The organism is Paenibacillus sp. BJ-4, from assembly GCF_020404765.1.
Taxonomy (GTDB): domain Bacteria; phylum Bacillota; class Bacilli; order Paenibacillales; family Paenibacillaceae; genus Paenibacillus.
Genome location: NZ_JAIVEM010000088.1, coordinates 1 through 57,671, shown reverse-complemented (window position 1 = coordinate 57,671; position 57,671 = coordinate 1). Strand labels below are relative to the sequence as shown.

The following is a 57,671-nucleotide window of genomic DNA, read 5'->3' as shown; positions in this document are numbered from 1 at the left end:
GCTGGAAAGGGAGTCGAACCCGGTGCGAATGAAGCCTATGCTGGATGCTTTGATCCACCTGGGTTGCGAGAGAGTACATGTGGTTTATTTTAACCGTTTAACTAGCCAAGAGAGTAAAGGAGCGCGGATATGAAGCAAGCACTCATTGAGCAAATACAGCAGAAGAACATTCATCCGCCCGAACCGTTAGGCAGCTATCCTGCCTCGGATGTCACTTTCTTATTGAAGGATTTAAGTCGTGTTACATTGGAAAAAGGGACAGAGGATCGTGAAGAGGCGATTCAGTCGGGTACCCATTATTCCGAAATGCTTCCCGTGGAATATGAGCCTACAGCAGATTATATTGCTTTGTTTCACGAAACGCTTGCTCAATCTGCCGAAAAAGTTGCACTAGCAGCAGCTTCTGTGGCTGAAATGATCGTAAGAAAAAGGGGGCTGAACACGGCAATTGTTTCGCTTGCCCGGGCAGGGACGCCCATCGGTATCCTGATCAAGCGTTATATTGACTGGAAGTATGGCGTTTCCCTTCCACATTACAGCATCTCTATTATTCGCGGCAAAGGCATTGACCGGAATGCTGTTTTGTATATTTTACAGCAACATGGGCTCGATATTGAGCTTCAGTTTGTAGATGGCTGGACGGGGAAAGGAGCGATTCGGCAGGTGCTGATCGAGGCTTGTCGTGAGATGAACGCGGATTACAGATTGCGCCTGAATGATGATTTGGCAGTGCTGGCCGATCCAGGAAGTTGCTCAGATACTTTCGGTACACGGGAGGATTATTTGATCCCGAGTGCTTGTTTGAATTCGACCGTATCGGGTCTGATGAGTCGGACGGTATTGCGCGACGATCTGATAGGCCCGGACGATTTTCATGGGGCTAAATTTTATGAAGCCTGGCGGTCGGTGGATCAGTCCAATACGTTTGTAGATACGGTTTCGGGTTACTTTCAAGATGTGGCTGCAACTGCGGCTGCGTATGCTGAACAGATGACATTGAATCCACCTGCGGTAACATGGCAGGGCTTACGGGATATCGAGGCAATTCAAAAGGCTTTTGGTATTCGGGATATCAATCTGCTCAAGCCCGGTGTGGGGGAGACGACCCGTGTGCTGCTGCGCAGGGTACCGTGGAAAATCCTGATTGACCGTGAAGACAATCCGAATCTTCGTCATATCATGCTGCTGGCAAAGGATCGTGGAGTGCCAGTTGAGGTTTTCGAGGGATTGACCTATTCCTGCTGCGGGATTATCAAGCCGCTCAAGGGGGGACAAGAATGATTTACGCAAGCGACCTGGATCAGACGCTGATATACTCCAAACGTTCGCTTGGCGTGCCGCTGGAGTCCGCGGGGCTGTTGCCTGCGGAGCATATTGACGGCGCAACAGCGGCATTTATTTCAGCGCAGGCCCTTCAACTGCTGAAGACGCTGCCGGAAAATATCATGTTTATGCCTGTGACGACTCGAACGATGGCACAGTATCGACGGATCACCGTGTTTCAAACGGAGCTGATTCCGGCTTATGCCGTGACGAGCAATGGTGGTAACATCATCGTTGGAGGCGAGGTGGATCGGGAATGGAATCGGCGCATTCGCGAACAAGTACGCCAAGATGGTGCCCATGCGGAAGAAGCACGTCAAGTGTTCGGACAGGTGCTGCATGAGGACTGGGTCATCCGTGAGAGTTTTTGCGACGAGTTATTTTATGCTTTCGTGATTGAACGGGATCGTATGCCGCTGGAGCAGGTGTTAGAGAAGGCTCGAATCATGCGCGAAATGGGCTGGGAGGTATCGATTCAGGGGCGAAAGGTGTATCTTGTGCCTGCTGGCGTGAATAAGCAGGCCGCCGTGGAGCATATTCGTCATCTTACAGACGGTGGACCTGTTGTGGCGTCCGGCGACTCATTGCTGGATCGCTGCTTGCTGGATTATGCCGACTATGCGATTGCTCCGCGTCACGGTGAGCTATACCGGGAACAGCTACGGGATGAGCTGGAGTTGAATTACCGTTTTACGGAGTTGTCGGGTGCTTATACAGCGGACGAAATCATGGCGTATGTTTATGAAGTACATCGGAGTGTGTCTGCAGCTCGAGCTTAATTTTCAGAATAGATAGGGGACGTGGCTCTGTGAAGAAGGTCAAGGTGTATTTTAACCGCTGGTTTTCAGTGGCGTATCATTATATGAATGCTATTCGTAACAATGAAGACGGTATTCCGTTCGAGATCTATGCGACCCACTCAGATCCACAACATATGGCTCTGCAGGCCAGCGATGTAGCTGAAGTGGAGCCGCGCACAAGTGGTGTGGAGTATGCACGTTTTTGCGCTGATTTTTGCAGACGCCACGAAATTGATGTATTTATTCCACGCTGGAAGATGCTTGATATTAGCAAGCATCTTCATTTGTTCGACGATATTGGAACCAGGGTGATTGTATGCCGAGATACCGAACTGCTGGAGCAATTGATGGAAAAGGATTTATTTTATGAATCCATTCGTCAAAAAGATATTGTCGCGATCCCCGATTATGCCATTGCCAGCAATGCGGAGCAGTTTAAACAGGCTTATGAATCGTTAACAGCGCGCGGGCATAAGGTATGCTTCAAGCCATGTAATGCAGAAGGCGGAATGGGCTTTCGGATCATCGACAACGAACGTAATCCGCTGGAGGAACTGTTTGGGCATGCGCTGAATCATATTTCGTTCGAGGAGGCACATCGAGTATTGTCATCCACAGAGATGTTTCCTAATTTGATGGTGATGGAGCTGCTGGAGGGATATGAATACAGTATTGATTGTCTGGCTGACCGAGAGGGAAAGCTGCTGGCAGCAGTTCCGCGTAGGAAGGCAGGGGGACGATTACGGCTGCTGGAGCAGCATATGGAGCTGTTGGATGTCGCGCAAAAGGTCGCTGACGCGTATCACATACCGTACAATTATAACATTCAGGTAAAATATAATGGTGAGCGTCCCAAACTGCTGGAAATCAATCCGCGGATGTCCGGAGGACTCCATGTATCATGCTTGTCCGGTATCAATTTCCCTTATTTGGCAGTGAAATCGGCTTTGGGCAACGAGATCGGCTCGCTTCATCCGCAATACGACATTTTAGCCAGTCATATCGAGCAACCGATCACCATACGTACATCCTTACATTGACATAAACAAATATTGTTTTCTACAATATGGTAAGGGTTTACGTCAGGAGGTACAAGCTATGACGTCAAAAATGTGGGGCACCACGATTGCTGTGGTCAGCTATCTGATTGCGCTTTTACTGAGTTATTGGTTGCCACTGTTTGTATGTTTGGCAATCCCGGTCATTTCTCTAGGAGGATATAGTGCCATTATGGCTGTCCGTCATCCTCGTCCCAATCTGACCGGTTCCGTGATTCCGGTGGTACAGGAGCAGGTTGCTGATACACGGCAGCCTGAACCGGAAGCTTCATCACAGTCTTTAACAGGACAACCACGGGTATCAGACCAGGTTTCCAGTGAATTTGCTCAGGTGATGGAGTATCTGGAGGTACTGGAGGATATGGTGATTTCCGAGGGACAGAAAGATGCGCTCGATAACGAAATTGTCGAGAAGGCACTGGCTTTGTTTGCACGTTTGCAACGTGTGATTCCGCTTTTGCATGAATTAAACAATAGCGAAGTGAACCACACGGTGCGAAGGTTGATTTTAAAGGATCTGAACGGGCTGATTAACCCGTTTCTTCGGCTCAGCGGCGATGCCAAGCGGACCAACCGGAGGACGTTATTAAACGGGTTGCGAGATGTGGATAGCAAAATATCAGTGATTGTATCCACGGTGGAGCATAAGGATCTGATGGAATTACAGAGCAAAGCCGAGCTGATTCACCAGCGGTATAGCAGTTCCGAATTATAAGCTGTTTTTTAGAGTTAATTAGTCTTTGAATCACAGTTATGGTTTAAGATTAGGAGGTAGCGTTATGGCCACCCCATGGGCTGAATTGAAAAAAGAAGATGAGCAAAAGGTGACCGAGGAGGCTTCACAGCTGATTCAGAAGGTAGCACAAAGCGATGTCATGAGCCTGGATACCTTAATGGATGACATCGGTAAGCTGGGAGTTAAAACGCAGGAGCGTGCGGGACAGACTCTTAAAATGCTGGATCGTCCGGTGAACGATCTCATGTCCGGTGATCGGGCTGAGGTATCGAACATGATTTTAAAGCTGCGAGATGAATGTGAAGCACTCCAGCAGAGTAAAGATGTGAGCTTTTTTGGCAAGCTTCTGCGTAAAAGCCCGTTAAAAAACTACATTTACAAGTATCAGTCGGTGAAGACGAACATCGAGAAAATCATTACTGCCTTGAGAGATGGCAAGGACAATCTGGAAGAAAACATTGTCAGCATGAGACAGTTGAAGAAGGCTTCTATTGAAGAAATCTACAATTTACAGACGAAGATTGCCTTTGGCAATCGCTTAAAAGAGCTGTTCGAGACGGAGATTGCCAAGCCGGAGAATGAAAATCGGAAGCCTCATCTGGAGCGTGGATTACGTAAGGTGGTTACACGTACGCAGTCGATGACTGAAATGATTTTGTTGTATAATCAGGCGATTGCGGCAACGGATATTATTAATGATAATAATGATAAGTTGATTGATTCTGTAAATAATGCGATTGATAAAACATCGAATCTGATCACCGTATCGGCTATGATCGCGATGGCGCTGGCTGATCAGGACAAAATCATTTCAGCCGTCGATGCGACCAATCGCACCATTGAGGATCAATTCAAAGAAAATGCCAAACTTCTCAAAACGACGACCGAGAGAACGACGGATTTGCTTAGCAAGCCTTCGATGTCGCTGGAGGCTGTGAATCAGGCGATTGGCGATTTGGTAGCTGCTCTGGATCTATCGGAAAAATCCAACCGTCGAATTATTGAAAGCTGCCAGGATTATACGAGCAAAATGACGGCAATCAACGCTAACCTAAGCCAACGTTTGGGGATCGAAGGGAAAGAACAGTCCAAAACGCTAAAGGATAACGATTCATCCGATGGTCTAAGCTCGTTTCTGAACTAATTTTACAAATGCAGAATAATGGATCTATAGAAGCTGAACGCTTCCCATGTTTAACTTATATATAATCTATTGAAAAGGCGCTCGGGTGACCCCAAAGGCGTCTTTTTTGGTTTGACAGTGGCCAATAAAGGACATGATGAACATACATAGCATTCTCGTGCATAAACTCTTAAAAAAGCGAATTCCAAAGGAGAGAACGAGCGTATGATGTCCTTAATTTTGGTGTGTGTGATTGTCTATTTACTCGTGGCTGCCAGTAGCGAAAAAGTCGATTCTATTATTGAATTAAATGATTCTGTGAAATAAAATTTTTTATTGAAAAGCATGCATTTTCTGATAGGATAGAGTTAAATATTGGAATCTTAAAGGAGAATGCATGCTGGAATTTTCATTTGAAATCATCGACGAATCGAAAATCAATATTGTGTATCAGTATGGAAGCAGCAGCTTTAATTTCAATTTGTTTTTTAATTACGGTGTATGGACGCTGCATCCTTTTGACGGGATTCTGTTGCAGAACAAGGAAATGTGCCGTTTGATCGTTGCGGAGCTGTTTAAGAACAAAGATTTTCATGTCATGCTGGCACGGGAAAATATTTTATTGTCGGCCCTGCGTACCTCTATTGATCTCAATCCAGACATACCAGTACGAGGAGAGCGGTATCAAGAACAGGAGCCCGATGAGCTGTCTGAATTTGCGGAGACGCACAGCTTTGAAGATGTGCTGCACATCGAGCAGGATTCCATCCGCGAGCGTATGGATTTTTTCCAGAACATCATTCAAAAAATGTATATGGAAGGATTTGGTCCGGAAGACAGTGATTTTAACAAGGTACAAGCTATCATCCGAATTTACAAAGCTGCACATGACCAACTCGGAGATTTGAGCGACTTTCCCCTGGGAGGTGACGAACGACGCAGATGGTAGAGTAGACGGTGAAGGCAATCATCATAGAGGAGCGTGGGGAAGATGAGCGGTATTTCTTTACTTAAAAAGAATGTACAATTGGTACTGACGAAAAAGAATCTAACGAATGTGACTGCGAGAGTTGGATTGGTACTCGATATTTCAGGCTCTATGAGAAGTTTGTACAAAAATGGGACCGTTCAAAAGGTGTTGGAGCGAATTGTTGCCGTAGCGGGTTCTTTGGATGATGATGGTGTGCTGGATGTATGGGTATATGACCATCGTTTTTCACGGTTGAAGTCTGTTACCGAAAACGATGTTGACCATTATGTCGAAAGACATATTTTGTCCAATGATGATCTGCCCAAGTTCGGTCGTAATGATGAGCCGCCTGTAATGCGCGATGTCATCGCCAAATACACCAAGGAAGAGCCTTCTTCTGATCCGGCCTTTGTTATATTTATTAATGATGGAGGCGTTAAGCGTGGAAAAGGAGATAATATCGACAATGCTGTCATTGATTCGTCAGGAGAACCAATTTTCTGGCAATTCGTCGGTGTGGGTGAATCCGACTTTGGCGTGTTAAAAAAGCTCGATAATATAGAAGGTCGTGTGGTAGATAACGCTAACTTTTTTCAAATCCAAGATATCGAATCTATGGAAGACAACGAATTATATGAATTACTGCTGAACGAGTTCCCGTTATGGCTGCAAGAAGCGAAGGAAAAGCATATTTATTAAGATTAGTAAGCGTTTAATATGAGTGTTTTTTCATAGCTTAATATAAAAAAAGAGAGTTCTGCGAGCAAATGCTTTGCGGAACTCTTCTTTTATTGTTTTTCAGTTATATTACTCCTTCCACCCCTACACACCTCTAAAACGATAGAAGCATTAGGGCGATTGCCAGCGGAGCGGGCAGAATTGTTCTGAAGAAGCGAAGCGTTCGCTTTTGTCCTCGGATTTTAACCTTTACAGGCTTTATACAATAATAAAAATCCGAGGGCGGTGGCGATCGGAAGAACAATCTGCACGCGCAGCGACTATCAACCGCAAGTAAGCTTCCTTCTCATACGCCTAACTAACTTATTCCCATTAAAATCATCGAGCAAAGCATAAGCCCCGTACTGCCCCCCGAGGTGTACACCTTGAGGTGACGGAGCATGGAGGTTTTCCAGGCCGATAGAGCTTCATCGGAACGCAAGCGTTCGTTTTCCGCCTGTAGTGCCTTGGATTGGCGGGTGAACAACGGTCTGATGTCGGCGGCCATAGCTTTACGACCATTCAAGAGATGGGGTGAGGCGTACATAAAACCCAAGGTGCCGACGATCAGATAAAACGTGTAAGGTGACATGTCAAGGTAAGGTTTTACATTATAGAACATTGGTCAAATTTTCGTCACAGGTTTTCCATTTTTATAGGGCTAAGATTCCGCTCCTTCCTCTCGACGAGTATCCTGTCGTATGGTATGATGATACTCTGATAACGTGTTAACGAACTAAAGTGTTTGCCGCCAGTCCTTTGGATACGGGGGCCACCATTGTTGGAGGGGAAAAAGATGAGAAAGACAGCCATGTTTACGATGATGATTGGATTGATTATGATCGTTTTGGCCGGATGTTCCGGCGGTAAGGATAACAGCAAGTTGATTATTGGAATTGATGATAAATTTGCGCCAATGGGCTTTAGAGATGAAAATAACGAATTGACCGGCTTTGATATTGACTATGCGAAGGCGGCTGGGGAACAGATGGGTAAAGAGGTGGAATTCCAGCCGATTGACTGGTCTGCCAAAGAATCTGAGCTGAACAGCGGACGTATTGATCTCATCTGGAATGGATACACCATTACCGATGAGCGTAAGCAAAAAGTGCTGTTCACGAAGCCATATCTCAAAAATAGTCAGGTCATTGTCGTTCCGGCTGCCTCCAGTATTTCCAAGCTGGCTGATCTGGCGGGCAAAACTGTGGGTCTCCAAACGTTGTCCTCGGCAGCCGATGCATTGGACGCAAGCCCGATCAAAAGCAAACTGAAGCAAGTGCCCGAGTATCCGGATAACGTTCTCGCTTTGACTGACCTGAAAACAGGACGTCTGGATGCAGTTGTCATTGATGAGGTTGTTGCCAAATATTATATGTCCAAGGAACAAGGGAAGTATAAGCTGCTTGATGAATCACTGGCCCCTGAGGAATACGGCATCGGTGTGAAAAAAGGAAATGAAGAGCTGTTGACACAGTTGCAATCCGCCTTGGATGAGCTGCACAAGAACGGAAAAGCCGCTGAAATTTCAAAAAAATGGTTTGGTGAAGATAAAGTATTGAACTAATACGTAATGTATTGAACTAAGGGTTTAGGAGTCGAAAGTTATGAGTATGGAATATATTTTGCGAATTATGAAGCCTATGCTTGAAGGGGCGCAGATGACGGTCATTTTATTTTTTATCACGCTCGTTCTGTCCATTCCGCTGGGTTTTATCGTTACGTTGCTGGCGAAAAGCCGGATTAAGCCAATTGCCTGGCTGATGCATACGTACATTTATGTTATACGCGGCACGCCGCTTCTGCTGCAATTGTTGTTCTTTTGTTTTGGTCTGCCCATGCTGCCTGTCATCGGGGAATATCTCGTCCTGGATCGGACAACGGCAGCTGTGCTGGCATTTGTGCTGAATTATGCTGCTTATTTTGCTGAAATTTTCCGGGGCGGGATGTTGTCGATTGATAAAGGTCAATACGAGGCTTCGCAGGTGCTGGGCTTGAGCAAGTCACAGACGTTGATCAGAGTTATTGTGCCGCAAATGGTACGGATTGCTTTGCCAGCGGTCACCAATGAGGCGACAACACTGGTGAAAGATACGGCGCTGCTGTACGCGGTGGCCGTACCGGAACTGCTCCATTTTGCCAATACGGCTGTGAACCGTGACTTTACGATTGTTCCTTATGTTGTAGCAGCAGTTATTTATTTGTTGTTGGCTTTGGTGCTGACACTGTTCTTCAGGGCATTGGAAAAACGTTTTAAATTTGAGTAAAAGGAATGTCGGGATATGAACACTAACGCAATTGAAGTAACTGATCTAAAAAAATCGTTCGGCAAGCTCGACGTTCTGAAAAGAGTGAGCTTTAACGTTAAGGCAGGGGAGGTCGTAGCCGTCATTGGTCCTTCAGGCTCAGGGAAAAGTACCATGCTGCGCAGCTTGGTGCATTTGGAGGATGTGACGGGCGGGACGATCCGCATTCACGATAAAGCGCTGGTGGAAAATGGTCAGTATGCTCCGGCAAGCGAAATTAAAAGCATTACCACCGGGATGGGCATGGTGTTCCAGCATTTTAATCTGTTCCCTCACTTGACAGTGCAGGATAATTTGGAGCTGGCTCCAAAGCTGGTCCAAAAGGTAAGCAAGGCCGAGCTGCGTCGGCAAAGCGCAGAGCTGCTGGCAAAAGTCGGCTTGGCGGATAAGGCCGATGCGTACCCGTCCCGACTGTCAGGCGGACAGAAGCAACGTGTGGCGATTGCCCGGGCAATGATGATGAATCCTGACATTTTGCTGTTCGACGAGCCAACCTCGGCCCTTGATCCCGAGCTGACGGGCGAGGTGCTGCGGGTCATTAAAAAGCTGGCTGAGGAGCATATGACGATGGTCATTGTGACTCACGAGATGAATTTTGCGCGAGATGTGGCGGATCGCGTCATTTTTATGGATAACGGAGAAATTGCGGAATCCGGTACACCGGAGCAGATTTTCGGTAATCCGCAGCTGGAACGCACAAAGACATTTTTGAATCGGGTGGGGGATTAAAAAATGTTGAGGCTGGTTTTGTGCGGTTGAGAGGCGCTTTCGCGTGCAGATTGTTCTTCCGATCGCTGTTACCCCCGGATTTTTTCATTGGAATAGAGATTTAAAGGTGAAAATCCGGGGATAAAGGCGAACGCTCCGCTTCTTCAAAACAATTCTGCCCGCTCCGCTCACCGACCACCTATGCTGCAACATATTTTTAAGCAGGAAGTGTGAGTAAGAATAAGAGCAAGGGAGATGGCAAGCGCCATCTCCCTTTTTGCAGTTGCAGAGTACAAGAACTAACAATCAAATTATCGTTTCTATTTGCTCAACACCGGGGGATATTTCTATCTCAAACCAGGTTTATTGAATAGTATCACCAGGACTTATATCATAAACCGTTAAATCTTCAATATCAGAAAGCAAGGAAGCAAGTTCGCTCGGTCGACCGGTTAAAAAATCAAATACTCCAAAATGTGTTGGGATTACATTCTTTACATTTAGAAGGCGGACTGCCTTAGCCGCCTCTCGAGGGGACATTGTATAAGCATCACCAATAGGCAATAGTGCCAGCTCTGGATCGTATAATTCCGCAATTAGAGCCATATCGCCAAATACGTTCGTATCCCCAGCGTGATAGACCGTGTATCCATTTTCGAATTTGATTACGTACCCCATTGGCTCCCCACCATAGAGAATCTGATCCCCATCCACGAAAGCCGAGGAATGGTCTGCATGGACAGCAGTAACCGAAATATCTCCGAGTTTTCGAGTTCCACCTTTATTTATTGCAACAACATTTTGGATACCTTTTTTCTGGAGAATAAAAGCCAATTCCCAGCCTGCTAATACTATGGCGCCTGTCTTTTGCGCAAGCCAAACAGCATCTTCAGCATGATCTCGATGCGCATGTGTGAATAAAATGTAATCTACTCTTTCAATGTTTTTAATCGTTTCGGGGCACGAAGGATTGTTTTTAATCCATGGGTCAATAAGTATTTCTTTATTTTCGGGTGTTTTTATATAAAATCCGCCGAAACCAAGCCAAGTAAAAGAAATATTCTGGTTTAACAAGCTGATGCTCCCCCTTTATAAATTTCTAGTTAAAAAAACTTCCTTAGCCGCATTCAGTCCATTTAAAGCAGCGGGGAAACCAGAGTAAACAGCCATTTGCATCATTATCTCCATGATCTCTTCTTTTGTGCATCCAACATTTAAAGCACCGTTAATATGAACTTTCAGTTGAGGAATTGCGTATCCAAGGGCAGTCAAAGCTGCGACGGTCGCAATTTCACGAGATTTCAAATCCAATCCCGGGCGGCTGTAGATGTCACCAAATGGGAATTCAACTAGATAACGTTCAAAGTCAGGGGCGATTTCTTTCAAAAACTCACGAGTATGACTTCCAGATTCTCCAACAACCTTATTCATTAATTGTAAACCAACTTCATACCTTTTTTCCGTCATCTTGAAAATCCTCCGTTTCTTTTTTACCCGTACCCTCAATGTATGTTTCATAAAATGAGATTTTTTGAGTTACGGCAGTAATAAATAATTCAATATCGTGTTGTTGTTCGATTAGCTTATTCCGATGATCCATAAGAATCGAAAGTCGATTGCTAACTGGTTCTTTTGGCATCTCTCCGGATTCCAAACGTTCCAGTATACAGCCGTCTTTCGTAAACTCCGAAATATCTTCAAGAGACATCCCTGTTTTTTTGAGTGTTGCCATAAATATAAGGAAGTTCACATCAGAATCCGTAAATTCTCTTATTCCATTTTTGGATCTCTTTATTTTAGGGAACAACCCGCTTCTTTCATAAAATCGAATGGTATGCGCAGAAAGTCCGGTTCTTTGCGCAACTTCTTTAATATTCATTTCATGGAGCTCCTTCTATTGTCGACTTGGTATCATCTTATATCTTTGAGTTGACTCTAAGTCAAGCCTTTTCCTTTGGAGATTTATAGGACCCACGAAGACTTTATGACGTCAGGTATTATTATTTTCAACCTTTACATACCGACCGAAGGTATGTAGAATATAAAATACCTACCGAAGGTATGTTTTGGACGCTGAAAGGATGAAACGACCATGAATAAATCTCGCAACGAAATCATCTTTACGTTAATCATCAATATCGTACTGCCTTATCTGGCTTACCGTTTGTTAATTCCGCACACAAGCAGTCTGATCGCTCTGTCCATCGCTGCCCTCGTACCGCTATGCGACTCGCTCTACAGCCTTATACGGACGCGCAAGGCGGATGCGTTCTCCGGTTTCATCTTTCTCGGCCTGATTCTTGGCGTCGTTGCTGTTCTCTTGGGCGGCGATGAACGCTTCATTTTGCTGCGTGAGTCTTATGTAACTGGTATTATGGGAATGGTGTTTTTAGGCTCGCTGTTTTTTGGCCGACCATTGATTTATTATTTTGCCGAGAGATTCACAGGCCACGATTCTCAGATGAACGATAAATGGGAGGAACTTCCACGCTATCGGTTTAACTTCCGCCTGATAACGGCGGTGTGGGGATTTAGCCTGTTGTTGGAAGCCTTAATCAAAGTAGTGCTGGTGTATTCGCTGTCGATATCGGCTTTTCTGGCCGTATCGCCGTTTTTCACCTATGGACTTATTGGATTGACGATCTGGTGGAATATGAGCTTCATTAGACGAATAAAGAGACAGACAACGGGAGGTAAAAGATCATGCAAGACAAAGTGATGAACGACAGTCTTAAAAAGCTGCTTGAGATTGCCGAAGAGATGATTATGGAGAAAGGTTGTCGGGCGACGACACTGCAGGATATTGCGGATCGCAGCGGACTGACTAAAGGAGCCATTTACCATTATGTCAAAAGCAAAGATGAATTGTTCGGTATGGTTCTGGAGGCGGGAATGGAGAAAACCAATCAGCGTTTTTTTGAATCTGTTGCCCGGACTCCCGCAGGACCAGAAGGAATCAAAGGCCCGCTTGATACTTTATCAGAACGTCTTCGAGATATCGGCAGTGGGAACAGCGCTGCCAGCCTAATTTTTATCTATCTGCTCAGCCAACAGGATAAACCTGCCGTGGCGAGCATTCTAAAACGTTATCACAAGACTTCTATCCTCACCGCCAAAACGTGGATCGAAGTCGGACAGCAGAATGGAGTCATTCCTGCTTCAATTGATGCGGACAGGGCAGCCCGGATGTTCACCGTGTTCAAGAACGGACTGCAAGTGCAGCATAACATAGCGACCGATGGCGGTGAAATCAACGAACTGGAAATATACGAGTTCTTGATGAATGCGCTGGGGGCAGGCAGAGACTAGGGAGCCCCTCCATTCGTTTTGTTATCCCCGGATTTTACCTTTAAATTTATATTTACTGAGGAAAAATCTAGGGATAACAGCGATCGGAAGAACAATATACATGCGTAACGGACTCACCCCCATAACTTCTCCATCATCTATCTATTACGATCAACAATTTCTTTGTCCTCGCTAAATACTTCAATCATCGTTAATGCCCCCGCCCGATACCCGTGAATGAATGCTGCTGCGGAGTGCAGGGAAGTTGACTCGCTTAATAAATCAAACATGACTTCAATTGACTCAAACTCGACTGCTGATAATTTGCTTTTCAACAACTCCATGAGATCGCTAATTTTTTGATTCACTTTTTGAGACTCAGGGTCGGTTGAATTTATCTGTTCACTAGGACGCCATTTCCCATAATACATATCCTCCAAAATCATTTTCATCATGCCTCCCTATGAAAAGTTAAGTGTTTATCCTTACGTGAATTGAGAATTCCCTTATGTACTACTAATCACCCAAGCTCATTTTACAGCATGCGATGGATGAACATTGATATTTATGCGTTTTCCGCATAAAGCTTTTTGGGTATTCGGATTTTATGGTGGAGACAAAATCAAAACATTTCACTTAAAAATCGGAGAATATGGTGGTATTTTTCTAAGGACTTGATTTGTAGCGATATCTTAGTACAATGGTTTTATGACTACTCAAAAAATAATAAATGATGAGCTCAGAGTCAAAATATTTAAGGCGTTAGCTGATGAAACAAGATTGGACATCATACGAGCTCTATACGCCAGCAAGAAGGAGATGAATTGTGGAGAAGTAGGACACATTCGCGATACTACGAAATCGAATACTTCGTATCACTTGCGTACTTTAAAGGAGGCGAAATTGATCAAGGTACGAAAAGAAGCTCAAGCGAAGTATATGAGCATCGATTTGGAGACATTTCAAACTTACTTACCCGGATTTCTGGATACGTTGTAGAAAGAAATTCTTTTTTTTTTTCATTAGTTCAATAATCTTTGAACTATAGAACTAACTACAAAGGGTGAATAGAATGATCAAATTAACTGCTTTATTTTTCCTCATCATGTTTGTTATTGGTACGGATACGTTTTTGATTTCTCCGCTCATCCCCACTCTTCAGGACTTGTTTCATATCCCGACCGAATATTCCGGTTGGATGGTGGGGTCTTATGCTTTAGGTTATGCCATTTTTGCACTGATTGCTGGACCGCTTTCCGATGGATGGGATCGCAAAAAAGTAATGCTTTCCGGCATGATCTGCTTCTCGGTTTCAACCATGTTATGCGGCTTTGCCACAGGTTTTTGGTCGATGTTCTTCTTCCGTTTTTTAGCCGGAGTCAGCGCAGCATTTACGGCGCCTCAAGTCTGGGCCTCGATCCCTACTCTGTTTCCAACGTCAAAAATCGCCAAAGTATCAGGAATCGTCATGGCAGGCTTGGCTGCTTCCCAAGCGTTCGGCATCCCTATTGGAAGTTTGCTTGCCTCAACCCATTGGTATTATCCTTTTTTTACAATCGGTGCATGTGCATTATTGGTAGCAGTATTCATCTTCTATGCTTTGCCCGAAATGAAACCGAATCAAGGCCAAAAAACCAAGACTCCGATTTTCAGTAGATACATCCCACTATTGAATAGCCGAATGGCGAGAAAGGCTTTCCTCGCTCATTTCTTATTTCAATGTGGATTCTTTGCTGCCTTTTCTTTCATTGGAAAATGGGTGACGGATCGCTTTTACCTTTCAATTGATCAAGCGGGGTACGTGATGTTTTTTCTTGGTCTCGGGAATATAGTCGGGAGCTTCGGCGGTGCCTATGTGATCAAAACGTTAAACCGTTTCAATACGCTGGTTGTGGGCTTTCTTGTCTCTATCGCATGTTTTATTGTTTTGCCTCACTTGCCATCAGTTGCGGCTTTCGAAAGTGTTTACTTTTTCATATTCGTTAATATGGGGATCGCTTTTCCCCTAGTATTGGGAATGCTGAATTCATTAAATCCAACCATCCGCGGCACGATCTCCAGCTTGGCCAATTCAATCATGTACGCTGCGACAACGCTCGGTTCTTGGGTCGCAGGCCTGATTTACGCGACTTTTAACGGTTTTTCCGCCGTAGGCATGTTTGCGGCTATATGCTTTGCCGGTTCGTTGTTATCTTTCATATTCAGCGGTATTTTGACCAGTCACGCGAAAACAAAGAAGGAGTTTGCATCATAAATGCATAGAAGAAATTCATATGGATATTCTAAATCTTTCAAAATTCAACATCCTAAGTATTAGTGAGAATGAATTTGATTTTCTAATACAAGTGGTGACGAACTCTCCACCTTTGGCTTGCCCTCATTGTGGATGTATAGCCAACCTCTACAAACACGATATCAGGGAACAGATCTGTATGGACTTGCCTATTCACGGCAAGCGTGTAGGCCTTCTTATAAAGCGTCAGAGGTATCGCTGTAGAGACTGCAATCGAACCTTTTGGGAACACTTAGACCACACCATAGACGAAAAGCGAAACTGTACCAAACGATTATTGTCTTATATAGAGAAGCAAAGCCTTAAACGCACGTTTGTCAGCATATCCGAGGATGTTGGATTGCATGAAAAAACGATACGTAACATCTTTCGTGATTACATCAATCGTCTTAAAGAAACGCATCGATTTGAAACTCCTAATTGGCTTGGGATTGACGAAATACACATTATTAAGCCAAGATGCGTTTTAACCAACATTGAGGAACGTACTTTGTTAGATGTTTTGCCCAATCGTAACAAGGAAACCGTTTTAGGCTACCTCTCACGCCTTCCAAATAGAGGACAAATACGATATGTCACAATGGATATGTGGCAACCGTATAAGGACGCCGTGAGGGCTATATTGCCAAAAGCTCTTATCATCGTCGATAAGTTTCACGTTGTCCGTATGGCAAACCAAGCGTTAGAAACCATTCGTAAGCAGCTCCGAGAAGGATTATCGCCAAAAGAACGCCGCGGGCTGATGCACGACCGTTTTATCCTCCTAAAACGCCGTATAGCGCTTACAGAGATGGATAAAATTACGCTTGACCTTTGGACAAAGAATCATCCTTCTCTCGGCACTGCTTATGACTTAAAGGAATCATATTTCGATATTTGGGAATGTGATAGCAGACAGACGGCATTCCTTAAATACAACGAATGGAAAGCTAAAATACCAACTGAACTGCAATCCGCTTTTGAACCACTTACAAAGGCTATGAAGAACTGGGAAGAGGAAATATTCGCCTACTTCGACCATCGCATTACAAACGCTTATACGGAGTCTCTAAACAGCCTTATTCGAGTCATTAATCGTTTAGGCAGGGGATACTCTTTTGAAGCCCTACGAGCCAAAATACTCTTTACAGAGGGACTTAAAAAGCAACGTAAGCCTAAGTACCAGAGGCGGTTTGATAGCTACGATCTACGGGAGGAAAACTTCCCGATGTTTAATATGCCACCTATTGGAGTTGTTCGTGAGCCAGAAGAAATAATCTTGCTGGGAATCGATTTTTCCACCTTGATCGAGAAATTGGAGAAGGGCCAGCTATAAGCCCTTCTCCACCATAAAATCCGAATACCCAGTTTTTTTAGTTATAAGCTAGAAAATGTACATGAGGCGACACTGCGGGGCGGATGGTGCTCCCATCGCTGTTGTGTCCGGATTTCTTAATCAAGCTAAGAAAGTTAAGGTCCGGACGCCAAGGCGAACGCTATCGCTTGTACAGCACCATTCCACTCACTCCATTCCTGTTCGACTGGTGATGACTTCTAAAAAATGAATATTGTGATTGGAAGATGAATATCTAAAAAAACAATATGAAAATGTTTCTATAAAATTCAAAGAAAGCTAAACATAATAGAGTTAAACCTTTAATTTGCTAGGTTTTTATGTAACCGCTATCATTGTATAATTTCACTCAGAAAGGAGGTAAAAGTAAAAAAATACGGAATATGGCACGGGTAAGTGGTATACTGCAAAGAGAATCAACCCAACAAGCAGGTGTATGGGACAAACACAAAAATTTTAGGAGGTAGAGTATGTTTAATTTTAGTAAGAAAATGATGACGGTAGTTCTTGCAGCTTCCATGAGTTTTGGGTTGTTTGCAACAACCTCAAGTGCAGCGACAGACTATTGGCAAAATTGGACCGATGGCGGCGGGACGGTCAATGCTGTAAATGGATCAGGCGGTAATTACAGCGTAACATGGAAGGATACCGGGAATTTTGTTGTCGGCAAAGGCTGGACTACTGGATCGCCAAACAGAACGATTAACTACAATGCCGGTGTCTGGGCGCCGTCTGGTAATGGATATTTGGCTCTCTACGGGTGGACGAGAAACTCACTCATCGAATATTACGTCGTTGATAGCTGGGGGACTTATCGACCTACAGGAACGTATAAAGGTACGGTGACCAGTGATGGGGGGACATATGACATCTACACAACAATGCGATACGACGCACCTTCCATTGAAGGCCAAAAAACGACGTTTATTCAGTACTGGAGTGTTCGACAGTCGAAGAGACCGACCGGGGGCAACTCCACGATCACTTTCAGCAACCACGTGAAAGCATGGGCGAGCAAAGGAATGAATCTGGGGAATAGCTGGTCTTACCAGGTGTTAGCAACAGAGGGGTATCAGAGTAGTGGGAGCTCTAACGTAACGGTGTGGTAACCACTCAACTGCAAGCTGTTCGACGAACAGGCACGGTTGGGACTGCCTCACGGGATAAACGGGTTTTGAAAGCTGTCTGATAGGATTTACACGAATTGATCCATGGAGGAAACACCGATCTCTAAGCATTGTAGACAGGCCGATGGCCGTTCTCCTCCAGTCTATCCGTCAGTGCGGATGCGTTGCAGGCCGTCATGGCCTATCATTTTCCCTATCAGCTTAAAGGAGATATATCCATGAGAAAGCTATTAATGTTCCTTTTAATAGCACCAATGGTTGTGATCAGCGCATGTTCGCAAGATAAGCCTGAGAAAAAGGATAACCTTGTATTCGTGGAAGGTGGGAATTTTCAGAACAACAAGTCCAACAACTCTGGAAAAATCGTGAATCTATCGAACTTTTATATCATAATGCTGACGAGGTCGCATGGTATTGGAAAAACGCCGGAGACAAATACTTATCTGGAGACTGGAACTGGTCTATCATAGAGAGCAACAATAATAAAACAAAATCGATCGGTACCCGGAAACCCAACGAGTTGGGAATTTATGATATGTCTCGCAACGTAAGGGAATGGTGCTGGGACTGGTACGGAGACTCGGACAGTCAAAGCGGTTCCTTCCGGGTTGTGAAGGGCGGCGGTTGGATCGGCAACGTCAGCAACAACGAGATATCTTTCCGAGGCAAGTTCGATGCGAATGGCTTTGGTCCCGATCAAGGGTTTCGTGTAGCTCGTAGAGAATAGCCGGAACAAGGCACACCAAACGAAAGTTCAACTCACGGGACACGATAGCTTAACAAATAGGGTTTCAGAACTTGTCCCTAAGTTCTGAAACCCTATTATTATATGTTCTTAAAACCACCTGCTATGCAGGTGGTTCCGGAAAGCTTCCAACGGGGTATTAAAAAAGTTTCCCGACCACCACATCAACAATTTAGGAGGTATCCTTTTATGAAGCAGGACAATGAAAGTTTATCACACACAACGTGGAGATGTGTGTGCCGAATTTGCGCTTACCCCCTCTATAATCGAAAATGAAGGTGGATACTTGCCTAAATAAAGTAGGTAGTTTACGTATTTACATGCGAACCCTTATACAAAACTGGTATTGCCGCTGCTATAAGGATCATACCCATTAAAGCGGGTGCGGCATGACCAAGTGATACATAGATTTGACCTCCAATGATAGGCCCAATTATTCTTGCTAACGCTTGAATAGATTGGCTGCCTCCTTGAATCCTTCCTTGTTCACTAGAATCGACAGACTTGGAGAGCATCCCATTGAATGAAGGCCCGAAGATCGAATCACCAAAACCAAATATAAACATTCCGGCGATAACAAGAGGATAGAATGAGAACAAAGCCGATGCCGCAATAAGACTGTAGCCTATAATCTCCGAAACCATTCCAAGAATTGCGATCTGTGCATCACTGAGTTTTTTCAAAAGCTTTGGCATTATGAAACCTTGGGAAATGATGTCTTGGACGCCCATAATTGAAAACATAAGCCCGATTAGTGCAGGCGCCCAATTGAAAGTATCTATTGTAAATTGTGAAAAAACTGCCTGTAAAGATCCGTTGGGTATCCAAAGTAAGAACGCTGAGACAAGTAGCCTTTTTAAGTTTTTCACGGAAAGTACGTTTACAAGCTGTATGAATGGATTCAGTCTTACAAAGGTGATATTTTCCAGTCTATTATTCTTATCAAGGCTCTCAGACATAAAAAAGAATCCATAAACAACATTTAATAAAGTTATTACCGCTGCAACATACATGGGTACAGAATAACCAAACTTGGCAAGTAATCCACCTATAGTAGGGCCAATGGCGGAGCCTACACCTGCAACCGCACTCACCCACCCAAAGTATTTGGTGCGCTGTTCGCTAGGAGTGATGTCTGCAAAATAGGCGAAGAGGGTGCTTATGACCCCGCCTGCTATACCTTCTATTATGCGCCCGGCAAATAGTACCCATAGAGCTCCTCCTATGCCAAAAACGAAGTACCCGATTGCGGAACCCAAAAGGCACACTAAGGGCAATGGACGACGGCCATGTCTGTCGCTCAAAGCTCCAAGTCCGGGGGCCGCAAAAAACACGCAGACTGCATAAACAGAGGTCAGCAGCGTAACAAATATGGCTTGATCTCCCGGATTGCTTATATAAGGCTGCACTAAGAATGGGACGACAGGTGTTATGATACTGAAGCCTATTCCGCAAAGAAACACAGACATAAGACCGAATATTAAAGCCTTTTTATCTACGGCTTGTTCTGTGTTCTGTTCATTTTGTGATCTAAATTTGAACACTTAAATTCTCCCCTCAAAGGTCGTAATTTTTCTTCCTTGGAAGCAAAATCATTGTATCATATTTTACCTTCCTTGGAAAGAAAATAAGAACAATAAAAATGCAGCCCTTTCTCAATGGAGTTGGGCTGCCTGTGGTTTGATTTTCATTATTCAAATTTATTCCGACTTAATCTCTATACCTTGTTTCTTTATTTCTGCATCCAAATGCCTGCTATACCTTTCCATGAAGCTAAGCATACTGTCAAATTGTTCCTCGGTTACCTGCTCAAAAATGGCTTTATCCCGCTCTTGAAATTCTTTGTGCAGTTCCTCATGGATTTTATAGATTACTTTCCCTTGCTCAGTAAGCCTAAAATAGATTTCTTTCTTGTTATCCGGCTTCTGGTAGCTTTCGATAATGCCTTTTTTTATGAGCTTCTTAGTTATTTTACTTATGGCACCGCTAGTCATATAAAGGGACTCCGCAAGTTTTGTCACGTTGGAATCTACATTTCTTTCAATGTATTCGATACAATGTACTTCAGAAGGCTTATAACCCTTAAGACGGTCTTCCATCTTAAACTTATTAAGCCAAACCATCTTGTTGAATAAGTCCCTGAAACCCATTATGACCTGTTCTTCTTTGTTCATGGCCTGTCCTCCCACCCGTTGGTGCATTAACAATTATATTAAAACTTTTGTTTCTATTTCAACAATATTAAAATAATTATTTTAGGAATTGAGCTATACGTGAAAAAAGAGAGCCAAAAGCGTCTAAGTACTGAGTAAATAAACGCTAGTTATCATTTGATGGAACCTGGACGTTCCGAGTGCGGTCTTAATCAAACTGGCGGTTTTCCACAAGGTGAGTATCGACTTGCGGTACTTACTGTCGGCTAGAATTTTGTCCTTTTTTAATATGCCTACGGGCAGAATAGCTTAATAAATGATAAGCTTAAAAAAACAGATCATTTGACCAAGAGGAGAGGTACATAAATGCGGTACCATGAATTTTATATCGGACAACTATTTAGAACCAAGTCTTTAACATTAACAAAAGAGGATATTACCAGATTTGCAACGGAGTTTGACCCACAATATATGCATTTGGATGAAGATAAAGCAACGCAGGGAAGATTTAATGGAATCATAGCCTCAGGAATTCAAACGCTAGCAATTTCATTTAAGCTTTGGGTTGAAACGGGTAGTTATGGTGATGATGTCATTGCTGGAACTGCTATGAACAATATTAGATTTATAAAACCCGTGTATCCGGGAGATGAATTACATACCATTGTGGAGGTAACTGCACTTAGAGAGAAACTGAATGAAACAGGAATAGTTACTGTTATGCTGACGACTTTCAATGACAAGGATAAGAAAGTATTTGAAGGTGAATTGTCCGTTTTAGTTAATAAATAAGGTGTATTTGAACAGTAAATATAGAATTTACAGAAGAGAGCCTACTAATATTAAGTTGATTGGGGAACGTTTGTTCTTTATAATGATCTTAAGGTAAGGACTACCTGCTGGTGGTAAACTAATTCTTTGATTTCACTTGCGACGTGCTTTGAGCGCTAAAGGTTGCTTTAAAATAGATTTATGGAGGAAGTTAGATGACTAAAGAGGAAATAATTAATTACTGTCTGACTTATCCTGACGTTTATAAAGACTATCCCTTTGACGAGAAATGGACTGTAATACGTCATAAGGATAATAAAAAAATATTTGCGATGATTTACAAGCATGATGGCCACCTTTGCATCAACCTCAAATGTGAGCCGAGCCGAGCCGATTTCCTACGCAGCTTATTTAAAGAAGTTAAGCCGGGATATCATATGAATAAAGTGCATTGGAATACCGTTATTTTAGATGGTAACATGCAAGAGGATGATCTTTTTGATATGGTGCAACATAGCTTCCAACTGACGAAACCGAAGAAGAAAGAAAGGATATAATTCCCCCTTTTACTTATCGTATCGTACGATCTGTTCTAACCCCGGTATATCTATAAATGCCTCATCTTGCTTTCTAGCCAAATTCTCCGTCTCTATCAATCAGTAATTTATATTCAGATAAATCTGCCGCATCTTTGTCGATTGCCGATCTACGGTATAACAGCCCATTCACATAAAATTCTTGCTTGTTAATGACCATGATATTTACTCCCATTCGTTTTAGTTGATGGTTCGACTTGTTTTGTACAAAGCAAGAAGCCGCAAGCCCTTGCCGCTCTGCACTTGCAGTTCCCCTACCGCCCCAATTCCCTAAAAAGGGCGATGACTTTACGGCGGTTGGTCAGCGGAGCGGGCAGAATTGTTCTGGAGAAGCGGAGCGTTCGCTTTTGTCCCCGGATTTCGCCCTTGATCATAGGCTTTAATTCCAGAAATCCGGGGGCGGTGGCGATCGGAAGAACAATCTGCACGCGCAGCGCTCACTACCTCCGTCGTAACTCATCCCACGATTAGGTTGAAATCCTATATAAATCGGTTGAATATGTTGATTTTACCAATGGACAAGGATTTGTACAATGGAGTTGTAACGCTTACATTTCCAAGGAGGTTGCGGCGAAATGAAGAGACTTCAGGTGATTGGCAAGCAAATCAAGACCCCGAGATCCAAAAGGAGGCCGTGTTGATGAAACTTAAGGGAATATTGGCGGCATTTTTGTTTTTAACCGTAACGTCTGTGCTGTTTGGGGCGAATTCGGCAGAGGCCCATGAATTATCCAATGACAAGCTGACGATTCAGACAGGCGAGCATGGCGAAATTTCATCTATTCGTATTAAAGGAGATGCTTTCCCGACTGAATATGTCATGAACGCAACGGTAACACCTGAACAGAACACCGCGGATCATCAATGGCTGGGTGAGCTGATGTTCACGTACCGACTGGACAATGGCAGCTGGACGAAGGCTTGGACGAACAAGTCGGCAGATGCACGTAAGATCACGACCAGTGGCAACCGTGTCACCGTCACATACGAGAATTCCAGCAACGCTGAGGGCATACCCAATTTTAAAGTCATCGAAACATATTCGGCGGAGGCGGACGGTTCGGTGCTGTGGAATATACAGGTACAAAATACAAGTGGAAAAAAATTGGAGATTGGCGATTTTGGTTTGCCTCTGCCTTTCAATGAGCAGTGGACCAATGGTGATGCGATTTACGAGACTAGAGTCGTGACGCATTCCTTTGTCGGCAATAACAGCTCTTATATTACAGCTGGGCGTCCCAGCGGCATTGGCTCTTCCTTGCTATTGATACCTGAATCCACAACAGGTGCGGGTTTTGAGTATCAGGATCACTGGCGGGATGAGGAGCATCCAGGCAGCAAATGGGCCTGGAACCCGGCCAACGAAGGCAAATGGCTGGAGGGGCTGAATGTATTTTATATTCATTCCAATGTCATCAAGTCCACCAATCGTGGATATTTGCCGAACACAAGCCTGATCCTGAATCCCGGTCAAAGCCGTAACTATGGCTTCAAGTTTGTGGCGGTGAAGGACGAGCAGCATGTAAAAGATACGTTGTATCAAGAAAACTTGGTGGATACTACGGTCGTACCGGGCATGATCGTGCCTACGAATCAAAAGGCGAAGGTGGATCTGCGCTCCAAGCAGGCGATCAACAAGGTGACCTATCCGGACGGAACCGTCATTCCACAGACGGATAGCAAGGCCGGAGGACACCACATTTATGAGCTAAAATTTACTAAGCTGGGTCCAAACTTCATAACGGTAGAATACGGCAACGGCAACAAAACGGTTTTACAATTCTATGCCATTGAGCCGATTGATCAGGCGCTGCAACGGCACACTACATTTATGGTCGACAAAACCCAGTGGAATGTGCCGGGTGATCTGCGCGACAAGGTATTTGACGATTGGATGATGCATACCAAATCCAAGCGCAATATTTTCAACGGCTATTGGGGCTGGGGGGACGATTGGGGTCTGACCCACGGACAGTTCCTGGCTGAGAAAAACACACTGTCTCCCGTCGTCAAAGAGGTGCGGGCAGTAGACGATTATTTGGAGACGGCAATTTGGACGAATTTGATGAACGGACATCATGAGGATTATTTAATTCATGATTTCCTGATGCCAGAACCGAACGATACACCGACCTATCGAGGGTATGCGTATCCGCATGTATACAACACGTATTTCAGCATGTACAAGATTGCTAAAGAATACCCGAATCTGGTCACATACAAGCATCCGAAGGAGACCTATTTGCTGCGGGCGTATAACATTTTCAAAGCATTGTATGAAGGACCGGTCGCTTACAACTGGGAAACAGGCTTGATGGGCGAACTGACCACACCGGATATAATTCAGGCGCTTCATGATGAAGGCTATGATGATGAAGCAAACGATCTTAAGGAAAAAATGGATCGCAAATATAGCAATTTTAAAAATACAAAGTATCCTTACGGCTCCGAATATAGCTATGACAATACAGGAGAAGAGGCCGTATATACGTTAGCCAAGCAGAATATAGATACAGAAGGCGAGCAAAGTAAAGCCCTGGAAATGATGAGTAAAATCAATGCCAAAACCCGTGCGGCACGCGGTCATATGCCCGTATGGTACTACTACACTGATCCGGTGACCATTACCGGGGAGAACTGGTTTAACTTCCAGTACACGACCTCGCTCGCTGGATATGCGATGGATGACTGGATTCGGTATCATGAGGACAATCAACGTGAGGAGCAGCAACGGCTGTCCTATGCAGCTAAAATTGCCAATGTCGGAGCGATTAATTCCGGGCAAATCAGCTCGGACCCTGAGAACATCGGGGCGGTGGCATGGACGTATCAAGCGGAAAAAGGCAATAACGGAACGAACGGCACTGGTGGTGGTAAAAATGTTCCGCTCTTCAATGGCTGGCGCGGCATGAGCGGTGAGGCTGATCTCGGATTGTTCGGTGCACTCAAAACGTTAAGTGCTGATATCGCGATTGATCCTATTTTCGGATTGACGGGCTACGGTGCAGAGGTGAGCAAAAACGGCAACGTGTATACGGTCAAGCCGCTGGACGGCCTGTTCAAGCGCATCAATCTGATCACGGAAAAGCTGTATATCGAGCTGGAAAAGGACCAATATAAAGAAGCCAAGCTGGCAACATCCAAGGATTACGTATGGCTCCAACTGAAAAACCAGACGCCGGGTCAAGCCCATTCCACGTACGTTACATTTGACGGTTTGAAAAAAGGAACGTATTTGGTTAAAGTAGGCGGTCAATCACAAGGGAAGTTTAATGCGTATGCGCCTTCCAACAAGCTGAAATTGGACATTGGCACAGCCTCCTCCTACACGGTGGAGCTGACACCGACCACGCCTGATCCGAACAAGGCGCCTGTTGTAGATGCCGGCAAAGATGCCAAGGTGAAGCTACCGGATCAGATCATTCTGAAAGGCACGGCTACGGATGACGGGCTTCCACAAGGAAAAGTGACAAGCGAGTGGAGTCTGGTTGAAGGGTCACAGGGCGCCAAGGTCACATTCAGCAGTAAAACATCGGTGCGCACGAAGGTGGACGTTTCCGAGCCGGGAACGTATATATTCAAGCTGACAGCCAGCGATTCGCTGTTATCGGCGGAGGCCAGAGTAAGTGTGATAGCAGAACCGGCGGCTCCGTTACCTGAACAGCTTGCGGTTTACAAGTTTGACGAAACAAGCGGAGCGCTTGCGGCGGATTCATCGGACAGCGGCAATGATGCTACCGTAAAGGGGACCGTTGCGTGGGCTGCGGGTAAGACTGACAATGCCGTCAGCCTCAATGGCAAGGACAGCTATGTGCAGCTTCCAGCAGGTATTGTAAGTCGGGCACAGCAACTGACCGTATCCGGCTGGGTCAAAGCGAACAGCCTGAGCGATTATGTACGGATTTTTGACTTCGGCTCCGGGACCAATGAATATATGTTCCTGACCCCTAAAGCCGGGGACCGGATGCTATTTGCCATTACGAACCAGGGCAACGGGCAAGGACAGGAACAGACGATTGATGCCCCTATACTGCCGACAGGTGTATGGAAGCATGTTGCGGTCACGCTTTCGGGCTCCACAGGTATTTTGTACGTGGATGGGAAAGAAGTGGGGCGCAACACCAGCCTGACCTTGAATCCGACCAGTCTGGGTCAGACCAAAAATAATTTTATCGGCAAGTCCCAGTACCCTGATCCATATTTTAACGGTCTGGTGGATGAATTCCGTATTTACAGCCGTGCTTTGAATGCAACTGAGGTGGCAAGTTTGGCCTCCGGTACAGCACAGAGTCTGACGGCAGCCGAGAAAATCACCGCGCTCAAAGAAGTAAGTATAACGACTCATGCGGGTGAAAAGCCTGAACTGCCAAGCGTAGTGGAAGCTACGTATGGAGAAGGCTCCACCAAGTGGGTGGCTTTGGAATGGGAGGATATAGACCCTGCACAATATGCGGCTCCGGGTTCGTTTGAATTGAAGGGCAAGGTAGAAGGGACAGAGCTGAAGGCGATTGCGAAGGTAACCGTCATCGAAGCAGGGGCCGCGGTTCAATCGGAAACTCCGGTTAGGCCGGGGACCCCAGTAACGCCAACAGTTCCAGCTACTTCAGCAACTCTGACAACCCCAGTCACATCTGCCTTACCGGCTCGGCCTATCGGCTCCGCTAAATCGGCGGGAGTATCCTGAGTGGGAGGCAACAACGCATAGTCATGGCTAACCTTTCCCACCGTCACCTTCTTCTGCAAAGAGGGTGGCGGTGGGTATCCTTACATTTGGAGTGTGCAGCTGCGAATAAAATGTGAATGGAGGAACGGGCATGAGCAAGATTACATTTTTGGGTGCAGGCAGTACGGTTTTTGCGAAAAATGTGCTTGGCGATTGTATGCTGACACCGGCCTTGCAGGGCTTCGAGCTGGCATTGTTCGATATTGACCCCGTAAGGCTGAAGGATTCGGAAAATATTTTAGCGAATTTGAAAAAAACAACGGGAAGCACCTGTGTGATCCGCTCCTATACCGACCGCAAGGAAGCGTTGCGTGGAGCTGCCTATGTGGTAAATGCCATTCAGGTGGGCGGTTATGATCCGTGTACGATTACGGATTTTGAAATTCCCAAAAAATACGGTCTGCGCCAAACGATTGCCGATACGGTCGGCATTGGCGGCATTTTCCGCAATTTACGGACGATTCCGGTGATGCTTGATTTTGCGGCAGACGTGCGCGAGGTATGCCCGGATGCATGGTTTCTCAACTATACGAATCCAATGGCTGTGCTGACGAATGTGATGAACGTATACGGCGGTGTCCGTACAGTTGGGCTATGTCATAGCGTGCAGGCGTGTATACCGGAGCTGTTCAAAAGCCTTGGGCTGGAGCAGGAAGGTGTAAAGGCCAAAATCGCAGGCATTAATCATATGGCGTGGCTGCTCGAAGTGAGCAAGGACGGGGTGGATGTATATCCTGAAATTAAAAAACGGGCCGCCGCCAAGCAGCAGGAAAAGCATCATGATATGGTGCGCTTTGAAATGATGCTGAAATTCGGTTATTACATTACGGAATCGTCTGAGCATAATGCGGAATATCATCCGTATTTTATCAAACGGGCGTACCCTGAGCTGATTGAACGCTTCAATATTCCTTTGGATGAATACCCGCGCCGCTGCGTGAGCCAGATTGAACGATGGGAAACGATGCGGGAGGAGCTTTTGGGCAATCAGGATCTGCGTCATGAACGGTCAAACGAATATGCCTCCTATATTTTTGAAGCAATCGAAACGGATCGGCCTTTTGCCATTGGCGGGAATGTGATGAATACAGGCTTAATTACAAATCTGCCGAAGGAAGCCTGTGTGGAGGTGCCCTGTCTGGTCAATCGTAACGGGGTTACGCCAACCTTTGTCGGAGATTTGCCACCGCAATGTGCTGCGCTGAACCGGACGAACATTAATACACAGCTATTGACGATTGAAGCAGCGTTCACGGGGAAAAAAGAGCACATTTATCATGCCGCGATGCTGGACCCGCACACGTCAGCCGAGCTGTCCATGGATGATATTATTTCTTTGTGCGATGACCTGATTGCGGCGCATGGACAATGGCTTCCAGCCTATGTGTAAGGGAGACAGATGAATGGGAGGCCGGGGTCGTCAAAAGTTCGCCGGGATTCCTACGATCCGTGGGAAATTTATTGTACTGACGCTGGTACTCACCGTCATTCCGATGATGGTGCTGACCTTTACTTTTTACCGGATCGCGGCCCATTCACTTGGTGAGAAGTCGGAGGCACTGGCTATGCAGTCCAGACAAATGAGTGAAAATTACGTCAACGCCACGCTCTCGGATTTGAACGATCTGACCAATGCCATTCTCGGCAATCCTGATGTGCAGGCCACGCTGGAGACCAAGCCGGAAGACGATTATAAATACTTACGGAACGATGAAACACTCAGCATGGTCGTTCGAACGCAAACCCAGACCAAGCCGTATATCACGTCCTTTTTCATATATGCCGCCAATGGCGGGCTCAAGCATTCTCTCTATCAGGGAAATGTTTCGGTCCGTTTTGGCGGCCTTCCTACATTAGAGGAAGCACGTGTATATTATCGCCGCCTGCTCACGGAAAGGCCCATGATGTGGATGGCACATTCGCCATTTGCATCAGGACGCGGGATGGCGCAGGATCGCATATATGTCGGGAAGCTGCTGCGAAAAACGGCTGGAGACTATGCGCCGCTTGGATTTTTGCTACTGGAAATTGACAAGGCCAGCCTGTTCAGGGGGCTTGCTTTCCATGAAACAGACGGCAATACCAGATGTGGGTGCTGGATCAGGAGGGTGAGCCTGTGTACCGATTGCCGGAGCAGGGCGTTGCGGACAAATCGTTGCTGCGGCAGATTGCCAAATCCGCTGTGGACAAACCCGTGCTTACGAAGGATTGGAGAACATGGAACGGGCGACAGACGATGATCTCCTACGGACCGTTAAATGAAGGACATTGGACGTTGCTGCAAAAAGTAGATCAGTCCGTGCTATTCGAGGATGCGCGGAAGATTGGCGCCTGGACGATCTGGACTTTTTTAATTGCACTGGTGCTGGGCTGGATGCTGTCTTATCGGCTAAGTGATACGATTCGTCGTCCTTTGCTGCAGTTGAGCCGACTAATGGCGGTGGATGGGAGTACGAGCGCTGGTAGCGGAACTGAGGATGTAACTGCAAATTTAGGTTCAAGTCCAAGGTCAATCGCAAGTCCTGCCACAAGCTCAGCCAAAGGTTCCGACGGTCCTGCACCTGTTATTTTTAATCCCAAGGATGAGGTGGGGCAGATCGGGGAGCGTTTTCTTCATATGATGCAAAAAAATCATGAGCTGTACGGGCAGGTGTACGAAGCATTGCTGTCGCGCAAGCAGGCGGAGTTTCGTGCGCTTCAGGCGCAGATTAATCCGCATTTTTTGTACAATACGTTGGAATCGCTCAAGGGAATGGCACTGGCGAATGGGCAACGGGATATGGCAGAGGTGATTGGGGCCTTTGGCAAATGTTTTCGCATCTCGTTAAGTTATGGACGGGAGCAAATAAGCTTGGGACAGGAAGTCGAGCATGTAAGCGCCTATGTGAAGGTGCAGCAGTTCAGATTTCGAAATTCGTTCGAGTGGATTTGCGAGGTGGAGGAGGATATTTGTGAATTTTACGTACCCAAGCTTATCCTCCAGCCACTTGTTGAAAATGCCATTTACCACGGATTAAAAGGTCGTACCGACCGTGGATACATCATGCTATCCGGTGCAAAGGAAGGGGATGCATTGCGCTTAACAGTCAGTGATGATGGGGATGGGATTGGAGCCGAGCGTCTGGACGATATTCGGAAATCGCTGGAGGCCGAGCGGGGGAGTGCGATTGGCTTTGGGCTGCGCAATGTACATGAGCGTCTTCGGCATTATGGTCCGCAATATGGACTATCCGTGACGAGCGAGTCGGGGCAGTACACCTCGGTTACTTTGCTGGCACCGCTTCGAACTGAATAAGAAAGGAGAGGATGACATGTACCGGCTGCTGATCGTGGACGACGAATATCATATTCGGGAAGGACTCCAGCTGATGGTGGCAGAAAGCGGCCTGTCTGTGGAGGTCAGTGATGTGGCAAGTGACGGCGAGACGGCACTGCGTTTGTATGCGGAGCGGCGACCGGACATGATTTTACTGGATATTAATTTGCCGGATATAAGCGGATTGGATGTAGCCAAAATGATTCGGGAAAGGGATCAACAGACGCCTTTGTTATTTCTGACCGGCTACGAATCAGTGACCTACATTCGTCAGGCGGTTTCGCTTCAGGCGGTCGACTATTTGCTCAAGCCTGTGACCCGCGAGGATTTTGAAGCGGCACTGCGACGGGCCGAGGAGCGGATCGTACAACGGCTAAGAAGCGAGGAGGAGGCCATTCACCGTCATCGTTCATCGGAGCCATTGTACAGGGAGCATCTACTGCTGGATCTGCTCCAGCAGCGGCGTCCCGCAACCGAGGTCATTCGGGAGCTGGACGGGCTGGGGCTCTTCGAGACTGGCGGGCCGCCTTATACTGTGCTGTGCTGCGAGCTGGAGGAGCCGCAGCAGCAGGAAGCAGCCGCTGCGAGTGAGCTGCACGGCTGCAAGGATCTCAGCAGCCACATATTCGCTGAGCTGGCTTGGGAGGCTGCGGCGGCAGTCGGGGCAAAGGCGCACGGAGCGGCGGTTTCCCGTGATCGGCGTGTGGTGCTGCTGGCAGCAGCATCTTGCCGGGCCGCGGAGCGAACGGCACAGCAGATCCGGCAGACGGTGCAGGAGCGGCTGAATCGGGCGGTGTCCATCGGAATTAGCCGCCCTGTGCAACGGCTGGAGCAGCTCCCCGAAGCGTATGAGGAAGCGGTGCAGGCGGCGGAGCACCGGGGTTGGGTCGGCTATAGCCAGATCATCCCCTATGAGAGCATCCAGGCGGTCGAGCCGAGCAGCAACCATTTCCTGGAGAAGGAGCTGCTTATGATTACGGAAATTCGGGCTGGAAATGATGCCGCGGTCCATGCCATTTTACAGGAATGGGCGGGACAATTGGCAGGTCTGCCTGTCAAGCAGGTGAAAATGATCGTCACCCAGCTCGTTCTGTTCGTCATGCGCATCGTCCAGAGTGATGCGTCCGTATGCCAAATGTCCAGGGAGGAGCAGGACCCGCTGTTGGAGCTGTCCCGCTTGCGGCATGGACCGGAGATGATCGACTATGTATCCCGCTATTTTGTCCGGGTGGGCCGCCATGTCCGGGAAGCGCGCGAGAAGGGGATTCCGCGCAAATTTCAACGAGCGAAGGCATGGATTCGTGAGCATCTGCAGGAGGACGGCGGCCTGAACAGTCTTGCGGCTTACATGAATATGAGCCCCAAATATTTAAGTGTTCGTTTCAAGCAGGTTACAGGTGAAAGCTTCGCTGACTACCAGACGCGTGTTCGCTTCGAGCGAGCCCGAGAACTGCTGCTGGACCCGAATCGCAAGGTGGCGGAGGTGGCGGAGATTGTGGGATTTGCGGATACGAACTATTTTAGCATGGCCTTTAAAAAGCATACCGGATTGACGCCGACGGAATTCCGCAAAACATTTTTGTAAACGCGCTGTTAAAAAAATCATACCAAAACAAAGAGAGTCTGGAGTCGTTGGGTGGTCGGCTCCGGGCTCTCGGCGCATAATAGGCTTGTAAGGAGAAACCAGTTCAGGAAGGGGCCGGTTGATTTGCTGAAACGAAGGTTACGGACATGGATGGCTCTCGTGATGACGGCGATGTTGACAGGGCTGACGGCTTGCAGTGGTAACGCTGGCGAACCGGTTAATCCCAATGCGGTCGAACTCAAGTTCATGTACTGGGGAAGCAATGACGAGAAGCAGGCGATGGAAAAAATGATTCAAAGCTTTAATGCATCCCACCCGAACATCCGGGTAAAGGGCGAGCATGTCCCTGGTGACTACACGACCAAAATTAACACGCTAATGGCCGCTAATCAGCTTCCTGATATCGCCTACCTAGCGATTCGCTCACGATGAAATGGGCAAGTGAAGGCAGACTCCTGGATTTATCCTCCTATTATGACGAATATCCCGAATTAAAAAACAAGCTCAAATCCTCCTATCTCTACAGCGAACCCGGCAAGTCTATCGGCAATTACACTGCACTGGAAGTGATGCAGTTATTTTACAACAAGGAGCTGTTTACAGAAGCAGGGGTCCCCGTCCCTCCGGCTGATCCTGAACAAGCATGGACATGGGATGAATTTCTGGAAATTGCCAAAAAGCTGACCAAGGATCAGAACGGCAAGCATCCCGGTGACAGCGGCTTTGACCCGAAAAATATTGTACAATACGGCTTTGCCTTCGGTAACGATCGCAGCTCCTGGGGACCGCTTCTGGCGAGCAATGGCGGAGCATTGACCGACAAAACGGGCAAGAAGTATACCTTGAACCGTCCCGAGTCGGTGGAGGTATTTCAGAAGCTGCAGGATCTGGTTTTCAAGGAGCATGTGGCTCCCGATTTGATCCAGCAGCAGGACATGCCATCCAATACGATTCGGCTTCAGACGCGAAAAGTCGCCATGGTGGTGGACGGGACGTGGTCCCTGCTTGATTTTTCGAACAACAAGCAGCTGCAATGGAGTATCGGCGTATTGCCGAAGCTGAAAGAGCCTAAAACAATGATCGTTGCTGGGGCTACCGTCATTTTCCAGAGCACCAAGCATCCGAAGGAAGCGCTCGAATTTTATTTGTATCACAACAATCCGGAAAAGGTGGACCTGTTCAAGTCCGGTCTGTGGATGCCTATCGAGGAAAAATATTATTCCGATGAACAGGCCATTCAGTCATGGACGAATAATGCGGCCCATCCACCGGAATTTCAGCAGGCAGGCATTAAATATGCCAGAGACTATGCCATCAAGCCGTCAACCTCTACGCTGCGCAACTGGCCAGATATCGGTTCCAAGCTGACCCCTGGGCTGGATCTGATCTGGACGAATAAAAAGACACCGCAGCAGGCATTGGATGAGCTGGAGCCTGTGATTCAACCGTTGCTCCAAGGAGTCTATCCGGATGAATAGTGCGTCAGGACAGCCGCGAAAGGAGGACGGCCCATGAAGCGACCAAAATCAGGAATGATGCGCATGGAACGCAACTGGGGTCTGCTGTTCGCGCTTCCTGCCATTCTGGGACTACTCGTATTTACGATTGGCCCAATTGCTGCCTCATTTGTATTCAGCCTGACCGACTGGACCATCGGCGGACAGATGAGCTTTATCGGGCTGGAGAATTATCGGACCATTCTGACGGAGGATACAACCTTTTCCCAGTCCATGTTTGTGACTACATATTATGCACTGGGCAGCGTACCTCTCGGGCTGGTGGCGGCGTTTATCATTGCACTGTTATTAAATCAAAAGATGAAAGGTTTATCGATATTCCGTACGATTTATTATTTACCTACCATTGTGCCGAGTATTGCGAATACGATGCTGTGGCTGTGGATGTTCAACCCAGATTTCGGCCTGCTGAATTCATTGCTGGAGCATGCTGGACTGCCGGGCAGCAAATGGATTTACGACGAAAGTACAGCCATCCCCTCACTGATCATGATGAGCACCTGGGGGATCGGGAACACGGTCATTATTTTTTTGGCAGGGCTCCAGTCAGTTCCCACTCATCTGTACGAAGCGGCTGAGGTGGATGGCGGCAATCTGTGGCACAAATTTTTTCATATTACCATACCTTCGATGACACCGACCATTTTCTTCAATCTGGTCATGTCTTTAATCAGCACCTTTCAGGCCTTCAATCAGGCGTATGTCATGACGAACGGGGGACCCAACAATTCAACCCTGTTCTACGTGTTCTATTTGTGGCGTACGGCCTTTACAGAGACCAAAATCGGCTATGCCTCAGCGCTGGCCTGGATCTTATTTTTCGTCATTATGGTGCTAACCGTCCTGATTTTCTCCACGTCCAAAAAGTGGGTTCACTATGAAGGAGGGGAACGATCATGAACCAGATTCCTTCTGCTGTCCATGATTCCGAAACACCACAGCATCCACCTCCACAGCCCGAACGCTCCCGTAGTCCTGCTACCTCCACCCGTGCCAAGTCCTTTCAGATCAGTCGTGTTCTGCTGTATATCGTTTTAATTTTGGGCAGTATGTTGATGCTGCTGCCATTTGTATGGCTCATTCGCAGTTCTCTGATGGGAACCTCGCAAATTTTTGTGTTCCCGCCAGAGTGGATACCGTCTCCTTTTCAATGGAGCAATTACCCGGAAGCGCTGACTTCGGTACCGTTCGGCAGGTATTTTATGAATACGTTCGTGATTGAGGTGTGTGTACTGGCAGGAGTGATGCTGACCTCGATTGTATCGGCGTTTACCTTTGCCCGTCTGCGCTGGCCTGGGCGCAATCTGATCTTTTCTCTGCTGATCGGGTCGATGATGCTGCCTTACGCGGTGACACTAATCCCCACCTTCGTCATGTGGCGCGAGTTGGGAGGGCTGAATACCTTTCTGCCGCTGATTGTGCCTGCATGGTTTGGCGGGGGAGCATTTAACATCTTTTTGATGCGCCAATTCATGTTGACCATCCCACGTGATCTGGACGAAGCGGCTTATATGGACGGAGGTACGCCTCTGACGGTACTATGGCGTGTCATTATTCCCTTATCTTCGCCCGCATTAATTGTAATTGGGATATTTACTTTTATTGATGTGTGGAACGATTTTTTGGGTCCGATTATTTATTTGAGTGACGAAAAGCATTTTACGCTGGCGCTGGGGCTGGCGACTTTTCGAGGGTTGAACAATACGAACTGGCCTTACCTGATGGCGGCTTCCAGTACCATTTTGGCTCCCATCGTGCTCATTTTCTTTATCGGACAACGGTATTTTATTGAAGGCATCACACTGACTGGCATAAAAGGTTAGCTGAAAGATGGAGTGAGCGGGAGTATTGGAAAAATAAGCAGGGAGGCAGTGCGAGTGAAAGAGGAAATAATTCAAAATGCGCAAGCTTCGGCAAAGCCGTTACAGGGGGTTCCGGGCAGACTGGCTCGGTTACGCTCGGAATTTTCGGCATTGGGGATAGATGCACTGCTCATTACACACGGACCTAATCGGCGCTATATGACGGGATTTACAGGCTCGGCGGGGGTGGCGCTCATTACGGAGGAAGAGACTTTTTTGGTGACGGATTTCCGCTATATGACGCAAGCAAAGGAGCAGGCACCGGAATATTCGGTCATTCAGCATGAGGCGGGAATTTTCCGGACGGTAGCCGCGCTGACGGGCAAACTAGGCGTTCACCGACTGGGCTTGGAAAGTCGTCATGTTTCACTCCAGCAGTCGGGTCAGCTTCAAGCCGCGCTGGGTCCGCTGGAGTATATGCACACAGAGGATGTGGTTGAACGGCTGCGCGATGTGAAGGACGAAGAGGAAATTCACACGATCAGCGAAGCGGCGCGTATTACCGATGCTGCGTTTACAGAGGTGCTGAATTACATTCAGCCGGGGGTTACAGAGCGGCGGATCGCGGCGGAGCTGGAATATCAGCTACGGCTGGCGGGCGCGGAATCGGGTGGCTTTGCGTTCATTGTCGCTTCGGGTGAGCGTTCCGCACTGCCGCACGGACTGGCCAGTGACAAGGAAATTGGCCAGAATGAGTTCGTCACAATGGATTTTGGCGCAAATGTGCGTGGTTATCTATCCGATATCACGCGTACCATATTCGTCGGCCAGCCCTCAGAACGACATGAGAAACTGTATGCTATTGTGCTGGAAGCGAATATGAAGACGATTGCAGGACTTCGCCCCGGCTTAAGCGGCCGAGAGGGGGACAGTCTGGGACGGGATGTGATTACCTCGTACGGCTATGGGGAGCAGTTTGGACACGGGCTGGGTCACGGCTTTGGACTGGAGATTCATGAGCAGGTACGGCTGTCCCGCGAAAGTAAATCAGTGCTCGTACCGGGTCATGTCATTACCGTAGAACCGGGTATTTATATCCCCGGCTTCGGCGGGGTTCGGATCGAGGATGATGTGCTGATCACCGATGACGGTGTCAAGGTACTGACCTCCTCACCGAAGGAGCTGCTTTTATTGTAAAAAGTTTATCCAAAAACGAGATGGAGGGATTGAATGAACACGCAAAAAAGACGCACGAAAATATGGCTGACCGTGCTGGCGTTTTCTCTCATCGTTGCTTTAACACCGGCTATTCCGGGTTATCAGGCTTATGCCGAGGCGGAGTCGGATGCCAAAGTCATCGACATCTTTAGTCGAACGGTGAACGATTACGGTATAGAGCTGGTCGATTGGCAAGGGTATCTGGCGAACCCGTATGTGAAGCTAAAGGTCAAACCGCCGGCGGATGCCGCCTTTCCGGTAACGGTTACGCTGAATGCGCAGGGCACATCCCGGCTGATGATGGATTTGCCAAGTACGCTGTCGGCGCAAGGGGCAAGCAAAACCCTGACCTTTGCCAATGCGCAGGAGGAAAAAGATTTCCGTCTGGCCATCCATCCCGACCGGATTGGGGGAAATGGTGAAATTGAGCATTATACGTTGTCTCTATCTGTGGCGGGAAATAACGGGCACACGACCATCCAGTCGATTCCGATTCGGGTGTTGGATCAGGACGATAATGGAGAACCCCAAATCCCCATCTATTTTGACTACCGCTTTGATACGATTATGCCCTATTTCAATGATGCTGCTACGAGAAAAGCCGCAGAACTGGCGGTGAAGGACTGGTTCTATTTCTTTGATCTGGCCCCTTTCGATGAGGTTCCAGCGAATGCGGAGGTAAACCATCTGCCGGGAGACGACTGGCAAAATGAAATACAGGTGACGAACGACAAGCCATATCAAGGCATGTGGGTGTTTTTAAGAGGACTGAACGGGCCTTATTCTACGGGCTTTCCAGCCGCTAACGGCAATTATCATACACGTAACGGTGTGACCGTCCCGGGGAATTTAAACCGTTCCTATAGTCTGATTCTGGATTTCTATGATGATGCCACTCCGTTCACATCGGTGGATGATGAAGAATGGTATCAATCCGATCTGTCCAAGGTGACGGATGTGCATGGTCTGATCATGCATGAATTTGGTCATGCGATTGTGTTCAGCGACACGTTCCCGGGTGTGAAGGCGCTGAAGGAGGCAGCAGGCAATGACCCGGATATTCTGGCTTATCAACACAGACCGGCTGCGCTGGACAACAGCTATCATCTCTCCGGGGAGCTTGCAGAGGTCGACAGACTGAGTGGACAAAACGGCGGCTGGCGCCACATGTTCCCGACCCGGCGCTGGATGAACACGAAGCTCTCGCTGCTGGTAGCCGAAAAAGCAGGCTGGCCGCTGCGCAAGGAACTGACTCCTTTTCTCGCGCCAGAAATAATGACCAAGGAACTGCCCAAGCCAGTTCAAGGGAAGACGTACACTGCCAAACTGGAGGCCAAGGGAGGCGTTCCTTTTTACGATTGGACGGTAACAGGGGGAAAATTGCCCGCAGGCTTCAAGCTGGATCGCTTCACAGGAACGATCAGCGGAACGGCAGAAAGCGGAGCAGCGAACAAGACGTATACGTTTACCGTACAGCTACGGGATTATGACGAGTTGAGCAAGCCTGTGACCCAAAGCCTTACGCTCAAGCTATAAGTGAATTTTCCAGCGTGGCTGCCCCGAATTTCCCGACTGAGCTTACATTTGACCGACTAATATCCAACAGGACTGATCACGATTGAAATTTGGGGCAGAGCGATCTGAGTGTTGTGACACTCGGGTTGAAGCGGTCGAAGGGAGGAAAAGTGAGTGAAACACGATGCGGCGGATCTGCTCATTGTTGGTGGCGGGATCATCGGCGCAGCCATCGCTTATTATGCGGCTAAGTCCGGTTTGAAGATCATACTGGCTGAGCGGGGAGAGATTGCCGGAGGCACTTCGTCCCGTTGTGATGGAAATATATTGGCAATTGACAAGGAACCGGGCTTTGACAGCCGGATGTCGCTGGTATCGCAGGAACTGGTGGCAGAGCTGGCCAGGGAGCTGGAGGATGAATTTGAATACCGTGCCCCGGGCAGCATTTTGGTCTGTGAAAATGATCAGGAGATGCAGGCGGCAGAGCAATGGGTAGCCCGTCAGCAGCAGGAGGGACTTCCGTTTCGCATGCTGGATGAGCAGGATCTGCGGAAGGAATGGCCGCATTTGGCTAAAGATTTGCCGGGCGGGCTAGAGTGTGCGACAGATTCCACCGTAAATCCGGTGTTGATGACGTATGCACTGGCCAGAGCCGCGCGTCGGATGGGAGCGAAGCTATTGCCGCGCACACCGATACAGTCTGTCCTCAAGGACGAAGGGGGAAACGTCCGCGGGGTGGGGAGACACCCAACGGTGTGATCCGTGCAGGAGCAGTGGTGTTGGCGGCAGGTGTGTGGACACGCAGCATCGGTCATTCACTCGGTTTGAACCTTCCGATCATACCGCGTAAAGGACATATTCTGGTGTCTGCCCGAACGCATTCGATCGGGAACCGAAAGGTGATGGAGTTCGGGTACCTGATGAGCAAGTTTGGCGGGCAGCGGAGTGTGGATGAGGATGATGAAAAATACGGTGTGGCCCTGGTTTTCGAGCCAACCGCATCACAAAACATTCTGATTGGCAGTAGTCGTCAGTTTGTCGGCATGGATACGGGGGTCGATCAGCAGGTGATCCGATTCATTGCCCGCCGAGCGATTCGCTTTTTTCCAGTCCTGGCAAACGTGCCGCTAATGAGGGCATATACCGGCCTGCGTCCATGGACACCTGATCATTTGCCCATTGTATCAGCCGTGGATGAAGTGCCGGGACTGTTTATCGCTTCCGGCCATGAAGGGGACGGCATTAGCCTCGCCGCTGTTACAGGGAAGCTGGTGACCGAAATGGTACGCGGCGAACCCACTTGTATTTCGGTAGAACCACTGCGATATGACCGATTTGGGGAGGCTTTGAACTGGTATGAGAACGAGCATGAGCTGCACGGGGAGGGAACCGGATGAGTGTACCAGGCAAGACTACGATATCAGGCAAGACTGCTATATCAAGCAAGATTACAACGATTGATACCCACACCGGAGGAAATCCGACGCGGACGGTCATTCACGGCGCACCAAAGCTGGTAGGTCATACGATGTTGGAAAAGATGACTTACATGGCAGAGCATCATGATGCTTTTCGCCGTCTGCTGATGTTCGAACCGCGGGGACATGAGGTCATGTCGGGCTGTATTTTAACAGAGCCTTGCCATCCAGATGCTGATATCGGTGTGGTTTTCATAGAGACAGGCGGCTATTTACCGATGTGCGGCCACGATACGATTGGAGTATGCACAGCGCTGATGGAAGGCGGATTGATAGCTGCGGAGACAAAAGCTATAGTGCTGGATACTCCGGCAGGTCCGGTTCAAGTGTGGCTGGAAGTAGATGCGGGCCAGGTGCGACAGGTGACATTCACGAATATCCCTTCCTTCGTGTATGCCCGTAAGGTGGAGGTACAGGTAGAGGGTATCGGTCAAGTCATACTGGATATTGCATATGGAGGCAATTTTTACGGCATTATTGAGGCGGCTTCTATCGGTCTGTTGCTGGAGCAGAGCAATGGGGCAGAGATTGTACGGACGGCAGTGCGGATTCGGGAGGCGGTAAATACTGCTATTGAGGTAGTGCATCCTGAGAATTCGGTCATCCGGGGACTGACACATATTGAATTTTACGGGGAACCCGTGGCTCCACAGGCCGATTGCCGCAATGTAGTTGTCATCCCGCCGGGAGGTATCGACCGTTCGCCCTGTGGTACAGGGACCTCGGCCAAGGTGGCAGTGCTGCATGCCAAGGGAAGGCTGGGCTTGAATGAGCCTTTTGTGCATGAAAGCATTACAGGCTCCATGTTTCGGGCCGAAATTGTAGGCGAGACGCAGGTAGGACCTTATCCGGCGGTGATTCCGCAAATTACAGGCTCTGCTTGGGTAACAGGACATCATCAATTTGTGCTTGATCCGGAGGACCCGCTGAGAGAAGGATTTTTACTGATGTGAGTATAGCGGTGAAGTATAGCGTTGGGAAATTGAATGATGTAAAAGGCCGGTGTAACTATTCGATATTCAGTTTGTAAAAAACGGGTGGAAGAAGAAAGGATTGGTGAGCATATGGCGCGTTTTGAAGGTGTATATGTGGCGCTGGTTACACCGTTCACGGCAGAGCTGGAGGTCGACTACAAGCGTCTGACTGAGCTGTGCGAGCATCTGATTGCGAACGGCATTAGTGGATTGGTTCCCACGGGATCACTGGGAGAGTATGCAGCTTTATCCCCGGAAGAACGGTCACAGGTTGTGCATACGGTGATTGATGCTGCGGCGGGGCGTGTCCCGGTCGTTGTCGGCTCGGCGGCTCCATCCACCAGGCAGGCGGTGCATTGGGTTCAGCATGCCAAGGATGCCGGAGCAGCGGGTGTCATGGCGCTGCCACCCATTAATTACAATCCGCTGCCCCATGAGGTAACGGCTCATTATGAAGCGTTGGCGGAGGTGGGCTTGCCGATCATTGCGTATAACAATCCCCATGATTACAAGGTTGACCTGACCCCTGATATACTTGCAGGCCTGTCACGTATTGAAAATATCGTAGCAGTCAAGGAATTTTCAGGCGATGTACGACGTATTCACGCTATTTTGGACCAGACAGAGCTGGAAGTCATGGTCGGAGTGGATAATCTGGCTATGGAGGGAGCATTGTTTGGCGCGACAGGCTGGATTTCGGGGGTTCCTAATGCGTTGCCCAAGGAAGGGGTAGAGCTGTTCCGGCTTGCGCAAGCGGGAAATATGGCGGAAGCTTCCGCGTTGTATCGCAGACTGCTGCCGCTGTTCCATTACGACGCCAGCCCGCAGCTGGTGCAGTCCATCAAATATATGATGGAGCTGGCTGGATTTCCGGTCGGCCCGACACGTCCGCCGAGACTTGCGCTGCCGCAGGCAGATTACGACCGTATTCGCGAAGCTTTTGAGATGGCGGTTCGTCCGAGCGGGGTTTCATCCTGAATGGAGGTGAAGACGATGGAAAGCCGAAATTGGATTGGCGGTGAGTGGCTGAGTCCTTCTGGCGAAGAAATGGTGGTTTGCAATCCTTCCATGCTGAAGGAGGAGGTGGGAGTCGTCCATTTTTCCAATAAGGACGATATCACGCAGGCCGGGGAAGCGGCACGGCTGGCACAACTGGGCTGGGCGGCATTAAGTCCGGCGGCGCGGGGAGCTTACCTGTTCAAGGCAGCCGGGCTGCTGGAGGCGAATCTATCCGATTTGGCGGAGCTAGCCAGCCGAGAAATGGGGAAGCCGATTACCGAGATGCGCGGAGAGGTGATGCGAGGCGTTTATCTGCTGCGTTACTACGCGGCAGAGGGTGTGCGTTCGATCGGTACGGTCATTCCTTCGAATGAACCGGGTGTGCTTCAATACACGAAGCGTATTCCGCTGGGTGTAACGGCTATTATTACACCGTGGAATTTTCCGGTAGCTATTCCGCTGTGGAAAATCGCTCCTGCACTCCTGTGTGGAAACACGGTCATCTGGAAGCCTGCCGAGCATGCCTCGTTAACCGCAGTACGGGTCGCGGAGTTGTTTGAAGCGGTGCAGCTGCCGTCCGGCGTATTGAATCTCATCGTCGGGCAGGGCAGCCGTATTGGCGATGCTCTGCTGGAGCATCCGGCTCTGGATGCAGTCAGCTTCACGGGTTCTACGAAGACGGGTCTCGGCATTGCCGAGCGGTGCGCACGTCGGAATATCAAATACCAGACCGAAATGGGCGGTAAAAATGCCGCGGTTGTGCTGAAGGACGCGGATATAGCGCAGGCGGTAGCGATGATTGCCAGCGGCGCCTTTCGGTCAGCCGGGCAAAAATGTACCGCGACCAGCCGCGTGATCGTCGAGCGGTCTGTCTATGAAACGTTTACGGAAGCTTTGCGCCAAACGGTGAAAAAAATCCAGATGGCCCCGGCACTGGACCCCGGAGCGTATCTCGGACCTGTGGCATCCGCAGGCCAGTACGAAAAGGTCATGTCCTATGTTTCGCTGGCCCGTCGGGAAGCGGACATCGTAGCCGAGGGCGGGGCCGCCGCCGGGACGGATCACGGATATTTTGTGCGTCCGTTGGTGGCAGCCGGGCTGGATTCGTCTCATCCCTTGATCCAGGAGGAGATTTTTGGCCCCGTGATCGGTCTAATACAGGCGGACGACTTTGAGGATGCCATTCGCCTGTGTAATGCGTCTATTTACGGGCTGAGTGCTTCACTGTTTACCCGTGATTTGCGGCTGGCTCATCGTTTTTTGGATGAAGCGGACGCCGGCATGGTCCGGGTTAATCAGGAGACAGCGGGTGTCGAATACCAGGCTCCATTCGGTGGCCTGAAGCAGTCCAGCTCACATACCCGGGAACAGGGGCAGGCGGCGCTGGATTTTTATTCAGCGATTAAAACCTGCGCAATCAGCTATGAGTAAGCGGGCGCCGGGACGAAGTGAGACGATTGAGACGGAAGTACAGGGCGGGCAATCCGGAGCGTCTGGTGCGTCAGGTCGCTTGCTTGTATGTCGCTGCGAAGAGGTGAGCCTGGGACAGCTGGAGCAGGCTTGCCATATGGGAGCCGAGACGGTACGCCAGCTTAAAATGGCTACGCGAGTCACGATGGGGGCGTGTCAGGGCAGAGTATGCCGACAACTGGTGGAGACGTGGTTTTATAATCAATATCCCGCTGCCCGCCGGGAGGCAGAGCTATTATCGCAAAGACCTCCGGTGCGTCCCGTGACGTTTGGTCAGCTGGCAGAGGGAGGTTCCTTATGAGCCGGGCGCGTATTGTGAACCATCCTATTTTGGGACCGAAGCCGGAGCGGCGGCAGGTGTCTTTCGTCTTTGACGGTCGTCCCATGCAGGGATTGGTTGGAGAACCGTTGGCGGCAGCGCTATTGGCAAGTGGCGTTCGTTTACTGAGAAGGCACGAGGAATCCGGCACAGCCAGGGGCATATACTGCGCCATTGGACACTGTAACGAATGCCGCCTGACGGTTCATCCGCTCGGCACGGTCCGCTCCTGTCTGACCCGGCTGGAGGAAGGCATGATCGTAGAAACAGGCCGCCAGCTTTCGAATAAAATTACAGGGAGAATCGTGACATGAATAAAATGGCGCATCTTATCGTCATTGGTGCAGGTCCCGCCGGGTTGTCAGCAGCGGCTTCAGCAGCTGAACAAGGCTTACCGGTCACGGTCCTGGATGAGTTTACTGAGCCGGGCGGACGAATGCCCGGACAATATCATGAGGAAGGTAGCGAAGGCTGGTGGGTTGGAAAACAGGTTTCGGATGAACTCATCACCCGTTGCAGACAGCTTGGGGTAGACATTCGCTGCGGCGTGTCGGTGCATGGCATGGAGTATACGAAAACGTGGGAAATTTCCACTTCCTGTGGATTATTCATTGCCGACTACGTATTGCTCGCGACCGGAGCCGCCGAAATTCCCGTTCCGCTGGACGGGTGGACGCTGCCGGGCGTGATGTCCATCGGAGCCGCGCAGGTGATGACCAACGTCCATTATGTGAAGCCGGGGGAACGCGGCATCATTGTAGGCATGAACGTCTTGTCCATGGCGATTGCCCGTGAGCTGTCCGTCGCCGGGGTGAACGTGGCGGCGATTACACTGCCTTGCGTCAATCCGCTGGCTGGCGCGGCAGCAGATCCGACAGCCTCCGCGAAGCTGCTGCTTCAGCTGTCGGGGCTGGCCCCGGCCGCCTGGATGCGCGCCGGCGGCAAGCTGGCAGCGGCGCTGCGGATGGAGGGTCTCATCGCGCGTTGCTATCCGCACAGAGGCTTCCGCCTGTGGGATATCCCGATCCGTTTGCGGACGGCCGTGCTATCCGTCAACGGGCAGGACCGGGTCGAATCCGTGACCCTGGTCCACGTGAAACCGGACGGCTCACCGATTCCCGGCAGCGAGCGCGTCGAACCCGCCGACTTCGTGGCGTTGAGCGGCGGACTGTATCCGCTTGCTGAGCTGGCGGCGGTAGCCGGGTGCAAATTCGTGTACAGCCCGGAGCTGGGCGGGCATGTTCCACTGCATGGTGAGCGAATGGAAACCTCGCTCAAAGGGCTGTACGTTGCCGGCAATATTACCGGCATCGAAAGCGGACTGGTCGCCATGGCCCAAGGCCGATTAGCCGCCGCGTCCATGCTCCATGCCGTCGGACTCGGCGGAGCAGGCGGGGAACAGCGGGTACAGGAGGCGATCCGTGAGGTCCATTTTACACGGAAGCACGCGCTGATTCAGTTTCACCCCGGCATTACAGAGGCGAGAACGCAGCTGTACCAGCAGTGGGAGCAAACCTGCGGCAGCGGTGTATAATCGCTTGTTATGCCTGATATGCGCTTTCTTTTTTTACACCCCAAACTCGCCTTAAAGGAGGCACGGAAGATGACGCTTAAAGCAAAAGCCCATATGAAAGCAAGACCGTTCGCACTGAACGAGGTGGCATTGGCTGATGGTCCCTTCAAACAGGCGATGGAGCTGAACCGATCCTATCTGTTGGAGCTTCAACCTGACCGCCTGCTGGCGCGTTTTCGGGAATATGCCGGGCTTACGCCCAAAGCGCCTCAATATGAAGGCTGGGAAGCCATGTCTATTTCCGGTCATACCCTGGGACATTATTTGTCCGCCTGCTCTATGATGTATGCTTCGACGGGCGATGAACGCTTTAAAGAAATCGCACATTACATTACGGATGAGCTGGAGGTTTGCCAAGAGGCCCATGGGGACGGATATGTATCCGGTATTCCGGGAGGGAAGGAGCTTTTTGAAGAGGTGTCTGCTGGAGATATTCGTTCCAAGGGCTTTGATCTGAACGGTGCATGGGCTCCACTGTATACACTTCACAAGCTGTTCGCCGGTTTGCGTGATGCGTACCATTTGACTGGCTGTAACAAGGCATTGGTGGTAGAACGTAAGCTGGCAGACTGGCTTGAAAGTATTTTGAAGCCGATGAGTGATGAGCAGATGCAGCAGATGATGTTTTGCGAATATGGGGGTATGAACGAGGTATTGGCGGATTTGTATGCGGATACCGGGGAAGAAGGCTACCTGCGGCTGGCTGAATGCTTCTGGCACAAGCTGGTGCTCGACCCGCTTAGCTCACAGGAAGATTGCCTGCAGGGCATTCATGCTAATACGCAAATTCCCAAGCTGATCGGACTTGCCAAGGAGTATGAGCTGACCAATGATACGAAGCGCCGGGCGACGGTGGAGTTTTTTTGGGAACGGGTGGTGGATCATCATTCGTATGTCATTGGCGGCAACAGCTTTGGAGAATATTTTGGAGCACCGGATGGCTTGAATGATCGTATCGGGCCGCATACGACGGAGACGTGCAACACCTATAATATGCTTAAGCTGACCAACCATCTCTTCCAATGGAATGTATCCGCCAGGGAGGCGGACTTTTATGAACGGGCTCTGTTTAATCATATTTTGGCCTCGCAGGACCCGGTTCACGGGGGTGTAACGTATTTTCTGTCGCTGGCTATGGGCGGACACAAGCATTTTGAAAGCAAATTTGATGATTTTACGTGCTGCGTCGGCACAGGAATGGAAAACCATGCAAGCTACGGCAGCGGCATTTATTTTCACGATCACAATAAGCTATATGTCAATCAATTCATCGCTTCGACATTGAAATGGCAAGAAGCAGGGGTTACGTTAAAACAAACCACCTCCTATCCGGACACGGATCATACCAAGCTGGAAATTCAATGCGATCAACCTGCACCATTTATGCTGCTCATCCGCTATCCTTATTGGGCTGAAAAAGGGATGACTATCCGTGTAAATGGCAAGGAACAAGCAGTCGTGTCAGAACCGGGCAGCTTCGTATCTATTGCTAGAACGTGGATAGACGGTGATATTGTCGAGGTGGAGCTTCCAATGTCGCTGAGACTGGAGCCGATGCCGGATAACCCGGACCGAGCGGCCGTCATGTATGGACCACTGGTGCTGGCGGGCGACCTCGGACCCTTAGAAGATCCTAAAGCCAAGGATTTCCTGTACACACCGGTATTCATACCTGAGTCGGGAGAGCTGGATGCCTGGATACAGCCAGTGGAGGGCAAAACGAATACGTTCCACACCTTGAATGCCGGGTATCCCCGGGACGTGGAATTGTCTCCTCTATATAAAGTGCATGACTGTACTTACTCGGTATATTGGGACATCTTTACGAAGGAGACGTGGCAGGAGGCAGAAAAGGAATACACAGCGGCACGCGAAAAGCTGGCGATTCTGGAGCAGTGTACGATTGACTTTGCCCAGCCTGGAGAAATGCAGCCGGAGCGGGATCATAACTTTCAGGGGGATGCTTCCACCCGCACCGGATATGTCAACAACCGACCTTACCGAAATGCGGGCATTGACGGCTGGTTCTCTTTGGATTTGCAAACAGATCTGACTGCTCCAATGCTGCTCGTTATCACCTACACGGCTACATTGGAAATGCCAAACTGCGGTTTTGACATTTTGATTAATGGTCATCTCCTTGAGCATTTTAGTGAAGGCTTTGATGAGGCCGATAAGTTTTACAACGTAAATGCCGCCATTCCGGCTGCATATTTGGAGGGTAAGGACATAGCGACAGTGACCTTTAAGGCCAAGCCGGGACAGCGTGTTCGCAGATTGTTTGGGCTTAGAATGGTTAATAAAGAGGTGTATGAGCAGCTCTATCAGGCGGGTAACTAGGGTGATAGCGGATGGATGCCCTTTAAGATGCTTTGTGAGTAAAAGTAACGTTTGATTTTTAATAGATTATGATTTATGATGTAAGAAATATTGGATGATGTTGGAACAATGATGTGATGAACTGATTTATTCATAGTCGTTTGCGCGTGAAGCACACGGGCTGTTTCTTCCTTAACTGGGGAGAGGCAGCCCTTTTTTGTTGATTTAGTACCATTTCGCCTACTCCGTTTTGTATTCACTTTTTCGAGTTCGGCGATAGAGATTGGGATGGCTTTTTTTAGAATGTCTATATGTTAGAAGTTTTCCTTATAGATTTTGTAATAAGGAAACCATATAATATATAAGTTGTATCCAGTATTTTCCGAAAGTGGGGGTGCAATAAGTTTATGAGAGTAAGGTTGATATACATACTTTAGAGTACTAGCAGACAAAGGGGATAAAGAGATGAGTATAAAAAAATGGATGTTGAGTTTGACCGCAGTTACGTTGCTATGGGGCGCGACAAGTACAATTCCAAGAACGGAGGCGGCAAGCAGCTCCCAACCGATTGAGGTCTTGTTAAATGCGAAAAAGATACAGTTCCCGGATGCTAAACCCTTTCAGGATAGTAACGATTACGTGATGGTTCCTATTCGTTTTGTATCCGAAGCCTTGGGGGCCAAGGTTGGGTGGGAAAAAACAGGCGGTCAATTGGCTGTGTCGATCAAAAATGATGCACATGCCGTTAGCATGACGGTCGGACAAAACACCGCCACGGTGGACGGACAAACCAAAACATACGAAACGAAGATTATTTTGAAGCAGAACCGCACTTTTGTGCCGCTCCGGTTAGTAAGTGAGGGCTTGGGCCAGACGGTGGAGTGGGATAAGATCAGCCGCTGGGTCTGGATCGGGAAGAAGGAAATCGCTGCGCTCGAGGATACGGGGCATCAGGCGGTGAGTATTGAGCCGTATAAAAAGGCGATTAACACTATTCCCAATCTCATCAACGATATTACAGGTAAGCCGTATGAAAAGGTAGTGCTCTTTAAACAGTCTGACTTACCTATAAAGTTACTGCACGATATTTACTCTGTCGAGCCGTATACGTCTCCAAAGGGTGTTCCATACCTGAAAGTGCGGGCCAAAACGAAGTCTACAGCAGGCAGCCTTTTTTACTTGACTAAAAACAAGGATGTACGCCTTCGTCCTGCACTAGAAGAAATGACGCAAGACAATGGAGACGGTACAAAGATGCTCTATTACAAAATATATTCGTACGCTGACGCTAACCTTTATGGGAACAAGGATTATAAAACCTTTAAGCTGCAAGACATTGAGTACATTGGTTTTGACCTCGCATCGCGGGACTACATCCCAATAATGGTTAACCCGTGGAAAGGTAATTAAGACATGGAGAAAACTGAACGCATTCTGGCCGTATTGCTGGTGGGGGTACTGCTTTTGTTGCAGCTCCCGCCTTTTTCTTTTCCCATCGATAAGGCGGTAGCCGATACAGAAATTACTCCGCTGTCCTACTATGCAGACAAGAATAATCGCTACTTTGTTGGTATGATGTATTTCGATATGTGGAAGAACATCGCAGGGACGTGGGTCACAGACGGTGGTAAACAGCCTGGAAAAGGGATGCATGGTGAGGCAACCTTTACTTACAAGTTTAGTTTCCCAGGTAGAAAAATAAAAAGTGTTGAAGCATCACTTTATAAACCTAATGATGAGAAAAACAAACTGAACCCTGATTATATCAAATATTTTGAGAAATCCCGTTCGGATGGCTATGAAGAATACGTACGTTACATCAGTAAGGGCACAGTGAAGGACGATATTCGCTCCTATCAAATACAGGGGGTTGGAACGGACTCCACCATTATTCCAATTACAGTAAACATGATGCTTAATGCGGAAGTCATAGCCAAAGATATCAAGAATGAAAGCTGCCCCACCTGCGCTAAAGAAGTAGAAGCATACCGCATCTACCAGCCCATTCTGTTCAAGATCGAACTGGAGAGCAGTCTAATTGTCAAGCATTTTACCACTGACGGAAAAGCGCTTAACAACGTGTTTACACCAATTGAAGATGAACTGAAACCTGATCAACCGTATGATTTCACCCCACCAACCAATCCTAAATATGAATATGTGGGTTACAAGAAAAGCACGACGGGGAAACCGCCGAGCGGAGATATTTTGCCGGGCATTGTACCCGGGTTTACGTATGATGGTTCTTTTGAGCAGTTTACCGCTTATTTGTATTACAAAGAAGGTCAGGGCTGTCCTAAGCCTGGAGAAAGCCAAGAGGGAGCACCCTCAGATTGTCAAGACGAGGAACAGCCGACGAAAGGTGTTGTCTGCTCCCGCCCAGTTCCTGGCTTGCGCCTGGAAACTGCCGAGCTGGACCCGACAGTATCTGCCGTTATCAAAGCAGACCAGCGTGGCCGGGAACAGTTTGACGTCTCCAAAGGTATTCCTACATCTGAGAGCCTGTACGGTCATGTACAAGCCAAGAGATACCTTTTTCAGCATAAGTTTGTAAACATGACAGGTCAGTGTACATATACGGTGAATGTAAAACGGGAATATCGGTTAAGCTGGCGGCCCAAGAAAAAATCTACGCGGAGAGAAACTGTGAAAAAAACCTATACCTACAAAATCGTACGTCCGTACTCTTTTTGGAAGATAGACAACTTGGAGGTGTACGGTATCAGGGAAGCTACGCTTCGAAATTATGCGTTACCTAATGAAACAATCACCATTCGTCCGCAATCCTATACCCCACCTTCATATGTCGCAGCGACCAAGGGCAACTTTTATCCGTCCCCTGCACCGGGAACCGTAGATGGTGGTAGTCGCAGCAAAAGCGGAGGCAGCAGCAAGCCGAGTGTACCTGACGAACGTAGTGCACTAAAATCCAAGGCAGAAGGAGCTGTTAAGGAAGTCGAAGTGGAGAATGACACCCTGACCTTTGAGAACAGTATCATTATGAATCCGCAGCGCGTGAAGGTGAATGGACCCAAGCCGGGTGTTATTCCTTCTTCCGGGGCGATTGAGCCGGATGTGTTATACAGTCCGGGTCATGTGATTGATCAGCACAAGATAAATAAGCCCAATACGGCTAGCAGCGGTGACATTACCTTTGCTATTCTCAAAGGGAATATCAATGGCGGTGCGGATAAGACGTTTCCGATACAGGGGATCAACACGGTGACTGTCCACACTCCCATCGTGAATCTTTCCAGTGTGTCAGATGATGCTATTCATAACCAGAAAACCAAGCCGACGAAAGGGCGGTCAGCGCTTATTTTGGAGCGTCCTTTCCGGGTAACGATTTCGACCGCAGGCCCGCATTTGAATATTCCCGGTTACGGGAACCGGGAATATGCCAAATATGTGCGAACCAAGCAGGTGCGATTCCCGTTCGATGTGTACGATAAAGGGAAGACAAAATTTTATCCGCGAGGTACCTGGATTGATATTCCGGTGGTGCAACTGGACACAGACTTTTATTTACCGGTATGGGTGGATGAAGGCAACTACACCGTCGAGTTCCGTACCATTGCTGAAAATGCACCAGGCGGGTTCACTGAACAGCGTCATGCCAATATGGATCTTGCCCATCATGTTGCCAATGATGTGGTCAACATTGAAGTTATCGGACGGATGTATGATTTTCATATCACCGATATTGCCGATTACCATTGGGAGCGGGTATTTCGTCAGCACAAGGGAAGCCCGCTGCATAGCGGTCTATCCTACTGGACAGGGCTAGGCGGCATCGACGGATTGCCAAGGGGAAATCCGGAGCCGTTTACCCTGCCTGTACGTCCCGGCAGTCATCCGCATGAGGGCTACCAAAATGTAGCGGTCAAGACGGGCTATCATTTCAAGTTTGATCTCAAAACCAAAGGGAATATGTTCAGCGCTAAGGATGGTATCCGCATCACACCCTCATTTTATTGGGTGAGTAAAGATGGCCGCCAGCGTGAAGAAGTGGATTTGTATACACATGCGGGAAGCCGTAAATTCATCCGATTGGGATCGACAGAGGATCGAGAGAAACGGTATGTTATTCTGAATGAGCGGCTGCGCAATGTACCAGCAGAGGAAATGCAGGACACAGCCGCCTACCAATATAAGCATGAATTGAGCGAAACACAACGGAGTCAATCGACGCTGGAACGTTATGTAGCACTATATGCCCAGCGTATCACATGCAGCAAGACATGGATCGGCCGCTACGATTGGCTAGTGCTGCCCGCGGCGGTCCGTACCTTGATCGGTCCGAAGACAGACTTGCCGGATGGGGTTGATGTCGACCGTGCCAATGCGGCGATTCAGCGCTGGTATGGCGAATATAGTCTGCCTGCCGATGTGTACGCGGTCACCAAAGGGACGGATTTACGTAATGTAAGTCGTCAACAGGAGCTAAACGAGCATACGGATCTATTCAAGAAAACGGGCTTTATCGTCGTCCGCTTCAATTTGGAATCGCTCCGTCAGGGGGACACCGAGCATCCACATTTGCAATATATTAATGGTCCGCTGCTGAACCAATGGCAGCTGGAGGGTTATCGCAGAGAGATAAAAGACCCGTACGGACATGCCTTTCATTTACAGGATGGGGATGTCGTGTTTTACCATGCAGACCAGTTCAGTCGGGACGATTTCAGTTCATTTGTCCCTCACTAATTGGGGTTCACAAATTAACGATAACCTAAACTTATCTTTGACGATGTTGCACAAGCTTGACAAGCTCCTGTCAGAGCGTTCCGTCGGTTTCCAGCTATTCTTCCGATGCTCCCTTACTGGTGCAGGTGCAATGTGAGTGGATAATTGAAGCCACTTCGGCACTTGTATAACCAGTAGAACCAGTGAAGTAAGCAGGGGAAGGAATGGCTTAATGTAAAATAAACAAAACGAGCAAGCCTGGATTCTCATTCAGGCTTGCTCGCTTCTTGCATGGATGTTATTGGGCTGGCACGGGAATGGTCATTTCGAGTTCCTTAATGTATGTTTTATCTCCGTTTTTAAATTTCCCGTCAGCCCCCTTGCCTTGACCGACAATACTCCAATTTGAGGGATCGACTGTAAATGTATACGGTTTGATCGTCACATATTGGGGTCTGCTACCTACAGCACTGTACAGCTCATCAATATGATACTTCGTTCTAGGCTTGCTATTATAGAAGCCGACTTTCCGTTGCTGAAGCGTTTTCCCCTGATCATCTACGATGTCATAATACATCATGGATGGAGCGTATTTTCCTGTCTGCTTGGCAGATGCAGGCACTTGACCTTCGCTATCCAGCACCAGCCGGGTTGTACGGGAGGCAATATCGAGCTGTTTGACCGTGTAACTGAATGACCCGCTCTTTTGGGTTTTATTTGGCTTGACACTCACCATATTACCGTCCTTTTTAACAGGTACTTTAAACTCAAAAGGCTTGCTGATTCTGGTAACCCCTACCCGGACGGTCATTTCAAATTCGTCTGGGAGTGAACCTAACTGGCTATATTCGGCTTCTACGGTGTTCTTTTTGGACACTTTATCTCCGAACGAGCCAAAGCCTTTAAATGCCTTCCCATCAATCAGAATTTCAGGCCTCTTGATATAGCCCTTCTTTTGATCTTTTTCAGGAACCATATACTTCTTGAGGCTTTCATTTGCCTCGGCATCCATTGGAATATACAGGCTCACGACTCCTTCAGGCAAATTTTTGCCTTCACGTTCGATCGAAAAGGACAGCCGCGTGCCATCATAGAACACATCGCCAAGCTTCAGTGTAACCCCGTCCTGCGTCAGGCTCAGATTGGAAGAAGCGGCTTGTGCAGATTTTGCATCAGTAGCCGCTGCTGCAATGGGGGATATAAATTTTGGCATCGCTACCCCTGATCCCAATATCGCAAGAGCAGATGTTGTAAGTAATACCCGTTTTAGGAATGTTAATTTTAAGTTTGATTGTTGCATTAGACATGTTCTCCTCTCATGGAAGCATGTGATGTGAAATTCCTGTATTGAAAAAATTGGTGATTAGTTATTCAGGGGAATCTTCATTTCGAGTTCCTTGATGTACGTTTTATCTCCTCTTTTAAGCTTGCCGTCAGCTCCCTTGCCTTCACCAACAATGCTCCAATCAGCCGGTTTTACGGTCAAGGTGAATGGCTTAATCGTTACGTATTTCGTATTCGGCTTGAGAGCATCATACAGCTCATCCACATGGTATTCTGTCTTAGGCTTGCTGTTGAAATAACCGAATTTGCGCTGCTCAAGAATGTTGCCCTGATCATCCACAATATCGTAGTACATCATCGTTGGCGCATACTCTCCTGTCTGCTCCTGGGAAGCAGGCACTTCACCTGTACTGTCCAGCACTAGACGAGTTGTAGTGGATGTAGATTTCAGTTCCTTAACGGTATAGCTGAAGTTGCTGCTGGTCTTCGTCTCATTCGGCTGGACAACAATCATGGTGTTATCGATTTTCACCGGAACCTTGAATTCATAAGGCTCATTGACACCTGTCATTGAAGTTTTAACCGTCAATTCAAACTCGTCCGGCAGGGAGCCCAACTGCATGAACTCTCCTACGACTGAATTCTTTTTTTCCGGATCATCACCATACGAGTATAGATCAGAGTCTACTTTCTTGCCATTAATTAGTACTTCCGGATGAAATTTAAAGTACCCCTTAAGCTGATCCTTCTCAGGCACTTTATGCTTCTTTACCCATTCCTCATCGCTATTTTCAGTTATGGCATCCATAGGTAGATAAGGACTCATAGAGGTTTCCGGCATATTCTCGCCCTTACGCTCAATGGAGAAAGACAGGCGTGTACCGTCATACAGAACATCGCTTAATGTCAGCGTAATTCCGTCATGAGTCACACTTTCATTAGGATGACTGAGAATGCCCTTATCTACAGCAGTCTGAATTTCATCCGAGCTCAATCCATAAAAAATACTGCCAATTCCGGGAATTTGCTTGAGTGTGGCCGCCATGGTCGGTGATATAAATCCGGCGCCTACCACTCCTGCCCCTAATATGCCAACTACGGATGCCGCCAGGACAGCCCGTTTTGCAAATTTCGATTTCGTCGTTTTTCTTTGCATGGCTCTTTTTTCAATCTCCTTCATAATTTGATCACTCATACTGCCTCTGGGCATGACTGATTCATTGATCCAATTCTCCAACTGGTCCATTTCGCGCTCATAAGGTGGTATTGGATGTTTGTCCATTAACAAGTCCTCCTTTGCTTCTCTGGTCCAGCAGCTTGCGCCGAAGCCGCTCGTATTTTTTACGGATAGTTGCTGACTTTAAACCCATAATGCTGCTAATCTCCTCAAAGCTGTATTGCTCAACAGCCTTCAGTAGCAGAATATGACGCTCTTCTGGTGTAAGATAAGTCAGCAGTTCTTCAATAACACTTTTATGAGGGGATACCTGAGCGATTGACTCTTGTTCCTTGACCTGCTGAACCAGTTTGAGCCAGCGGCTGTGTTTCCTTTTGATGTTCATTAAGTGATGATAGGCCATCTTGTATAGCCATGCCGAGAAGCTGGTCTGTCTGCTGTATTGATGAAGATGCTCATAGGCTCTGATGAAAATGTCCTGAACAGCGTCCTCTGTTGCTTCATGATTCTTCAAAATATAGAAGCAGTAGGTGTACATCTGCCGCTCGAATTGTCGAATAATGATTTCGTAAGCCTGCTGTTCACCAGCCTTGACGCGCTCTACGGCCAGCTCAATCTGGGTGTGTTTATCCTGTTGATCCCCGGGGATGGTTGCCTGCAAGAGCTCACCTCCTTGTATTTATGTTTATATAACAATCGCAACGGGTCGTTTTGTGACATCATTTTTGTGAAACCTTAAAGGTATGGTTTTGAGCACAGCTTATACATTTTATCATCTTATGATTTTCGTATATTCTCACTTCAAACTGATTTTGTTGGCTCACGAAATGAATGGTTATATAGCAGTCTTGGCGGATGTATTTCAATAAAAATGCACAACAACACGGATTTGTGTAGAGAAATCGCCGGATATTTAAACGCCTTTGGGAGAAGGGCAAAACTATAATAGTAAAGAATTTGAATTTTGTAAGCGCAATCATTTTGACGTCTTGCTTGTCTCACAACACAATTGAGGAGGACGACTTGGATGGCTCAAAGGAAAGGCGCATGGCGTAAGGGCAGCTTGACCGTCGCATTGGCAGCGATGCTGGCGATGACGGGGACGACTGGAGGAGTGGCCGCGGAAGACTTGTCCGAACCGACGACGCTACAGGCGGAATCAGCAATCGCTGCTGAACAGAATCGTAGCGGCAGCATTCAACTGGAAAAGCTGGATCGGGGACTGGTAGCTGCGGTGACGCAGGAGGGTGTATTTTTAAGCTGGCGGCTATTAGCCCAGGAAGTGAATGGCTACGGCCCAACAGGGCTGACGGGAGCAGATTTTAACGTATACCGTGACGGCAAGAAGATTGCAATGGTGACCGACAGCACCAACTATGTCGATAAGGAAGGAACCGGAAATGCGGTGTACAGGGTGGCTTCAGTCGTTAATGGGAAGGAAAAGGATCGCAGTGCCAAAGTGAAGCCATGGCAGCAGGGTTACTATGAGCTTCCGCTTCAAAAGCCCGCCGATGGAGTAACACCCGCAGGTGAATCCTATACCTACTCAGCCAACGATATGAGTGTGGGAGATGTGGACGGAGACGGACAATATGAATTTTTCGTAAAATGGGACCCGTCAAACTCCAAGGATGTATCTCAGAAAGGCTATACCGGAAATACGTATGTCGATGCATATACGGCCGAGGGCAAGCTGTTATATCGGATTGACCTGGGTGTGAATATTCGATCAGGTGCGCATTATACACAGATGATGGTATACGATTTTGACGGAGATGGTAAAGCCGAGCTGATGTTCAAGACGGCCCCAGGCACCAAAACGATTACTTTTGACAAAAAGGGCAAGCCCAAAAAAGAAAAGTATATTACCTTGCCCCGTGAGGATCGGAAAGCAGGAATTACACATCAGGATGATTACCGTTTGAGCCGTACGGATTATTATGAGCATGTAGTGAACATGTTTATGAACTGGACAAAGCATGAAGAAGTGGTCAAAGGGCAATGGCCTGCTACACTGGAGGAATGCTTTGGCATTGCTCCAAAGTATAGCTATCCGTTATCCCGAAAGGATGCGGAAAGCCTGACGGATTACTTTATGGATGTATATGCACCTGCGCGGAGCGACAAAAACAAGCTGAGAGAGTTCGAAGGCTTCATTGTAGATGGACCGGAGTATTTGACCATTTTTAAAGGAAAAACGGGAGCTGAGCTGGACACCGTCCGCTATGAGCCAGAGCGCCATGACGATGGTCTCATGTGGGGGGATTATGCTATGGCCCGGATTGAACCCGCCAACCGTGTGGATCGTTTCCTGGCAGGGGTGGCTTATCTGGATGGTCGCAAGCCTTATGCCGTATTTGCACGTGGTTATTATACCCGCTCTACGCTGGCCACCTATACCTGGGACGGCCGCCATCTCCAAAAGCATTGGATGGTGGACAGTGGCTGGGCACCGATGACTAACCCGTTTAATGATAGCCCGCACGGGCGGGACGGAACGGACCCAAAATTCAGCACCTTGACCACTCAGGGAGCGCATTCGCTGAGTGTGGTGGATGTGGATGGTGACGGCAAGGACGAAATCGTATACGGGTCTGCCACCATCGACGATGACGGCAGCCTGCTGTACAGCTCGTTTGATGTCATGCCTCCGGAAAGCGCGATTCCGGGCCAAACAGCCAGACTGGGACACGGTGATGCGCTGCATGTGACTGATATTGACCCGGATCGGCCGGGCAAAGAAATTTTTATGGTGCATGAGGGTGGAACCTACGCTCCGTATGGTTATTCGCTGCGGGATGCCAAAACGGGCCAAGTCCTCTACGGCGCATATTCCGGCAAGGATACAGGCCGCGGAATGGTCGGTGACATAGACCCGGATCAGCGAGGACTGGAAACCTGGGCCATCGGCTTGTGGACTGCGGCAGGCAAGCAGCTTGATACGAAGATGCCGGGCACCAATATGAGTATCAAATGGGCCGCCAATATGACCACACAAATCGTGAACGGGGCGATCGACGTAACCCCGACCATTGAAGATTGGAAGCGTGGCACATTGCTGACCGCAACAGGCACCAAAACGAATAACTATACCAAAGGAACGCCATCGCTGGTTGCCGATGTTTTCGGAGATTGGCGCGAGGAAATGCTTGTCCGTACAGCGGATAGCTCAGCGATCCGTATCTATTTGAGCACCGAGCCCACAACGCATAAATTATACACATTGATGCATGATCCGCAGTATCGGGCGGACGTGGCCCGCCAGAATTCGGCCTATAACCAGCCGTCCTATACGAGCTTCTATTTTGCATCCGATATGGATTGGGCGAACGTGCCGATTCCCAAGCTCTATACGCCAAGAGCCTTGGTTGAGGAAGAGAACAGCGACGAAGCGGATGAGGTAGAAGCATCGGAGATAGATGAAACGAAAGTCGATGGAGCGGAAATAGATGCGAAAGAATTAAAAGCAGAGTCGGTGGAATCAACAGAGGATTTATAACAGGAAGGAAGCATAAGACTCTTCGCTGCATTAATCGTTATTAAATTTGGAAAAAAGGCAAGTCTCTACTGGTCATACCCCTGTCAAGTAGACAAGTGAAAAAAGGCTAAGCAGCCAGCGCGTGCCGGTACTCAATCGGCGCGCGCTGTTTGAGTTTGGCCTGAAATCGTTGG

The 57,671-nt window shown here is 48.2% G+C and carries 52 protein-coding genes and 2 pseudogenes (1 of these 54 running past the window's edge); 43 read left to right on the top strand and 11 right to left on the bottom strand.

Going from position 1 to position 57,671, the window contains the following annotated elements; all coding sequences use genetic code 11:
* The 8 genes from LCF57_RS15050 to LCF57_RS15015 all read left to right on the top strand — a co-directional run.
* On the top strand, positions 1–133 hold the end of the coding sequence (locus LCF57_RS15050; protein ID WP_226001586.1) for a phosphoribosyltransferase family protein. The gene continues 1,208 nt to the left of window position 1, outside the view; 133 of the gene's 1,341 nt are visible here — the last part of the coding sequence; the start codon falls outside the window, past its left edge; its stop codon occupies positions 131–133.
* Entirely contained in the window at positions 130–1,281 is a 1,152-nt protein-coding gene (locus LCF57_RS15045) for a cysteine protease StiP family protein (protein WP_226001420.1), read from the top strand. Before LCF57_RS15050 ends, LCF57_RS15045 begins: the two co-directional genes overlap by 4 nt.
* On the top strand, positions 1,278–2,102 hold the full coding sequence (locus LCF57_RS15040) for an HAD family hydrolase (protein ID WP_226001419.1): 825 nt from the start codon (positions 1,278–1,280) through the stop codon (positions 2,100–2,102). Before LCF57_RS15045 ends, LCF57_RS15040 begins: the two co-directional genes overlap by 4 nt.
* A gap of 29 nt (positions 2,103–2,131) precedes the next feature.
* The gene (locus LCF57_RS15035; protein WP_226001418.1) at positions 2,132–3,163 is read left to right on the top strand and encodes an ATP-grasp domain-containing protein; all 1,032 of its coding nucleotides are present in this window, start codon (positions 2,132–2,134) and stop codon (positions 3,161–3,163) included.
* Between the two features lie 58 nt (positions 3,164–3,221).
* Positions 3,222–3,896 (top strand): hypothetical protein, encoded by a 675-nt coding sequence (locus LCF57_RS15030; protein ID WP_226001417.1) that lies wholly within the window; start codon positions 3,222–3,224, stop codon positions 3,894–3,896.
* A gap of 64 nt (positions 3,897–3,960) precedes the next feature.
* Positions 3,961–5,061, top strand: coding sequence for a toxic anion resistance protein (locus LCF57_RS15025; protein WP_226001416.1), 1,101 nt, complete (start codon positions 3,961–3,963; stop codon positions 5,059–5,061).
* A gap of 376 nt (positions 5,062–5,437) precedes the next feature.
* On the top strand, positions 5,438–5,989 hold the full coding sequence (locus LCF57_RS15020) for a hypothetical protein (RefSeq protein WP_226001415.1): 552 nt from the start codon (positions 5,438–5,440) through the stop codon (positions 5,987–5,989).
* Between the two features lie 42 nt (positions 5,990–6,031).
* Complete coding sequence (locus LCF57_RS15015; RefSeq protein WP_226001414.1) at positions 6,032–6,709, top strand: vWA domain-containing protein; 678 nt, start codon at positions 6,032–6,034, stop codon at positions 6,707–6,709.
* A 337-nt stretch (positions 6,710–7,046) separates the two neighbouring features.
* Here the strand turns inward: LCF57_RS15015 and LCF57_RS15010 are convergent, their stop codons facing one another.
* Positions 7,047–7,349, bottom strand: coding sequence for a hypothetical protein (locus LCF57_RS15010; protein ID WP_226001413.1), 303 nt, complete (start codon positions 7,347–7,349; stop codon positions 7,047–7,049).
* A 174-nt stretch (positions 7,350–7,523) separates the two neighbouring features.
* Between LCF57_RS15010 and LCF57_RS15005 the strand changes: the two genes are divergently transcribed.
* Genes LCF57_RS15005 through LCF57_RS14995 form a run of 3 tightly spaced genes read left to right on the top strand, consistent with a single transcriptional unit; the run spans position 7,524 to position 9,759 of the window.
* A complete protein-coding gene (locus tag LCF57_RS15005; protein WP_226001412.1) occupies positions 7,524–8,291 on the top strand; it encodes an amino acid ABC transporter substrate-binding protein in 768 nt (255 codons plus the stop codon).
* Positions 8,292–8,331: 40 nt separating this feature from the next.
* The gene (locus LCF57_RS15000; protein ID WP_025716840.1) at positions 8,332–8,991 is read left to right on the top strand and encodes an amino acid ABC transporter permease; all 660 of its coding nucleotides are present in this window, start codon (positions 8,332–8,334) and stop codon (positions 8,989–8,991) included.
* Positions 8,992–9,006: 15 nt separating this feature from the next.
* Positions 9,007–9,759 (top strand): amino acid ABC transporter ATP-binding protein, encoded by a 753-nt coding sequence (locus LCF57_RS14995; RefSeq protein WP_226001411.1) that lies wholly within the window; start codon positions 9,007–9,009, stop codon positions 9,757–9,759.
* A 342-nt stretch (positions 9,760–10,101) separates the two neighbouring features.
* Here LCF57_RS14995 and LCF57_RS14990 read toward each other — a convergent pair whose 3' ends face one another.
* Genes LCF57_RS14990 through LCF57_RS14980 form a run of 3 tightly spaced genes read right to left on the bottom strand, consistent with a single transcriptional unit; the run spans position 10,102 to position 11,617 of the window.
* Positions 10,102–10,812, bottom strand: coding sequence for a metal-dependent hydrolase (locus LCF57_RS14990; RefSeq protein ID WP_226001410.1), 711 nt, complete (start codon positions 10,810–10,812; stop codon positions 10,102–10,104).
* A 15-nt stretch (positions 10,813–10,827) separates the two neighbouring features.
* Positions 10,828–11,205, bottom strand: a complete 378-nt coding sequence (locus LCF57_RS14985) for a carboxymuconolactone decarboxylase family protein (RefSeq protein ID WP_226001409.1) — start codon at positions 11,203–11,205, stop codon at positions 10,828–10,830.
* Positions 11,186–11,617, bottom strand: coding sequence for a MerR family transcriptional regulator (locus LCF57_RS14980; RefSeq protein ID WP_226001408.1), 432 nt, complete (start codon positions 11,615–11,617; stop codon positions 11,186–11,188). Before LCF57_RS14980 ends, LCF57_RS14985 begins: the two co-directional genes overlap by 20 nt.
* Before the next feature lie 213 nt (positions 11,618–11,830).
* Between LCF57_RS14980 and LCF57_RS14975 the strand changes: the two genes are divergently transcribed.
* Positions 11,831–12,457, top strand: a complete 627-nt coding sequence (locus LCF57_RS14975; protein ID WP_226001407.1) for a VC0807 family protein — start codon at positions 11,831–11,833, stop codon at positions 12,455–12,457.
* A complete protein-coding gene (locus LCF57_RS14970; protein ID WP_226001406.1) occupies positions 12,442–13,047 on the top strand; it encodes a TetR/AcrR family transcriptional regulator in 606 nt (201 codons plus the stop codon). The genes LCF57_RS14975 and LCF57_RS14970 overlap by 16 nt, the downstream gene beginning before the upstream one ends.
* A 137-nt stretch (positions 13,048–13,184) precedes the next feature.
* Here LCF57_RS14970 and LCF57_RS14965 read toward each other — a convergent pair whose 3' ends face one another.
* Complete coding sequence (locus LCF57_RS14965) at positions 13,185–13,472, bottom strand: DUF6809 family protein (RefSeq protein ID WP_226001585.1); 288 nt, start codon at positions 13,470–13,472, stop codon at positions 13,185–13,187.
* A 262-nt stretch (positions 13,473–13,734) separates the two neighbouring features.
* Between LCF57_RS14965 and LCF57_RS14960 the strand changes: the two genes are divergently transcribed.
* The 6 genes and pseudogenes from LCF57_RS14960 to LCF57_RS14940 form a co-directional block, all read left to right on the top strand.
* Positions 13,735–14,025, top strand: a complete 291-nt coding sequence (locus tag LCF57_RS14960) for an ArsR/SmtB family transcription factor (protein WP_039273287.1) — start codon at positions 13,735–13,737, stop codon at positions 14,023–14,025.
* 73 nt (positions 14,026–14,098) lie between these two features.
* Positions 14,099–15,280 (top strand): MFS transporter, encoded by a 1,182-nt coding sequence (locus LCF57_RS14955; RefSeq protein WP_226001405.1) that lies wholly within the window; start codon positions 14,099–14,101, stop codon positions 15,278–15,280.
* Positions 15,281–15,299: 19 nt separating this feature from the next.
* Complete coding sequence (locus LCF57_RS14950; protein ID WP_226001404.1) at positions 15,300–16,634, top strand: ISL3 family transposase; 1,335 nt, start codon at positions 15,300–15,302, stop codon at positions 16,632–16,634.
* A gap of 488 nt (positions 16,635–17,122) precedes the next feature.
* On the top strand, positions 17,123–17,761 hold the full coding sequence (locus LCF57_RS14945; protein ID WP_226001403.1) for a glycoside hydrolase family 11 protein: 639 nt from the start codon (positions 17,123–17,125) through the stop codon (positions 17,759–17,761).
* Positions 17,762–17,997: 236 nt separating this feature from the next.
* Entirely contained in the window at positions 17,998–18,249 is a 252-nt protein-coding gene (locus LCF57_RS28210; RefSeq protein ID WP_413232198.1) for a hypothetical protein, read from the top strand.
* Positions 18,171–18,506, top strand: a pseudogene (locus LCF57_RS14940) (formylglycine-generating enzyme family protein); the annotation flags it as partial. The gene LCF57_RS28210 and the pseudogene LCF57_RS14940, both read left to right, overlap by 79 nt.
* Before the next feature lie 326 nt (positions 18,507–18,832).
* Here the strand turns inward: LCF57_RS14940 and LCF57_RS14935 are convergent.
* Together LCF57_RS14935 and LCF57_RS14930 are read right to left on the bottom strand one after the other, a co-directional pair.
* Entirely contained in the window at positions 18,833–20,068 is a 1,236-nt protein-coding gene (locus LCF57_RS14935; RefSeq protein WP_226001402.1) for an MFS transporter, read from the bottom strand.
* A 156-nt stretch (positions 20,069–20,224) separates the two neighbouring features.
* Positions 20,225–20,698: a MarR family transcriptional regulator gene (locus LCF57_RS14930; protein ID WP_226001401.1), complete on the bottom strand. Its 474-nt coding sequence runs from the start codon at positions 20,696–20,698 to the stop codon at positions 20,225–20,227.
* Between the two features lie 345 nt (positions 20,699–21,043).
* Between LCF57_RS14930 and LCF57_RS14925 the strand changes: the two genes are divergently transcribed.
* A complete protein-coding gene (locus tag LCF57_RS14925; RefSeq protein WP_226001400.1) occupies positions 21,044–21,469 on the top strand; it encodes a MaoC family dehydratase in 426 nt (141 codons plus the stop codon).
* Positions 21,470–21,663: 194 nt separating this feature from the next.
* On the top strand, positions 21,664–22,005 hold the full coding sequence (locus LCF57_RS14920) for an MmcQ/YjbR family DNA-binding protein (protein ID WP_226001399.1): 342 nt from the start codon (positions 21,664–21,666) through the stop codon (positions 22,003–22,005).
* Positions 22,006–22,078: 73 nt separating this feature from the next.
* Here LCF57_RS14920 and LCF57_RS14915 read toward each other — a convergent pair whose 3' ends face one another.
* On the bottom strand, positions 22,079–22,219 hold the full coding sequence (locus LCF57_RS14915) for a hypothetical protein (protein WP_226001398.1): 141 nt from the start codon (positions 22,217–22,219) through the stop codon (positions 22,079–22,081).
* Positions 22,220–22,684: 465 nt separating this feature from the next.
* On the opposite strand from LCF57_RS14915, the gene LCF57_RS14910 reads away from it, so the two are divergent.
* From LCF57_RS14910 to LCF57_RS14810, 21 genes and pseudogenes are all read left to right on the top strand, one after another.
* Positions 22,685–26,728, top strand: a complete 4,044-nt coding sequence (locus LCF57_RS14910; protein ID WP_226001397.1) for a DUF5695 domain-containing protein — start codon at positions 22,685–22,687, stop codon at positions 26,726–26,728.
* Positions 26,729–26,858: 130 nt separating this feature from the next.
* Entirely contained in the window at positions 26,859–28,157 is a 1,299-nt protein-coding gene (locus tag LCF57_RS14905; protein WP_226001396.1) for an alpha-glucosidase/alpha-galactosidase, read from the top strand.
* A gap of 13 nt (positions 28,158–28,170) precedes the next feature.
* A complete protein-coding gene (locus LCF57_RS14900) occupies positions 28,171–29,007 on the top strand; it encodes a hypothetical protein (RefSeq protein ID WP_226001395.1) in 837 nt (278 codons plus the stop codon).
* Positions 28,893–30,062, top strand: a complete 1,170-nt coding sequence (locus LCF57_RS14895) for a sensor histidine kinase (protein ID WP_226001584.1) — start codon at positions 28,893–28,895, stop codon at positions 30,060–30,062. The genes LCF57_RS14900 and LCF57_RS14895 overlap by 115 nt, the downstream gene beginning before the upstream one ends.
* Positions 30,063–30,078: 16 nt before the next feature.
* Positions 30,079–31,668, top strand: a complete 1,590-nt coding sequence (locus tag LCF57_RS14890; RefSeq protein ID WP_226001394.1) for a response regulator — start codon at positions 30,079–30,081, stop codon at positions 31,666–31,668.
* A 123-nt stretch (positions 31,669–31,791) separates the two neighbouring features.
* Positions 31,792–32,100 carry a hypothetical protein gene (locus LCF57_RS14885; protein WP_226001393.1) on the top strand — a complete coding sequence of 103 codons (309 nt, stop codon included), beginning with the start codon at positions 31,792–31,794 and terminating at the stop codon, positions 32,098–32,100.
* Positions 32,097–33,146 carry an extracellular solute-binding protein gene (locus LCF57_RS14880; protein WP_226001392.1) on the top strand — a complete coding sequence of 350 codons (1,050 nt, stop codon included), beginning with the start codon at positions 32,097–32,099 and terminating at the stop codon, positions 33,144–33,146. The genes LCF57_RS14885 and LCF57_RS14880 overlap by 4 nt, the downstream gene beginning before the upstream one ends.
* Before the next feature lie 33 nt (positions 33,147–33,179).
* The gene (locus LCF57_RS14875; RefSeq protein WP_226001391.1) at positions 33,180–34,085 is read left to right on the top strand and encodes a carbohydrate ABC transporter permease; all 906 of its coding nucleotides are present in this window, start codon (positions 33,180–33,182) and stop codon (positions 34,083–34,085) included.
* On the top strand, positions 34,082–35,008 hold the full coding sequence (locus tag LCF57_RS14870) for a carbohydrate ABC transporter permease (RefSeq protein ID WP_226001390.1): 927 nt from the start codon (positions 34,082–34,084) through the stop codon (positions 35,006–35,008). The genes LCF57_RS14875 and LCF57_RS14870 overlap by 4 nt, the downstream gene beginning before the upstream one ends.
* Before the next feature lie 69 nt (positions 35,009–35,077).
* A complete protein-coding gene (locus LCF57_RS14865; protein WP_226001583.1) occupies positions 35,078–36,184 on the top strand; it encodes a M24 family metallopeptidase in 1,107 nt (368 codons plus the stop codon).
* A 33-nt stretch (positions 36,185–36,217) separates the two neighbouring features.
* A complete protein-coding gene (locus LCF57_RS14860; protein WP_226001389.1) occupies positions 36,218–37,741 on the top strand; it encodes an Ig domain-containing protein in 1,524 nt (507 codons plus the stop codon).
* 153 nt (positions 37,742–37,894) lie between these two features.
* Positions 37,895–39,117 (top strand): annotated as a pseudogene (locus LCF57_RS14855) (NAD(P)/FAD-dependent oxidoreductase).
* The gene (locus tag LCF57_RS14850) at positions 39,114–40,151 is read left to right on the top strand and encodes a proline racemase family protein (protein ID WP_226001388.1); all 1,038 of its coding nucleotides are present in this window, start codon (positions 39,114–39,116) and stop codon (positions 40,149–40,151) included. Before LCF57_RS14855 ends, LCF57_RS14850 begins: the two are co-directional and overlap by 4 nt.
* Positions 40,152–40,262: 111 nt before the next feature.
* The gene (locus LCF57_RS14845) at positions 40,263–41,150 is read left to right on the top strand and encodes a dihydrodipicolinate synthase family protein (protein ID WP_226001387.1); all 888 of its coding nucleotides are present in this window, start codon (positions 40,263–40,265) and stop codon (positions 41,148–41,150) included.
* 15 nt (positions 41,151–41,165) lie between these two features.
* Positions 41,166–42,602 carry an aldehyde dehydrogenase family protein gene (locus tag LCF57_RS14840; protein ID WP_226001386.1) on the top strand — a complete coding sequence of 479 codons (1,437 nt, stop codon included), beginning with the start codon at positions 41,166–41,168 and terminating at the stop codon, positions 42,600–42,602.
* Positions 42,595–42,942, top strand: coding sequence for a (2Fe-2S)-binding protein (locus LCF57_RS14835; RefSeq protein ID WP_226001385.1), 348 nt, complete (start codon positions 42,595–42,597; stop codon positions 42,940–42,942). Before LCF57_RS14840 ends, LCF57_RS14835 begins: the two co-directional genes overlap by 8 nt.
* A complete protein-coding gene (locus LCF57_RS14830; protein ID WP_226001384.1) occupies positions 42,939–43,274 on the top strand; it encodes a (2Fe-2S)-binding protein in 336 nt (111 codons plus the stop codon). The genes LCF57_RS14835 and LCF57_RS14830 overlap by 4 nt, the downstream gene beginning before the upstream one ends.
* The gene (locus LCF57_RS14825; RefSeq protein ID WP_226001383.1) at positions 43,271–44,494 is read left to right on the top strand and encodes an NAD(P)/FAD-dependent oxidoreductase; all 1,224 of its coding nucleotides are present in this window, start codon (positions 43,271–43,273) and stop codon (positions 44,492–44,494) included. The genes LCF57_RS14830 and LCF57_RS14825 overlap by 4 nt, the downstream gene beginning before the upstream one ends.
* 69 nt (positions 44,495–44,563) lie before the next feature.
* A complete protein-coding gene (locus LCF57_RS14820) occupies positions 44,564–46,873 on the top strand; it encodes a glycoside hydrolase family 127 protein (RefSeq protein ID WP_226001382.1) in 2,310 nt (769 codons plus the stop codon).
* Between the two features lie 444 nt (positions 46,874–47,317).
* On the top strand, positions 47,318–48,262 hold the full coding sequence (locus LCF57_RS14815) for a stalk domain-containing protein (RefSeq protein ID WP_226001381.1): 945 nt from the start codon (positions 47,318–47,320) through the stop codon (positions 48,260–48,262).
* A gap of 3 nt (positions 48,263–48,265) precedes the next feature.
* Entirely contained in the window at positions 48,266–51,559 is a 3,294-nt protein-coding gene (locus LCF57_RS14810; RefSeq protein WP_226001380.1) for a DUF5704 domain-containing protein, read from the top strand.
* Between the two features lie 277 nt (positions 51,560–51,836).
* Here LCF57_RS14810 and LCF57_RS14805 read toward each other — a convergent pair whose 3' ends face one another.
* The 3 genes from LCF57_RS14805 to LCF57_RS14795 all read right to left on the bottom strand — a co-directional run bounded on the left by LCF57_RS14805 (position 51,837) and on the right by LCF57_RS14795 (position 54,660).
* Positions 51,837–52,838 (bottom strand): DUF5643 domain-containing protein, encoded by a 1,002-nt coding sequence (locus LCF57_RS14805; RefSeq protein ID WP_226001379.1) that lies wholly within the window; start codon positions 52,836–52,838, stop codon positions 51,837–51,839.
* Positions 52,839–52,901: 63 nt separating this feature from the next.
* Positions 52,902–54,104 carry a DUF4179 domain-containing protein gene (locus LCF57_RS14800; RefSeq protein WP_226001378.1) on the bottom strand — a complete coding sequence of 401 codons (1,203 nt, stop codon included), beginning with the start codon at positions 54,102–54,104 and terminating at the stop codon, positions 52,902–52,904.
* Positions 54,076–54,660 (bottom strand): RNA polymerase sigma factor, encoded by a 585-nt coding sequence (locus tag LCF57_RS14795; protein WP_226001377.1) that lies wholly within the window; start codon positions 54,658–54,660, stop codon positions 54,076–54,078. The genes LCF57_RS14800 and LCF57_RS14795 overlap by 29 nt, the downstream gene beginning before the upstream one ends.
* 366 nt (positions 54,661–55,026) lie before the next feature.
* Here LCF57_RS14795 and LCF57_RS14790 point away from each other — a divergent pair, with 366 nt between their 5' ends.
* Positions 55,027–57,498, top strand: a complete 2,472-nt coding sequence (locus LCF57_RS14790; RefSeq protein WP_226001376.1) for a rhamnogalacturonan lyase — start codon at positions 55,027–55,029, stop codon at positions 57,496–57,498.
* Positions 57,499–57,671 lie beyond the last annotated feature (173 nt).

Bases quoted from the DNA above. Each gene is read 5' to 3' on its own strand.
- LCF57_RS28210 (WP_413232198.1), top strand. From the start codon at position 17,998: ATGAGAAAGCTATTAATGTTCCTTTTAATAGCACCAATGGTTGTGATC.
- LCF57_RS15030 (WP_226001417.1), top strand. From the start codon at position 3,222: ATGACGTCAAAAATGTGGGGCACCACGATTGCTGTGGTCAGCTATCTG.
- LCF57_RS14970 (WP_226001406.1), top strand. From the start codon at position 12,442: ATGCAAGACAAAGTGATGAACGACAGTCTTAAAAAGCTGCTTGAGATT.
- LCF57_RS14980 (WP_226001408.1), bottom strand. From the start codon at position 11,617: ATGAATATTAAAGAAGTTGCGCAAAGAACCGGACTTTCTGCGCATACC.
- LCF57_RS14790 (WP_226001376.1), top strand. From the start codon at position 55,027: ATGGCTCAAAGGAAAGGCGCATGGCGTAAGGGCAGCTTGACCGTCGCA.
- LCF57_RS14925 (WP_226001400.1), top strand. From the start codon at position 21,044: ATGCGGTACCATGAATTTTATATCGGACAACTATTTAGAACCAAGTCT.
- LCF57_RS14905 (WP_226001396.1), top strand. From the start codon at position 26,859: ATGAGCAAGATTACATTTTTGGGTGCAGGCAGTACGGTTTTTGCGAAA.
- LCF57_RS14950 (WP_226001404.1), top strand. From the start codon at position 15,300: ATGGATATTCTAAATCTTTCAAAATTCAACATCCTAAGTATTAGTGAG.
- LCF57_RS15005 (WP_226001412.1), top strand. From the start codon at position 7,524: ATGAGAAAGACAGCCATGTTTACGATGATGATTGGATTGATTATGATC.
- LCF57_RS14810 (WP_226001380.1), top strand. From the start codon at position 48,266: ATGGAGAAAACTGAACGCATTCTGGCCGTATTGCTGGTGGGGGTACTG.
- LCF57_RS14805 (WP_226001379.1), bottom strand. From the start codon at position 52,838: ATGCAACAATCAAACTTAAAATTAACATTCCTAAAACGGGTATTACTT.
- LCF57_RS14835 (WP_226001385.1), top strand. From the start codon at position 42,595: ATGAGTAAGCGGGCGCCGGGACGAAGTGAGACGATTGAGACGGAAGTA.
- LCF57_RS14830 (WP_226001384.1), top strand. From the start codon at position 42,939: ATGAGCCGGGCGCGTATTGTGAACCATCCTATTTTGGGACCGAAGCCG.
- LCF57_RS14815 (WP_226001381.1), top strand. From the start codon at position 47,318: ATGAGTATAAAAAAATGGATGTTGAGTTTGACCGCAGTTACGTTGCTA.
- LCF57_RS14840 (WP_226001386.1), top strand. From the start codon at position 41,166: ATGGAAAGCCGAAATTGGATTGGCGGTGAGTGGCTGAGTCCTTCTGGC.
- LCF57_RS14985 (WP_226001409.1), bottom strand. From the start codon at position 11,205: ATGACGGAAAAAAGGTATGAAGTTGGTTTACAATTAATGAATAAGGTT.
- LCF57_RS15000 (WP_025716840.1), top strand. From the start codon at position 8,332: ATGAGTATGGAATATATTTTGCGAATTATGAAGCCTATGCTTGAAGGG.
- LCF57_RS14965 (WP_226001585.1), bottom strand. From the start codon at position 13,472: ATGATTTTGGAGGATATGTATTATGGGAAATGGCGTCCTAGTGAACAG.
- LCF57_RS14860 (WP_226001389.1), top strand. From the start codon at position 36,218: ATGAACACGCAAAAAAGACGCACGAAAATATGGCTGACCGTGCTGGCG.
- LCF57_RS14825 (WP_226001383.1), top strand. From the start codon at position 43,271: ATGAATAAAATGGCGCATCTTATCGTCATTGGTGCAGGTCCCGCCGGG.
- LCF57_RS15040 (WP_226001419.1), top strand. From the start codon at position 1,278: ATGATTTACGCAAGCGACCTGGATCAGACGCTGATATACTCCAAACGT.
- LCF57_RS14845 (WP_226001387.1), top strand. From the start codon at position 40,263: ATGGCGCGTTTTGAAGGTGTATATGTGGCGCTGGTTACACCGTTCACG.
- LCF57_RS14975 (WP_226001407.1), top strand. From the start codon at position 11,831: ATGAATAAATCTCGCAACGAAATCATCTTTACGTTAATCATCAATATC.
- LCF57_RS14910 (WP_226001397.1), top strand. From the start codon at position 22,685: ATGAAACTTAAGGGAATATTGGCGGCATTTTTGTTTTTAACCGTAACG.
- LCF57_RS14930 (WP_226001401.1), bottom strand. From the start codon at position 20,698: ATGAACAAAGAAGAACAGGTCATAATGGGTTTCAGGGACTTATTCAAC.
- LCF57_RS14960 (WP_039273287.1), top strand. From the start codon at position 13,735: ATGACTACTCAAAAAATAATAAATGATGAGCTCAGAGTCAAAATATTT.
- LCF57_RS15020 (WP_226001415.1), top strand. From the start codon at position 5,438: ATGCTGGAATTTTCATTTGAAATCATCGACGAATCGAAAATCAATATT.
- LCF57_RS15010 (WP_226001413.1), bottom strand. From the start codon at position 7,349: ATGTTCTATAATGTAAAACCTTACCTTGACATGTCACCTTACACGTTT.
- LCF57_RS14955 (WP_226001405.1), top strand. From the start codon at position 14,099: ATGATCAAATTAACTGCTTTATTTTTCCTCATCATGTTTGTTATTGGT.
- LCF57_RS14800 (WP_226001378.1), bottom strand. From the start codon at position 54,104: ATGGACAAACATCCAATACCACCTTATGAGCGCGAAATGGACCAGTTG.
- LCF57_RS14820 (WP_226001382.1), top strand. From the start codon at position 44,564: ATGACGCTTAAAGCAAAAGCCCATATGAAAGCAAGACCGTTCGCACTG.
- LCF57_RS14890 (WP_226001394.1), top strand. From the start codon at position 30,079: ATGTACCGGCTGCTGATCGTGGACGACGAATATCATATTCGGGAAGGA.
- LCF57_RS14900 (WP_226001395.1), top strand. From the start codon at position 28,171: ATGGGAGGCCGGGGTCGTCAAAAGTTCGCCGGGATTCCTACGATCCGT.
- LCF57_RS14920 (WP_226001399.1), top strand. From the start codon at position 21,664: ATGACTAAAGAGGAAATAATTAATTACTGTCTGACTTATCCTGACGTT.
- LCF57_RS14915 (WP_226001398.1), bottom strand. From the start codon at position 22,219: ATGGGAGTAAATATCATGGTCATTAACAAGCAAGAATTTTATGTGAAT.
- LCF57_RS15025 (WP_226001416.1), top strand. From the start codon at position 3,961: ATGGCCACCCCATGGGCTGAATTGAAAAAAGAAGATGAGCAAAAGGTG.
- LCF57_RS14880 (WP_226001392.1), top strand. From the start codon at position 32,097: ATGAAATGGGCAAGTGAAGGCAGACTCCTGGATTTATCCTCCTATTAT.
- LCF57_RS14875 (WP_226001391.1), top strand. From the start codon at position 33,180: ATGAAGCGACCAAAATCAGGAATGATGCGCATGGAACGCAACTGGGGT.
- LCF57_RS14850 (WP_226001388.1), top strand. From the start codon at position 39,114: ATGAGTGTACCAGGCAAGACTACGATATCAGGCAAGACTGCTATATCA.
- LCF57_RS14995 (WP_226001411.1), top strand. From the start codon at position 9,007: ATGAACACTAACGCAATTGAAGTAACTGATCTAAAAAAATCGTTCGGC.
- LCF57_RS14945 (WP_226001403.1), top strand. From the start codon at position 17,123: ATGTTTAATTTTAGTAAGAAAATGATGACGGTAGTTCTTGCAGCTTCC.
- LCF57_RS14870 (WP_226001390.1), top strand. From the start codon at position 34,082: ATGAACCAGATTCCTTCTGCTGTCCATGATTCCGAAACACCACAGCAT.
- LCF57_RS15045 (WP_226001420.1), top strand. From the start codon at position 130: ATGAAGCAAGCACTCATTGAGCAAATACAGCAGAAGAACATTCATCCG.
- LCF57_RS15015 (WP_226001414.1), top strand. From the start codon at position 6,032: ATGAGCGGTATTTCTTTACTTAAAAAGAATGTACAATTGGTACTGACG.